This is a genomic window from Coprococcus sp. AF102-57 (assembly GCF_027686195.1).
GTDB lineage: Bacteria > Bacillota > Clostridia > Lachnospirales > Lachnospiraceae > Allocoprococcus > Allocoprococcus comes.
In genome coordinates, this window is sequence record NZ_JAQCSY010000008.1 from 1 (window position 1) to 57,671 (window position 57,671).

General features: G+C 39.5%; 57 protein-coding genes, 1 tRNA gene and 1 pseudogene (1 of these 59 running past the window's edge). 52 read left to right on the forward strand and 7 right to left on the reverse strand.

Features of this window, described 5'->3' with window-relative positions:
* Window positions 1–178 precede the first annotated feature (178 nt).
* A complete protein-coding gene (locus tag PGZ10_RS06775) occupies window positions 179–1,030 on the reverse strand; it encodes an AraC family transcriptional regulator (RefSeq protein ID WP_270540971.1) in 852 nt (283 codons plus the stop codon).
* A gap of 292 nt (window positions 1,031–1,322) precedes the next feature.
* On the opposite strand from PGZ10_RS06775, the gene PGZ10_RS06780 reads away from it, so the two are divergent.
* From PGZ10_RS06780 to PGZ10_RS06800, 5 genes are read left to right on the forward strand one after another with little or no spacing between them, the layout of a single operon-like run.
* Window positions 1,323–2,597, forward strand: a complete 1,275-nt coding sequence (locus PGZ10_RS06780; RefSeq protein WP_270540972.1) for an ABC transporter substrate-binding protein — start codon at window positions 1,323–1,325, stop codon at window positions 2,595–2,597.
* 14 nt (window positions 2,598–2,611) lie between these two features.
* Window positions 2,612–3,487, forward strand: a complete 876-nt coding sequence (locus PGZ10_RS06785; RefSeq protein ID WP_008370893.1) for a carbohydrate ABC transporter permease — start codon at window positions 2,612–2,614, stop codon at window positions 3,485–3,487.
* Window positions 3,487–4,329, forward strand: coding sequence for a carbohydrate ABC transporter permease (locus PGZ10_RS06790; RefSeq protein WP_117555417.1), 843 nt, complete (start codon window positions 3,487–3,489; stop codon window positions 4,327–4,329). Before PGZ10_RS06785 ends, PGZ10_RS06790 begins: the two co-directional genes overlap by 1 nt.
* A gap of 27 nt (window positions 4,330–4,356) precedes the next feature.
* Window positions 4,357–6,540, forward strand: coding sequence for an alpha-galactosidase (locus PGZ10_RS06795; RefSeq protein WP_270540974.1), 2,184 nt, complete (start codon window positions 4,357–4,359; stop codon window positions 6,538–6,540).
* Between the two features lie 2 nt (window positions 6,541–6,542).
* Complete coding sequence (locus tag PGZ10_RS06800) at window positions 6,543–8,378, forward strand: alpha-amylase family protein (protein ID WP_270540975.1); 1,836 nt, start codon at window positions 6,543–6,545, stop codon at window positions 8,376–8,378.
* 59 nt (window positions 8,379–8,437) lie between these two features.
* On the opposite strand, the gene PGZ10_RS06805 is transcribed toward PGZ10_RS06800, so the two are convergent.
* Both PGZ10_RS06805 and PGZ10_RS06810 read right to left on the reverse strand, forming a co-directional pair.
* Window positions 8,438–8,686, reverse strand: coding sequence for a hypothetical protein (locus tag PGZ10_RS06805; protein WP_022219869.1), 249 nt, complete (start codon window positions 8,684–8,686; stop codon window positions 8,438–8,440).
* Between the two features lie 11 nt (window positions 8,687–8,697).
* Entirely contained in the window at window positions 8,698–9,045 is a 348-nt protein-coding gene (locus tag PGZ10_RS06810) for a DUF6465 family protein (protein ID WP_117555423.1), read from the reverse strand.
* Between the two features lie 177 nt (window positions 9,046–9,222).
* Here PGZ10_RS06810 and PGZ10_RS06815 point away from each other — a divergent pair, with 177 nt between their 5' ends.
* On the forward strand, window positions 9,223–10,017 hold the full coding sequence (locus tag PGZ10_RS06815; protein ID WP_117555425.1) for a Cof-type HAD-IIB family hydrolase: 795 nt from the start codon (window positions 9,223–9,225) through the stop codon (window positions 10,015–10,017).
* 33 nt (window positions 10,018–10,050) lie between these two features.
* Here the strand turns inward: PGZ10_RS06815 and PGZ10_RS06820 are convergent, their stop codons facing one another.
* Window positions 10,051–10,875 carry a polysaccharide deacetylase family protein gene (locus PGZ10_RS06820; RefSeq protein WP_182450900.1) on the reverse strand — a complete coding sequence of 275 codons (825 nt, stop codon included), beginning with the start codon at window positions 10,873–10,875 and terminating at the stop codon, window positions 10,051–10,053.
* 181 nt (window positions 10,876–11,056) lie between these two features.
* Between PGZ10_RS06820 and PGZ10_RS06825 the strand changes: the two genes are divergently transcribed.
* A tRNA-Gly gene (locus tag PGZ10_RS06825) sits at window positions 11,057–11,127 on the forward strand.
* 280 nt (window positions 11,128–11,407) lie between these two features.
* Here PGZ10_RS06825 and PGZ10_RS06830 read toward each other — a convergent pair.
* Entirely contained in the window at window positions 11,408–12,631 is a 1,224-nt protein-coding gene (locus tag PGZ10_RS06830; RefSeq protein WP_173826181.1) for a M28 family metallopeptidase, read from the reverse strand.
* Window positions 12,632–12,857: 226 nt separating this feature from the next.
* Here PGZ10_RS06830 and PGZ10_RS06835 point away from each other — a divergent pair.
* A pseudogene (locus PGZ10_RS06835) lies at window positions 12,858–13,520 on the forward strand (MATE family efflux transporter); the annotation flags it as partial.
* A 91-nt stretch (window positions 13,521–13,611) separates the two neighbouring features.
* On the forward strand, window positions 13,612–14,202 hold the full coding sequence (locus PGZ10_RS06840; RefSeq protein WP_117555431.1) for a cytidylate kinase-like family protein: 591 nt from the start codon (window positions 13,612–13,614) through the stop codon (window positions 14,200–14,202).
* 132 nt (window positions 14,203–14,334) lie between these two features.
* Here the strand turns inward: PGZ10_RS06840 and PGZ10_RS06845 are convergent, their stop codons facing one another.
* On the reverse strand, window positions 14,335–15,360 hold the full coding sequence (locus PGZ10_RS06845; RefSeq protein ID WP_117822659.1) for a LacI family DNA-binding transcriptional regulator: 1,026 nt from the start codon (window positions 15,358–15,360) through the stop codon (window positions 14,335–14,337).
* A 225-nt stretch (window positions 15,361–15,585) separates the two neighbouring features.
* Between PGZ10_RS06845 and PGZ10_RS06850 the strand changes: the two genes are divergently transcribed.
* The 35 genes from PGZ10_RS06850 to PGZ10_RS07020 all read left to right on the forward strand — a co-directional run bounded on the left by PGZ10_RS06850 (window position 15,586) and on the right by PGZ10_RS07020 (window position 48,593).
* Complete coding sequence (locus PGZ10_RS06850; RefSeq protein WP_117822661.1) at window positions 15,586–16,524, forward strand: ABC transporter permease; 939 nt, start codon at window positions 15,586–15,588, stop codon at window positions 16,522–16,524.
* Window positions 16,525–16,540: 16 nt separating this feature from the next.
* Window positions 16,541–17,437, forward strand: a complete 897-nt coding sequence (locus PGZ10_RS06855; RefSeq protein WP_173826182.1) for a carbohydrate ABC transporter permease — start codon at window positions 16,541–16,543, stop codon at window positions 17,435–17,437.
* 21 nt (window positions 17,438–17,458) lie between these two features.
* Window positions 17,459–19,138 carry an ABC transporter substrate-binding protein gene (locus PGZ10_RS06860; protein WP_117822665.1) on the forward strand — a complete coding sequence of 560 codons (1,680 nt, stop codon included), beginning with the start codon at window positions 17,459–17,461 and terminating at the stop codon, window positions 19,136–19,138.
* 25 nt (window positions 19,139–19,163) lie between these two features.
* Window positions 19,164–20,648: a glycoside hydrolase family 32 protein gene (locus PGZ10_RS06865; protein ID WP_270540976.1), complete on the forward strand. Its 1,485-nt coding sequence runs from the start codon at window positions 19,164–19,166 to the stop codon at window positions 20,646–20,648.
* A 104-nt stretch (window positions 20,649–20,752) separates the two neighbouring features.
* Window positions 20,753–22,573: an amylosucrase gene (locus tag PGZ10_RS06870; protein WP_270540977.1), complete on the forward strand. Its 1,821-nt coding sequence runs from the start codon at window positions 20,753–20,755 to the stop codon at window positions 22,571–22,573.
* 51 nt (window positions 22,574–22,624) lie between these two features.
* Window positions 22,625–23,581: a carbohydrate kinase family protein gene (locus PGZ10_RS06875; RefSeq protein WP_117555945.1), complete on the forward strand. Its 957-nt coding sequence runs from the start codon at window positions 22,625–22,627 to the stop codon at window positions 23,579–23,581.
* A gap of 202 nt (window positions 23,582–23,783) precedes the next feature.
* Window positions 23,784–24,596: a class B sortase gene (gene srtB, locus PGZ10_RS06880; RefSeq protein ID WP_195250082.1), complete on the forward strand. Its 813-nt coding sequence runs from the start codon at window positions 23,784–23,786 to the stop codon at window positions 24,594–24,596.
* A gap of 113 nt (window positions 24,597–24,709) precedes the next feature.
* A complete protein-coding gene (locus PGZ10_RS06885; RefSeq protein ID WP_243000040.1) occupies window positions 24,710–24,943 on the forward strand; it encodes a hypothetical protein in 234 nt (77 codons plus the stop codon).
* A 31-nt stretch (window positions 24,944–24,974) separates the two neighbouring features.
* Window positions 24,975–25,136, forward strand: coding sequence for a hypothetical protein (locus PGZ10_RS06890; RefSeq protein ID WP_243000039.1), 162 nt, complete (start codon window positions 24,975–24,977; stop codon window positions 25,134–25,136).
* A gap of 474 nt (window positions 25,137–25,610) precedes the next feature.
* Window positions 25,611–28,655, forward strand: a complete 3,045-nt coding sequence (locus PGZ10_RS06895) for an SrtB-anchored collagen-binding adhesin (protein WP_270540978.1) — start codon at window positions 25,611–25,613, stop codon at window positions 28,653–28,655.
* Between the two features lie 238 nt (window positions 28,656–28,893).
* A complete protein-coding gene (locus PGZ10_RS06900; RefSeq protein WP_270540979.1) occupies window positions 28,894–29,220 on the forward strand; it encodes a YdcP family protein in 327 nt (108 codons plus the stop codon).
* 15 nt (window positions 29,221–29,235) lie between these two features.
* Window positions 29,236–29,619, forward strand: a complete 384-nt coding sequence (locus tag PGZ10_RS06905) for a YdcP family protein (protein ID WP_118381315.1) — start codon at window positions 29,236–29,238, stop codon at window positions 29,617–29,619.
* 79 nt (window positions 29,620–29,698) lie between these two features.
* Window positions 29,699–30,250 (forward strand): hypothetical protein, encoded by a 552-nt coding sequence (locus tag PGZ10_RS06910; RefSeq protein WP_117441990.1) that lies wholly within the window; start codon window positions 29,699–29,701, stop codon window positions 30,248–30,250.
* A 77-nt stretch (window positions 30,251–30,327) separates the two neighbouring features.
* A complete protein-coding gene (locus tag PGZ10_RS06915) occupies window positions 30,328–31,722 on the forward strand; it encodes an FtsK/SpoIIIE domain-containing protein (protein WP_117441989.1) in 1,395 nt (464 codons plus the stop codon).
* 183 nt (window positions 31,723–31,905) lie between these two features.
* Entirely contained in the window at window positions 31,906–33,102 is a 1,197-nt protein-coding gene (gene mobT, locus PGZ10_RS06920; RefSeq protein WP_009271891.1) for a MobT family relaxase, read from the forward strand.
* A 12-nt stretch (window positions 33,103–33,114) separates the two neighbouring features.
* Complete coding sequence (locus PGZ10_RS06925; RefSeq protein ID WP_118010370.1) at window positions 33,115–33,249, forward strand: DUF3789 domain-containing protein; 135 nt, start codon at window positions 33,115–33,117, stop codon at window positions 33,247–33,249.
* Window positions 33,250–33,471 (forward strand): hypothetical protein, encoded by a 222-nt coding sequence (locus PGZ10_RS06930; protein ID WP_004843355.1) that lies wholly within the window; start codon window positions 33,250–33,252, stop codon window positions 33,469–33,471. It begins immediately after the preceding gene.
* 74 nt (window positions 33,472–33,545) lie between these two features.
* A complete protein-coding gene (locus PGZ10_RS06935; RefSeq protein WP_118381317.1) occupies window positions 33,546–34,421 on the forward strand; it encodes a hypothetical protein in 876 nt (291 codons plus the stop codon).
* Window positions 34,422–34,512: 91 nt separating this feature from the next.
* Window positions 34,513–34,809, forward strand: a complete 297-nt coding sequence (locus tag PGZ10_RS06940) for a conjugal transfer protein (RefSeq protein WP_117441986.1) — start codon at window positions 34,513–34,515, stop codon at window positions 34,807–34,809.
* A complete protein-coding gene (locus PGZ10_RS06945; RefSeq protein WP_117441985.1) occupies window positions 34,728–35,231 on the forward strand; it encodes an antirestriction protein ArdA in 504 nt (167 codons plus the stop codon). The genes PGZ10_RS06940 and PGZ10_RS06945 overlap by 82 nt, the downstream gene beginning before the upstream one ends.
* 17 nt (window positions 35,232–35,248) lie before the next feature.
* Window positions 35,249–35,752, forward strand: coding sequence for an antirestriction protein ArdA (locus PGZ10_RS06950; RefSeq protein WP_118381318.1), 504 nt, complete (start codon window positions 35,249–35,251; stop codon window positions 35,750–35,752).
* 109 nt (window positions 35,753–35,861) lie between these two features.
* A complete protein-coding gene (locus PGZ10_RS06955; protein WP_003061368.1) occupies window positions 35,862–36,260 on the forward strand; it encodes a conjugal transfer protein in 399 nt (132 codons plus the stop codon).
* Window positions 36,238–38,688 carry an ATP-binding protein gene (locus PGZ10_RS06960; RefSeq protein WP_270540980.1) on the forward strand — a complete coding sequence of 817 codons (2,451 nt, stop codon included), beginning with the start codon at window positions 36,238–36,240 and terminating at the stop codon, window positions 38,686–38,688. Before PGZ10_RS06955 ends, PGZ10_RS06960 begins: the two co-directional genes overlap by 23 nt.
* A complete protein-coding gene (locus PGZ10_RS06965) occupies window positions 38,688–40,898 on the forward strand; it encodes a CD3337/EF1877 family mobilome membrane protein (protein ID WP_119223719.1) in 2,211 nt (736 codons plus the stop codon). The genes PGZ10_RS06960 and PGZ10_RS06965 overlap by 1 nt, the downstream gene beginning before the upstream one ends.
* The gene (locus tag PGZ10_RS06970; RefSeq protein ID WP_118381321.1) at window positions 40,895–41,902 is read left to right on the forward strand and encodes a C40 family peptidase; all 1,008 of its coding nucleotides are present in this window, start codon (window positions 40,895–40,897) and stop codon (window positions 41,900–41,902) included. Before PGZ10_RS06965 ends, PGZ10_RS06970 begins: the two co-directional genes overlap by 4 nt.
* A gap of 15 nt (window positions 41,903–41,917) precedes the next feature.
* Window positions 41,918–42,829, forward strand: coding sequence for a conjugal transfer protein (locus tag PGZ10_RS06975; protein WP_117950068.1), 912 nt, complete (start codon window positions 41,918–41,920; stop codon window positions 42,827–42,829).
* Between the two features lie 126 nt (window positions 42,830–42,955).
* Window positions 42,956–43,180 (forward strand): helix-turn-helix transcriptional regulator, encoded by a 225-nt coding sequence (locus tag PGZ10_RS06980; RefSeq protein ID WP_004613729.1) that lies wholly within the window; start codon window positions 42,956–42,958, stop codon window positions 43,178–43,180.
* Entirely contained in the window at window positions 43,177–43,494 is a 318-nt protein-coding gene (locus PGZ10_RS06985) for a hypothetical protein (protein WP_055153732.1), read from the forward strand. Before PGZ10_RS06980 ends, PGZ10_RS06985 begins: the two co-directional genes overlap by 4 nt.
* A 155-nt stretch (window positions 43,495–43,649) precedes the next feature.
* Window positions 43,650–43,970, forward strand: coding sequence for a hypothetical protein (locus PGZ10_RS06990; RefSeq protein WP_117441979.1), 321 nt, complete (start codon window positions 43,650–43,652; stop codon window positions 43,968–43,970).
* A 19-nt stretch (window positions 43,971–43,989) separates the two neighbouring features.
* Window positions 43,990–44,214 (forward strand): hypothetical protein, encoded by a 225-nt coding sequence (locus PGZ10_RS06995; RefSeq protein ID WP_270540982.1) that lies wholly within the window; start codon window positions 43,990–43,992, stop codon window positions 44,212–44,214.
* 144 nt (window positions 44,215–44,358) lie between these two features.
* Entirely contained in the window at window positions 44,359–45,063 is a 705-nt protein-coding gene (locus PGZ10_RS07000) for a lantibiotic protection ABC transporter ATP-binding subunit (protein ID WP_117441977.1), read from the forward strand.
* On the forward strand, window positions 45,056–45,814 hold the full coding sequence (locus tag PGZ10_RS07005) for a lantibiotic immunity ABC transporter MutE/EpiE family permease subunit (protein WP_117441976.1): 759 nt from the start codon (window positions 45,056–45,058) through the stop codon (window positions 45,812–45,814). Before PGZ10_RS07000 ends, PGZ10_RS07005 begins: the two co-directional genes overlap by 8 nt.
* 1 nt (window position 45,815) lies before the next feature.
* The gene (locus PGZ10_RS07010) at window positions 45,816–46,568 is read left to right on the forward strand and encodes a lantibiotic immunity ABC transporter MutG family permease subunit (RefSeq protein WP_117441975.1); all 753 of its coding nucleotides are present in this window, start codon (window positions 45,816–45,818) and stop codon (window positions 46,566–46,568) included.
* 13 nt (window positions 46,569–46,581) lie between these two features.
* A complete protein-coding gene (locus tag PGZ10_RS07015; protein WP_058692340.1) occupies window positions 46,582–47,250 on the forward strand; it encodes a response regulator transcription factor in 669 nt (222 codons plus the stop codon).
* Window positions 47,232–48,593 (forward strand): sensor histidine kinase, encoded by a 1,362-nt coding sequence (locus PGZ10_RS07020; RefSeq protein WP_226981728.1) that lies wholly within the window; start codon window positions 47,232–47,234, stop codon window positions 48,591–48,593. The genes PGZ10_RS07015 and PGZ10_RS07020 overlap by 19 nt, the downstream gene beginning before the upstream one ends.
* Before the next feature lie 106 nt (window positions 48,594–48,699).
* Here the strand turns inward: PGZ10_RS07020 and PGZ10_RS07025 are convergent, their stop codons facing one another.
* Window positions 48,700–49,059, reverse strand: a complete 360-nt coding sequence (locus PGZ10_RS07025) for a helix-turn-helix transcriptional regulator (protein ID WP_117441973.1) — start codon at window positions 49,057–49,059, stop codon at window positions 48,700–48,702.
* A 521-nt stretch (window positions 49,060–49,580) separates the two neighbouring features.
* Here PGZ10_RS07025 and PGZ10_RS07030 point away from each other — a divergent pair.
* From PGZ10_RS07030 to PGZ10_RS07065, 8 genes are all read left to right on the forward strand, one after another.
* Window positions 49,581–50,000 (forward strand): RNA polymerase sigma factor, encoded by a 420-nt coding sequence (locus PGZ10_RS07030; RefSeq protein WP_071143795.1) that lies wholly within the window; start codon window positions 49,581–49,583, stop codon window positions 49,998–50,000.
* Window positions 49,997–50,230: a helix-turn-helix domain-containing protein gene (locus tag PGZ10_RS07035; protein ID WP_117441972.1), complete on the forward strand. Its 234-nt coding sequence runs from the start codon at window positions 49,997–49,999 to the stop codon at window positions 50,228–50,230. The genes PGZ10_RS07030 and PGZ10_RS07035 overlap by 4 nt, the downstream gene beginning before the upstream one ends.
* 455 nt (window positions 50,231–50,685) lie before the next feature.
* Window positions 50,686–50,880, forward strand: coding sequence for a hypothetical protein (locus PGZ10_RS07040; protein WP_004614488.1), 195 nt, complete (start codon window positions 50,686–50,688; stop codon window positions 50,878–50,880).
* A 104-nt stretch (window positions 50,881–50,984) separates the two neighbouring features.
* A complete protein-coding gene (locus PGZ10_RS07045; protein ID WP_009243513.1) occupies window positions 50,985–52,205 on the forward strand; it encodes a tyrosine-type recombinase/integrase in 1,221 nt (406 codons plus the stop codon).
* Window positions 52,206–52,459: 254 nt separating this feature from the next.
* Entirely contained in the window at window positions 52,460–52,930 is a 471-nt protein-coding gene (locus PGZ10_RS07050) for an Hsp20/alpha crystallin family protein (RefSeq protein ID WP_008370865.1), read from the forward strand.
* 66 nt (window positions 52,931–52,996) lie between these two features.
* Window positions 52,997–54,031, forward strand: a complete 1,035-nt coding sequence (locus tag PGZ10_RS07055; RefSeq protein WP_270540983.1) for a DnaJ C-terminal domain-containing protein — start codon at window positions 52,997–52,999, stop codon at window positions 54,029–54,031.
* A gap of 166 nt (window positions 54,032–54,197) precedes the next feature.
* Window positions 54,198–56,798, forward strand: a complete 2,601-nt coding sequence (gene clpB / locus PGZ10_RS07060) for an ATP-dependent chaperone ClpB (protein WP_008370859.1) — start codon at window positions 54,198–54,200, stop codon at window positions 56,796–56,798.
* A 130-nt stretch (window positions 56,799–56,928) separates the two neighbouring features.
* Window positions 56,929–57,671, forward strand: the 5' portion of a protein-coding gene (locus PGZ10_RS07065; RefSeq protein ID WP_118217602.1) for a tyrosine-type recombinase/integrase. Its footprint extends 97 nt past the window's final position; the window shows 743 of its 840 coding nt (coding positions 1–743); its start codon is at window positions 56,929–56,931; its stop codon lies off the right edge, out of view.

Genomic DNA, 57,671 nt, shown 5'->3' on the forward strand with positions numbered 1-57,671 from the left:
ATGAAAAAAGTAAGGGAGCTGTAGACCGTTAGGGTTTGCAGCTTTTTTATTGCATAGCAAAATCCGTAGGAACTTCCTGTTAAATAAAAGGCACTACGAGCCTAGGCACATTCTTTATTATTACATATTAAATAATAAAAAAAGAATGCACAGTCTGAACTGCAGCATTCTTTTTCTATTATTGTTTAAGTCTGTTCTGATTACGCCAGTCTCTTGGCGATATTCCATAAATATTTTTAAATGCTCTGGAAAAATGTAATTGGTTGGGATAACCGACTGCATTACTTACATCTTTAATGGAAAGCTTTGTCAGTTTTAATAATTCAGCAGCTTTAATCATTCTATAATTCAACAAAAATTCCTGAGGAGATTTTCCAATTCCGTCTTTGAAAATTTTTCCGAAATAACTGCGGTTTAATCCGCATACAGCAGCGATGTTTTCAACTGAAATATCGTTTTGAAAATTCTGCTCTATGTAGGATAACGCTTCATGGATATAAAAATCCTGAAGGCGGCTGATTTTCGATGTCTGCATAGTAGCCGTAGAACGGATTAGAGCATCAATTGCAAGATAGAGATGTCCGATGAGGTGAAAAGGTGTTGCGTCTCCGTGGCTTGCAATATAGAGAAGTTCTTCTTTCAGTATTTCGCGAAGATCTTTAGAAGTAGCTTTATAAATCGGATTATCCAAACTAAGTCCGGAAAGTTCAATGGTTTCCTTTGCACGTAGTCCGTCAAATTCAATCCATGTATATTCCCAGGGGAGTTTTTCATCAGAGATATAGGTATTGATCTGACCGGGGAAAATCATAAAGCCCTGACCACTTTTTACGTGATAGGTCTGTGTCACACCGTGGGAATCATTTGCCATTAAAATTCCAGTACCGGAGATAATGTAGTGAAAAAGAAAATGATTACGGACGGCAGGACCAAAACTATGCGCCGGTTCACATTGTTCGTAACCAAACTGATACAATCCAAGATCGACAAAATTCTCGCTTGGAAATACTGAAAACATAAGTTCTTTCATAATAATTCCTTTCTCATAGGTGCTCTGCCGTGAAAAAATGATGTTTAGCAGATGTTAAGTCAGTTGATATATATATTTATTCTACTGATTTAATAAATAGATTGCAACTAAAATATACCAAAATGCTATGCATTTAGCAAAAAAGAAGAAAATAATAGCATTTTGGAATAAAAATTCAAATACAATGATATTTATAGTCGCATAATGGTATGTTATAATACAACTATAAAGAAAGCACTTGATATATCGAGCGGTAACTAAAAACGAATATACCTGTGAGGAAGGAGAAAAAATGAGAAGGAAAAGAGCAGCAATTGTTTTGGGAATGTCCTGTATTCTGATGGCATCAGCTGTATTACAGGGATGTCAGCAAAATCCAAAAAGCGGAAAAGTGGAAATTGAACTTGTTCAGTATAAACCAGAGGCGGTAGATATATTTGAACAGCTCGAAAAAGAATTTAATGAGACACATGATGATATCCATTTAAAAATATCTTCCCCAAATGATGCGACAACAATTTTGAAAACACGTTTTATCAGAGAAGATTATCCGGATATTATCGGAATCGGAGGAGATATCAATTATTCGTATTTTGTTGATTCAGGAATACTGGCTGACCTTTCAGATTATGAAGGACTTAGTGAGGTAAAACCTGCTTATCTGGATATTATTGAAGGATTGGAGTTTGTTCCGACAGAAGGAACATATGGGCTTCCGTATGTGGCAAATGCGGCAGGAGTGCTCTATAACAAAGATATGTTTGCGGAACATGGATGGGAGATTCCGCAGACCTGGGATGAATTTGTTTCTCTTTGCGAGGAGATTCAGAATGAAGGAATCCAGCCACTTTATTTTGGATATAAAGATACCTGGACCTGCCTTGCACCTTGGAATGCACTTGCAGTCGGACTTGCACCATCCGATGTTTGTCAGCAGGTGAATAAGGGAGAAACAACCTTCTCCAAAGAATATCCTCAAGTGGCAGAAAAAATGCTTGAATTGTTAAACTATGGTGAAGATGGACCGTTTGCATACGGATACAACGATGCATGTACTGCATTTGCAAATGGTGAATCAGCGATGTATACAATCGGAAGCTATGCAATTCCGCAGATCAAATCTGTAAATCCGGATATGAATATCGGTTCTTTTGTTATGCCGGCTAATGATTCGGAAGAGGACAATGTATTAAATTCAGGAGTAGATCTGCAGTTCTGTGTGATGGATGCATGTGAAAATAAAGAAGCGGCATATGAAGTCCTTGATTTTCTGATGGATCATGAAAGTATCCAGACATACTTAGAAGCGCAGAATGCAGTGCCTTGTAAAGATGAAGATTTTGCACTGGCTCCAGAGCTGGAAGATATGAAACCATATATTCAGGATAACCGTATGGCGGATTACCAGGATCACTATTATCCGTCAGAAATGGCAGTCGATGCACAAATCCAGACATTTCTCATAAACCAGGATGTTGACGCATTCCTGAAAAAATTTGACAAAGACTGGATCAGATATAACAGGGATATCATTCGTATGATAGAAGATTATGAAGCAGGCAAGTAGGAGGGATACAGATCATGAATAAATTGAAAAGGATGAATGGCAGAGAGCGGACATTTTTACTGATTACGATACCGATACTTGCGTTGTTTTTCTGCTTTAATACGCTGCCTCTTATTAAAGGTGTTATTTATAGTTTTACAAATTTTCGAGGATATGGCGAGTTTGACTGGGTAGGTATTCGGAATTATACAGACTTATTTACTGATGCAAGAGTCGGGAAATCCTACCTGTTTACATTCAAGCTTGCAATTGTTGCAACAATAGTTGTAAATGTGTTAAGTCTTGTTTTAGCTCTTGGATTAAACAGTAAAATTAAATTTAAAAGTGCACTCAGAGGAATGTATTTCGTTCCAAATATTTTAGGAGCACTTGTAGTGGGCTATATTTTCAATTACTTTTTCACTTATATTCTTCCGGCAGTTGTAAAAATGATGGGCGGAAAAGGTGACAGTATCCTGGCAAGCTCAAAATGGGCATGGGTTGCGATCGTAATTGTATGTGCATGGCAGTCTGTTGCAATGAATACGATTATTTATATTTCCGGACTTCAGACGGTACCGGAGGATGTATACGAAGCAGGTTCTCTTGATGGAGCGACCGGATGGAAAAAATTCAAGAATCTGACATTTCCACTGATCCTTCCATTCTTTACCATCAATATGGTACTTTGCATGAAGAATTTTCTGATGGTATTTGATCAGATCATGGCTCTTACCAAAGGAGGCCCGGCGCAGAGTACAGAATCAATTTCATTTTTGATTTATAACAATGGTATGGCCGGAGGACAGTTTGGGTTCCAGAGTGCCAATGCAGTTGTGTTCTTTGTAGTGATCGTTGTGATCTCTGTATTACAGATGAACTTTTTGGGAAATAAGGAGGAACAGTTATAATGAAAGTAAAGGTGAAAGAAAGAGTAAACTGGCCAATCACAATTTTATTGATTCTGGGTCTTGTAACCGTTATTTTTCCTCTTTATCTTACAGTTGTGATTGCATTTAAGAAACCGTCGGAAATGACAAACAGTATTTCCGGAATCTTATCACTGCCAAAAAGCTGGAGCTTTTCTAACTTTGCAGAAGCAATGCGTGTAACAGATTTCTGGCATTCACTGGGCAACAGTGTGCTGATAACGATTGTAACGGTAGTTCTTTCCATTCTGATTCATTCTATGATCGGTTATGTGATCGGAAGAAGTAAAAGTACCAGTAAATTTTACAAAGTAGCCTATCTTTATATTGTAAGCGGTATGTTTGTTCCATTTGCAATTTTGATGATGCCACTTGTGAAGCAGACAGCACAGATGGGAATTGACAATATTTTCGGTGTTATTTTGTGTTATCTTGTATTTTATATGCCGATGAATGTGCTCTTATATTCCGGTTATCTGAAAAATATTCCGATGGCACTGGAAGAGGCTGCACATGTAGACGGGGCAACAACCTGGAAAACTTATTGGAGTGTTATTTTTCCGATCATGAAACCGATGCATGCAACAGTAGCGGTACTCACAGCACTTGGTACATGGAATGATGTTATGACACCACTTGTAATTCTGGCAGGTAGCGATGTGAACACACTGCCACTTGCACAGATGACATTCCAGACACAGTTTGGAACCAATTATAATCTTGCATTTGCGTCCTATTTACTGGCACTGCTTCCGATTTTGATTTTCTATCTGATCTGCCAGAAACAGATTCTGAACGGTGTTGTAAATGGAGCAGTAAAATAAATTTGACAGAAGCTTAAGGAGAAGAACATGGGAATCATATACAACGAGAAAGCAAGAACATTTACATTACATACCCATAATACAACGTATCAGATGCAGATTGATGCATATGGATTTTTACTGCATTTATATTATGGAAGAAAGACAGATGGAGTTATGGACTATCTTCTGACCTATGCAGACCGTGGCTTCTCTGGAAATCCGCAGGATGCAGGAAATGACAGAACATATTCCCTTGATGTGCTGCCGCAGGAATTTCCATGCCGACTGACAGGAGATTTCAGGAGTCCGGTGCTTGACCTTGTAAATGCAGATGGTTCTTTTGGATGCGATCTTAGATATCAGGGATATGAGATTTGTGATGGAAAATACAATTTGAAGGGGCTTCCGGCAGTTTATGCTGCAGAAGAGGAAGCCCAGACTCTGATCATTTATATGAAAGATCAGGTGACAGGATTACAGGTAGAATTACTTTATGGAGTTCTTCCGGAGTATGATGTGATCACAAGAAGTGCAAAAGTGATCAATACAGAAGAAGATAAAATCAGACTGACAAAAGCACAGGCAGCATGTATTGATTTTGTTCATGGTGAGTTTGATATCATTTCTTTTTACGGCCGCCATGCGATGGAAAGAAATATGCAGAGAACACCGGCAGGACATGGAGCTTTTGTAATTGGAAGCCGTAGAGGAACATCCAGCCATCAGTACAATCCGATGATGATACTGGCAGAAAAAGAAACGACAGAAGATGCCGGTACCTGTTATGGAATGTCTTTTGTATACAGCGGAGGATTTAAAGCAGAAGTAGAAAAGGATCAGTTCGGGCAGACAAGAATGCAGATGGGACTGCAGGAAGAACAGTTTTCTTATCCACTGAAAAAAGGAGAGGAATTTGTGATTCCTGAAGTTATTTTAACTTGTAGCAGTCAGGGACTTGGAAAGCTTTCCCAGAATCTGCAGAGATGTATCCGTAAAAATCTGTGTCGCGGAAAATATAAAGAAAAAGTTAGACCGGTACTGATCAACAGCTGGGAAGCATGCTATTTTGATTTTACAGGAGAAGATATCTATCATCTTGCCGAGCAGGCAAAGGATCTGGGAATCGATATGGTTGTACTGGACGATGGATGGTTTGGAAGTAGAAATGATGACAACAGTGGACTTGGCGACTGGAAGGTAAATGAAGAAAAGCTGCAGGGAAGTCTCGGTGACCTGATCAGCAGGATCAATGCATTAGGTGTTAAATTCGGGCTCTGGTTTGAGCCGGAGATGGTAAATGAAGACAGTGATCTTTACCGTGAACATCCGGACTGGGCAATTCAGATTCCGGGAAGAAAACCGGTAAAAGGAAGAAACCAGCTGATCCTTGATTTTTCGAGAAAAGAAGTTGTGGATGCTGTTTATGAGCAGATGTGTCAGGTACTCGATCAGGGAAATATCGAATATGTAAAATGGGATATGAACCGAAGTATGGCAGAAGTATATTCTAGAACAGCAGAAGAACAGGGTAGTGTGCAGTATGACTACATACTTGGGCTTTATGATTTCCTGGAGCGTATTATCAGCCGCTATCCGGACCTTCTGATCGAAGGATGCAGTGGTGGTGGAGGTCGTTTTGACGCGGGAATGCTGTATTATACACCACAGATCTGGTGCAGTGACAATACCGATGCAGTGGATCGTGTAAGGATCCAATACGGAACATCCTTTGGGTATCCGATATCAGCAGTTGGATCCCACGTATCTGCAGTTCCGAATCATCAGACAGGAAGAAAGACATCACTCCATACAAGAGGTGTCTGTGCTATGGCAGGAACCTTCGGCTATGAACTGGATCCGGCGAAAATGACAGATGAAGAGTGCGGAGAGATCCGGGAACAGATAGCAGAATACAAAAAATACGCACAACTTGTACAAAATGGACTTTACTATCGACTGAGTAATCCATTTGCAGAAGAAATCAGCGCATGGGAATTTGCATCAGAAGATGGGAAAGAAGTACTCGTAAATGTAGTTATGCTTGAAATCCATGGAAATATGACAGTAAATTATGTGAAACTGAAAGGTCTGCGTGCCGGACAATTCTATAAAGATTCAAGAACCGGAAAAATTTATCCAGCAGAGGCTCTGATGGAAGTTGGAATTCCGATGCCTCTTGAATTTGGTGAATACAAAGCATATCAGATTTATCTGGAAATGGTTGAATAAAAATGAGAAAAGCAAATGATATTTTTGAAAAGAGACTGGCGAAGCATATGGATGAGCTTCGCTGGCTCTATATGGAATTATATGATAATGAAGCAATGTTTGCAGAGCTCTGTGAACAGATGAAGAATTACTATCAAGCAAGAAATGCGAAACTTCGAAAGAGAGATCTGGAGAAGGAAAAGGATCAGGCGTGGTATCGTAAAAAAAACATGCTGGGAATGATGCTGTATATTGATAATTTCGCCGGAAATTTAAGAGGAGTCAAAGGAAAGCTTAAGTATCTGGAAGAATGTGGTGTAAACTGTGTTCATCTGATGCCGTTTCTCGATTCGCCAAAGGGAAGATCCGATGGAGGCTATGCGGTTGCGGATTTCAGAAAAGTAAAGCCGGAACTTGGAACCATAGAAGACCTTGCAGATCTGGCTGAAGCCTGCCATGAAAAAGACATGAATCTGTGTATGGATTTTGTAATGAATCATACTTCCGAAGATCATGAATGGGCACAGAAGGCAAGAATGGGTGAAGGCGAATATATGAGCCGGTATTTTTTCTGTGACAATGAAAACTATGTCAGAGAATATGAGAAAACAGTGCCACAAGTATTTCCGGAAACTGCACCGGGGAATTTCACCGGGCTTCCTGAAATCGGACACTACGTGTTGACTACCTTTTATCCTTACCAGTGGGATCTGAATTATAAGAATCCGAGGGTGTTTAACGAAATGATGTATAATTTCCTTTTCCTGGTCAATCAGGGGATTGACATTCTGCGGATCGATGCAGTTCCTTATATCTGGAAGGAAATGGGGACAAGCTGCAGAAATCTTCCACAGGTACACACGATAGTCAGGATGATGCGTATGATCGGGGAGATTGTGTGCCCGTCGGTTGTATTATTAGGGGAAGTCGTGATGGAACCGGAAAAAGTAGTCCCTTATTTTGGTACCATAGAAAAGCCGGAATGTCATATGCTTTATAATGTAACTATGATGGCTACTACATGGAATACGGTTGCGACGAGAGATACCAGACTTTTACGGATGCAGCTTGATATTATGAACAACCTTCCGAAAGAGTATACTTTCTTAAATTACCTCAGATGTCATGATGATATTGGATGGGGATTGGATTTCCAGACACTTGCCGGTTGGGGAATGCAGGAAGTCCCACACAAAAGATATCTGAATGACTTTTTCACAGGAAAAATCGCAGAAAGTGTGAGCCGCGGGGAACTTTATAATGAAGATCCGATAACAGGAGATGCCAGATTCTGTGCAACGACAGCTTCCATGTGTGGAATTGAAAGTGCCGGATTTGAACAAAATGAAGAAAAGAAAAAAAGAGCAGTCAGATTTGATCTGATGCTGCATGCATATATGATGGTGCAATCCGGAATTCCAATGCTTTACAGTGGAGATGAGATTGGTCAGGTAAATGATTATACTTATAAAAATGATCCGGAAAAACGGGTTGATTCCAGGTATATCCACAGAGGAAAATTTGACTGGAAGCTGGCAGACGGACGAAAGAGAAAAGGAACGGTACAAAAAGAACTGTTTGATGGAATTGGAAAACTTAGATCCATTCGAAGTAAGGAAAAAGTATTTGACGCATCGGCAAATGTCTGGACGCTTGATACCTGGGAAAATGGAATCCTTGGAGTTGTGCGGGAACTGGAGGGCGAGCAGATGACAGCACTTTTTAATTTCGCAGAAGAGGACCGGACAGCCTGGATCGAAGAAGAGGGAGAGTATATGGATTTATATACCGGTAAAAAAGTCAGCCTTCAGGCAATAAAAATGGAAGGCCATTCCTTTGTATTAGCAAAGAAATGCTAAAGTAAGATAGAAAAAGAGCAGGTAAGAAATTTTATCCTTTCTTACCTGCTCTTTTTACTTTATTGGTTTTCCTGCATATCTTTCAGCATCTGGATAAGTTCCAAATCCTTTTCGGTAACACGGAAATTAGTGGTATAATTCCGTCCTTCCGGAGATTTGACGGAGATTTCGATGATGCTGTCTTTGCGGCATGCATCTCCTTTTACTGCATGAATAAAAGGCATAAATTTAGGATGCTCCTGTTGAAAAGTGGAAAATGCGGATTTCAGTTTTGCAAGCATTCCAAGCTGTTGAAAGTTAAGCGCCATAAAATACTCCTTTATAATTCAATATATCCATTGAACCCTCCAAGGGTGTAATATGCTTTTTTGTCTTCTGGTTTCAGATAAATGGAGAGAGCTTCCGGAGTTTCTACAGCGTGTCCCTTTGCATTGCAGTCAGCAATCACACGTTCTGTGATAGCGGCTACAGTATATTCTGCACTCTGGTACTGAACATAGAATGCAGGATTTTTGGCAGGAACTTCTACTGGTACTTTGACTTCTTTTACAACTTCTTTTATCTCTACAACAGGAGTTGCTGTAGCCGGTGCTGATGATGTAGCTGTAGCAGTTACTGCTGATTCAAGTGTTCTTTTCTGTTTTTTCTTATCGATTCTTTTATTCATTATTATTACCCCTTTTTCAAATTGTACAACATCTATTATATTACTTTTATATGGAGAAGTCAAAATGGTATTTATCACAGATATTTTGCAGAAAATGAAAAAGGGTTGCGCATAATGGTGAGATATGAGTATAATGAGTATCGTGTAATTGGAGTATAATCGGGAGGAAGAGGTAGAATGAATAGAGCAGCATTATTTTTTGATATTGATGGAACCGTACTCAGTGAAATTACAAAAGAGATTCCCGCAAGTACGGTAGATGCACTTAAAAGGGCACACGACGCAGGACATTTTTTGTTTATCAATACAGGAAGAACGTACTGCAGTGTCCCGGTGGAACTGAAAAAACTTCCATTTGATGGATATCTGTGTGGATGTGGGATTTATTTTACATTTGATGAAGAAGTTATTTTTGAAAAGCATCTGGATCCGGAGAGGGGCGATGAGATCGCTGATTATATGACAAAATGTCAGATTGATGGGATTTTTGAGGGAGCAGAAGATGTGTATTTCACTTCAAGAGTTTCAAGATTTGACAGATTGGAAAATACAAAAAAACACATGAATAACCGTGGACTTGGAATCGAGCGTTATATGGAGCAGAGAAGATGTCCATATGATAAGATCTTTATTTATACGGATGAAAAAAGTGATGTAAAAGCATTTTTTGAATTTATTAAAGATGATATGGAAGTAATCGACCGTGGAAGTAATACGTTTGAATGTATCCTGAAGGACTATACAAAAGGAACTGCGATTGACTGGGTACTGGAGCATTTTGGAATGACGAGAGACCAGTCATATGTATTTGGAGACAGCAGCAATGATCTGGCAATGTTCCAGCATGCCGGGCATGCGATTGCGATGGGCGCGCATGACCAGGTGCTGGAACCTTATACAGAATTTGTGACAAAGACCGTTGAAGAAGATGGAATTGCTTATGCGATGAAGAAATATGGACTGATCGATTAGAGAATCCTCCGGTAAAGTTACAGAGGAAATTTTCTAAGATGCAGCAGCTTTTATAAGATCATCAAGAGAAGCAAAATGATAACCCATTTCTTCCCATTTGGTGAGAAGTTCATCTAAGATTTCAGCGTTTGTAGAGGACGTACTGTGGAGTAAAACGATGGCACCGGGATGGATCCTCCCAAGCAGCTTTTCAAAAGCCTCTTCGTGTGATGGCTGGTTATCCTGATACCAGTCGACGTAGGCGAGACTCCAGAAGAAGGTATGATAGCCAAGATCCTGTGCCATTTTCAGGTTGGCTTCGCTGTATTTGCCTTGTGGTGGACGATAAAATCTGGAAATTTCCTGTCCGGTGATCTGCTGATACAGTTTTTCAACTGTCTGGATTTCTTCAGAAAAGGAGTCCATTGTAGAGATCTGTGACATGTCTTTGTGATGCCAGGTGTGGTTGCCGATGGTGTTACCGGCAGCGAGGATCTGTTTGATAAGTTCTGGATTGCTTTCCAGAAGTGTGCCGACGACGAAGAACGTTGCCGGAGCCTGATGTTTCGTAAGAGCTTCCAGAATAGCCGGTGTATTTCCATTTTCATAACCGGCATCGAAAGTAAGGTAGATTACCTTTTCACCGGTGTCCTGTGCGTAAAAGGCATCAAATTTTTTCAACTCGTCAAATGTGGCATTGCCGACAGGGGGATCCCCATCAGTTTGGAAGCTGAGCCCCCAGTTGCCTTCAGAAGAGGTGGGAACAGCGGCTGAAAAGAAATGATCATGCAGAAATGCAGCGCCGATTCCCACAAAGAAAGCCGCAAGGAAAAGAAAACAGATCCGTATAATATTTTTTGATTTTAATCTGGAAAACATAAAAGGAACTCCGATCGGATAGAAAACAGGTGATTGATAAAATATATGTGGAAATGGAAGGAAAAGAACCGAAATAGATAAAATAGCGGTCAGAAAATAAAGTGGACAAAAAGTGATTAAAAAATAAAAAAAGGCTTGCATTTTTTCTGAGATGTGATATCATATTATTTGTCTTTAAGACGCGGGTGTAGTTCAATGGTAGAACACCAGCCTTCCAAGCTGGATACGTGGGTTCGATTCCCATCACCCGCTTTTGTTATGCGTAAAAAAAAGAACCTCAGATGGTTGATGAAACGATCAGGGCGGTTCTTTTTTTGGCACAAAAAAGTGCGCATCTTGTCTTATAAGCTGGACTTACGCTGACAAGCTACACACTTTTTTCATAGCAAATATATTATTTTAACAAAGCAAAAAACGAGTAGCTGCTAAACTGGATTTACGCTTACCTGCTACTCGTCTGCTATAATTATATTTCCAGTTTTTTCAAAAGTCAAATAAATTTTTCTTACACTGCGACAGTTCTTCCTTTCATTTAATTCTCTTTTCTTTTACGGAAAAGATATTCATCTAATTCTTTTTTGATATTTTCCGGAATTTCTCTCTTCACCGGGCATACCACAGCGTTTGTGAAACGATTTGTAAATAAACTCAGGAAATGAATATCTTTCTGCAGCTGCTCCATGGACATCACAGCCTTCACATCGTACCGGCAATGGATCGGTGCAACATTTCCGCTTGCAAGACGGGCAAATGAGACTGCCGGTACACCTTTATCTGCAAATGGAGTGGAATCACTGGGGTACACGCCTGTCTCAGAAGCTATCGGGAATCCAATTTCCGCTGACATATAGCTGATGTAATGAGAAAGCTTCTCTTCTGCTGACACGCATGCAATGAATTTACCCATATAGGTTCCGATCATATCAAGATTGATGTTGAATACGATTTTATCCAGCTCTGCCTCATGATCTTTCACATAAGCTTTCGATCCTAATAAACCACGTTCCTCGCTTCCGCAGAACACAAAGCGAAGACCGTAATTGCGTTCTTTGTCTTTCATGTATTCCATAATTCCGAGAAGTCCTGCACATCCACTCATATTGTCATAAGCACCATGTGAAAGAGCGGTTGTATCATAATGTGCACTAAGCATGATCCACTCTTCCTTTTTTCCCGGAAGTTCTGCGATCACATTATGGGATTCTCCGTCATATTCCTTCTGCTTAATCTCTAACCGCATCTTTTTCGCATGATTTTTTACCAGCTTAACCGCATCTCCTGTATGAATCATTGCACAAAGGACTTTCTTTTCTTCTCCGACAACTGCTTCCCGAAGATCTCTCTGGTCAATATCCTGCTGTGGATAATATAAGTTACCATACTGGCAGAGAATTGCCTTTGCACCTGCCTTCATCAGATCCCGGTAAGTAAAGAATCCAAATCCCTGTGTGTCCATCAGAACAATCTTGTCTTTGGCTCCTGCAATCGATACTGGATCTGTTCCCGGCATGTAATACAGCTCTCCTTCTGCCACACCGCTTCCGCAGCAGGAAAAAGCCTTGCATGTTATCTCTTCCCCATCTGCATACAAATGAACCTCTTCAATATCGCCCATTGCCACGCGAAAACCTTCGATCTGTGCCGGAACCCCCATGTTCTCACACTGCATTTTCAGATATCCTGCAACCTGCAATTCTTCTTTTGTCCCACTTGTATGGACAAAATCCGTGTCGTTAAAAATCTGCTGTAAATCCATCTCAAAAATACTCCTTTTCTTCTTTTTTCAGATTTTTCCTTCTGACATACATTATAGCAAAATCCCGACAAGTTTAGTAGCACGGTTTTAAGTATCATTCGTATTTTTTCTTATATTGCTAACAGCTGTTTTTCTTCTGTGATAGAAAAGTCAATTGCCTTTGCACCATCTGAAACAGAATTTACAAGATATTTTTTTGTGCCAAAAAGAGAGGAGTTAAAACAAAATGGTAGAAAGCAACAAGATGAAGGAGATGCCGGTGAATAAGCTGATGGTCCAAATGGGGATCCCGATGATCTTATCCATGGCATTACAGGCAGTCTATAATATCGTAGACAGTGCATTTGTAGGAAATATGAAAGCAGGCAGTGAAGCAGCATTAAATGCTTTGACTCTGGTATTTCCGGTGCAGATGCTCATGGTAGCAGTAGGAATCGGAACCGGTGTAGGAACCAATGCACTTCTGGCAAGGACACTTGGACAGGGGAACAGGAAAAAAGCTGCGAAGGTAGCTGGTAACAGTCTGGTTCTTGGCGTGATCATTTATGTGGTTTGTTTATTATTTGGTTTCTTTGGAGTGAGAGCATACATTTCATAACAGACTGTTGATGCAGAAGTACTTGAATTGGGAGTCAGTTATCTGCGGATATGCTGTGTGATTTCTTTTGGTATTATTTTCTTTTCTTTATTTGAAAAATTATTGCAGGCGACAGGACGTTCTCTTTATTCTACAATCGGTCAGGTAGTTGGTGCTGTGGTAAATATTATCCTTGATCCGATCATGATCTATGGTATAGGACCTTGTCCCGAAATGGGAGTGAAAGGTGCAGCTTACGCAATTGTAATCGGTCAGGTGGGAGTTTCGCTGATCTGGTGGGCATTTCCGATTACGGAAGTGATTTCATGTCTGATAGGATATTTATTTTTAAAGAGAATCAGAAAATATAAAGTCAATGCGTTAAGCTAAGGAGGAAACAGAGATGGAAAAAAGAATTATTACGATCAGTAGAGAATTTGGAAGCGGTGGACGTTTTATCGGAGAAGAAGTTGCAAAGAAACTTGGAATTGCGTATTATGATAAAAGCATTATCAATGAAATTGCAGAAAAGTCTGGTTTATCACCGGAATACATCAAGGAAAATGCAGAATTATCACCGAAGAAAGGATTATTTGCCTATGCATTTGCAGGGCGTGACATTACAGGAAAATCAGTAGAAGATATGGTATACGAAGCACAGAGAAAAGTGATTTTAGATATAGCAGAGAAAGAGCCTTGTGTGATCATTGGAAGAAATGCAGATTATATCCTGAAAGACAGGGAGGATGTGCTAAATGTGTTTATTCATGGGAATATGCCGGAAAAAATACAGCGTATCGGTCAGTTATATCATGTCGGTGAAAAGGAAGCTGCCAAAATGCTGGCAGATACAGATAAAAGGCGTATGACAAATTATAATTTTTACACAGATCAGAAATGGGGAAAAGCCAGCAATTATACCTTATGTCTGAACAGTTCGCAGCTTGGATATGACAGATGTGAGAAGATCATTATGGAATGTTTAGGGGTGTAAAAAATTGTAAAAACAAGAAGTTTTTACGGTTTAACCTTAAAAACTTCTTGTTTTTTGCATATAACTTGGATGTTAAAATAATATAGGAAACCTAGTGGTAGCAGAAAGTGTTTTTTAATCTGGAAAAATAAACTATTGTGTTGTATTACGGCGGATCAATACAGGTGTAATTTGTTTGTGAATAGGTTCGCCCAATGGTTTGGGAGCACGCTTTTTCTGCTCATCCATCTGTCGGACCAGAAGATCCATGGCGGTTTTGGCAATTACATCAATCTGCTGCCCAACGGTTGTGATTGGAAGGATTGCCTCGCTGGCAATCGGGGAATTGTCAAATCCAACAATCTCATAAGTTGAAGGAAAGGTTCCGTATTTTTGGAAAATTAAATTAAGAAACATATTGGCATAGGTATCATTCGCAAGAAAGATACCTTTTTTTTGATCTGGGTATTTTGCTTCTATCTTATTAAAAATCTCCCGGATCACATTTAAAATCTCATGATAAGAATTACCTTCTACACTCAGATCGATATCATATGGAACATGATATTCTTCACAAGTTTCCTGAAAGGCCCGGATGCGGTCATAAGCTGGGATGGATTTATCCACATTGACATTTATATGAATCAATATGTCACATTTATCCCGGATCAACAGGGAAGTAGCCTGAAGTGCGCCCATATAGTTATCGGTATTGACACTGCTGATATGTTCTGCTTCACGTTCAATTGCGATGACAGGAATCTGATAGGAAGCGAGCTTCTCGGATGGAAGCGTGTGACTTAAAACAATCAGTCCCTCAATCTGATAAGATAGAAGTTCCTCAATGTACTGTTGTTCTTCTTCAGCTCCATGTTCGCTGGCGAAAACAAGAAATTTATAATGATAATCTCTGTAGCTGGAAAGAAATTGTGTCAGCATCTCAGAATAATAGTGCAGGTAGAGGTTTGGAACAATGATTCCGATAAATTCACTTTTTCCATTCGCCAGGACCTTTGCCAGCTTATTCTTTTTATATCCAAGTGTGTCAAGAGCCTGTGAAATCTTTTCCTGATTTTCTAAGGTAAGAGAATCAGGATGATTGAAGTATCTTGATATTGTAGTCTTTGAAAAATTTGTGTATTCTGCAATATCTGCAAAAGTTACCTGTTTTTTACTCATAAAAGTTGAATCTCCTTCAATATGACGGCTAATAGTCTATAATATTCTTTAGTATAGCAATTCTCATGGAAAAACGCAATGGAAAAATAACCGATTACGTAACCGGTTATTTTAGTGCATAAAAGTGTTGACAGAGTGAGATGGATATAGTATTATCAAATCATAAAGTAACCGGTTACTTAACCGGTTTTGCACGATAAGTTAAAGGAATGGAGGAAGAAATGCATGAAAAGAATGCAAAACCAAGCAAAGTCCGTAAGTAAGCGAACCTGGAGAGAAAAGATGACTTATGTGAAGAAAAACTGGCAGTTATATCTTTTCTTCCTGATGCCGGGACTTTTGCTGACAATTATTTTTAAGTATCTCCCGATGGGTGGTCTTCTGATTGCTTTTGAAGACTACAATGTAATCAAAGGAATTCTTGGGAGTCCCTGGGTCGGACTTGAGTATTTCAGACGATTTTTATCTTCACCGGATTTTATGAACTATCTGATGAATACATTAAAATTGAGTATCTACGGATTGCTGTGGGGCTTTCCGGTTCCGATTATTCTTGCATTGCTTCTGAATCGTATCCGAAAGACAGGAATTAAGAAGAAAGTCCAGCTTTTGATCTATATGCCGAACTTTATTTCAGTCATTGTACTCTGTGGTATGGTCCGTATGCTTTTATCACCTGTAGGACCGCTGAATAAAGTACTCGGAATCAGTACAAACTGGATGACAATGCCTTCTGCATTTCGGACAATCTATATTGCAAGTGGAATCTGGCAGGCGGCAGGATGGTCATCTATTATGTACACAGCAGCATTGGCAAATGCCAGCAAGGAGCTGGAAGAAGCAGCCATCATGGATGGAGCGAATCTTCTGCAGCAGATTTGGTATGTAGAGCTGCCGGCAATTAAAAATATTATTGTAATTCAGTTTATCTTACAGGCCGGAAATATTATGAGTATAGGTTTTGAAAAAGCTTATGCGTTACAGACAGATATGAACTTGCCAGCATCAGAAATCCTGTCTACATATGTATACCGTATCGGACTTTTGAATGGAGATTATGGATATTCTACAGCAGTAGGTCTTTTCAATTCTGTTGTAAATGTTATCTTGCTGATTTTTGTAAACTGGGTTGTTAAGAAACTGAATGACGGAGAAGGATTATAGGAAAGAGGGAGAAAAGATGGAGAAAAAAAAGAAGAAAAAATATTCAAGGACAGACAAAGTAATCCTTGGAATCGGGTTTACCATTCTTGGTTTATTCGTCCTTTCTATAGCAATACCGATTATCTATGTGGTATTAGCGTCCTTTATGGATCCGACTGTTTTGAATAACCAGGGATTGAGTTTTAACATTAAGGACTGGACATTAGACGCATATCGAAGAGTGTTACAGAATAAAATGATCTGGCGTGGATTCTTAAATTCTTTCCTGTATTCACTTGCATTTACAGTTATTTCCGTTTTTGTGACATTGCTGGCAGCATATCCGTTGTCTAAAAAAGAATTTGTAGGAAGAAAATTTTTCAATATTATTTTCCTGATCACAATGTTCTTTGGGGGTGGAATGATTCCTACATTCATTTTGATCAATCAGCTGCACATGGTGAATACGGTGTGGGCAATCCTGATTCCGGGGGCATTTAATGTATGGAATATGATTCTCGCAAGAACTTATTATCAATCAATTCCGACAGAATTAAGAGAAGCATCTGCGCTTGACGGGGCGAATGAGATCCAGCATTTCTTTAAAATTATGATTCCGGTATGTAAGCCGATCATTGCAGTTCTGGCACTCTGGTCTTTCGTTGGAATGTGGAACAGTTATTTCGATGCAATGATTTATTTGAATGATGCAAATCTGCAGCCGTTGCAGTTAGTGCTCCGTTCTATCCTGGTACAGAATACACCACAGCCGGGAATGATCGCCGATATCCAGAGCACGGCAGAAATGGCAAAAATAGCAGAACAGCTTAAATATGCAACCATTGTAGTATCAAGTTTACCACTGTTAGTAATGTACCCGTTCTTCCAGAAATATTTTGACAAAGGAATTATGGTAGGATCGGTAAAAGGCTAATAAGAAAGGAACGATACAGATATGAAGAAAAGAAAAGTAAATGCATTACTTGTAATTGTACTGTCTATGACGATGATGGTAGGAGTTGCAGGATGTGGAAAAGAGCGGCAGCTTGCAGCTGAAATTGATCCGGATACACCTGTATCGGAAGTGCAGTTTCCATTGAAGGAAACCGCAGAACTTTCCTTTATTACAAGTGCACCGGCTACATCAACACAGGAGCCAAATGAACGAGTGATCTTTCAGCGTATGGAAGAGCAGACCAATGTTCATATTGACTGGACTTGTTTTGTATCAGATCAGTTTTCTGATAAGAAAAACCTGGCACTTGCCCAGTTTGGAAATCTGCCGGATGGATTATTCAATGCCGGAATGAGTGAGTATGATCTGTTGCGTTATGCAAAGCAGGGAATCATTATTCCATTGGAAAATCTGATAGATAAATATATGCCGAATTTACAGGCAGTATTTGAAAAATACCCAGAATACAGGACAATGTGTACAGCACCGGATGGGCATATTTATTCATTTCCATGGATTGAACAGCTTGGAGCTGGGAAAGAAGCCATTCAGGCAATCGGAGATATTCCGTATATTAACAAAAAATGGCTGGATTATCTTGGACTTGAGATTCCGACAACAACAGATGAATTGGAACAGGTATTAATTCAGTTCCGTGATCATGCAGATGAACTTGAAAAAGAATTTTCAATTGAAGGTGATGTGATCCCAATGTCATTTATTATCAATAATGGAGATCAGGATCCTGCAATTTTGATCAATGGATTTGGAGAGGGTTATGGAGATACAGGGGATCATTTCGCTGTAACGGATGAAGGAAAAGTTATTTATACAACGGTTCAGGAGGGGTATAAAGAAGGAATTGAATGGTTGCATAGGCTTGTAACAGAGGATCTGGTTGACCCGGAAGCATTTACACAAGAGTGGTCCACCTATGTAGCAAAAGGAAAGAATCATCGATATGGTCTCTGCTTTACATGGGATATTGCAAATATTGATAACAATGAAGATTATGTTATGCTGCCGGCTTTGACAGGACCGAATGGAATGAGAAATATCACAAGACAGAACAACAGCGAAACAAGCGGATTCGATCGTGGAAGATGTGTCCTTACATCCAGCTGTCGTGACACAGCACTTGCTGCTGCATGGATCGATCAGATGTATGCACCCCTTCAGTCACCACAGAATAACTGGGGAACTTATGGAGAAAAGGATTCTTTTAACATTTTTGAACTGACCAAAAATAAAGATGGCGGAGAAATGCTGAAGCACATGGATCTTGGAACGCAGTCGCCGGTAGAAGTACGTGAGGCACAATCTGTAAATGGTCCACTTGCAGTACTGAATGAATATTATGATGTATATGTAACACAGCCGGAAGATGCAAAATGGCGTTTAGACAATATGCATGAAACTTATTTACAGGATATGAATAGCAAGTATGTTTACCCAAATGTCTTTATGAGCATTGATGATACCAATAAAGTATCTCAGTATGATACCGATATTAAAAAATATGCAGAGCAGAAGAAAGCAGACTGGATCCTGAATGGAGGAATTGAAAAAGAGTGGGATTCCTATCTGAAGAAAATGGAACAGTATGGACTTTCTGATTATCTTTCAATTAAACAGAAATACTTTGATCAGTATCAGGAGTCATTGAGTGAAGAAAAATAACGATATGAATAATAGGAGAATTCGCATGAGTGAGATGTTAGAAAAGGCTAGAAAATATGAAGATGAACAGGGAAAGCAGATAAAAGCAAAAGACAGACCGGTTTTTCATGTGAGTCCATATGTCGGATGGATGAATGATCCGAATGGTTTTTCATACTATCGGGGAGAGTATCATCTGTTTTATCAGTATCATCCATACAATACATACTGGAACAGTATGCATTGGGGACATGTGGTTAGTAAGGATCTGCTTCACTGGGAATATCTTCCGGCAGCTTTGGCACCGGATGAAGAGTATGATAAGATTGGATGCTTTTCAGGAAGTGCAACAGAGTTAGGAGACGGCAGACAGCTGCTCATCTATACTGCAGTGGATCAGGAGAAAATGGAAGATGGAACGGTAAGGGATATTCAGACACAGGCAGTGGCTGTTGGCAACGGAAAAGATTATAAGAAATATGAGAAGAATCCGGTTCTGACAGCCAAAGATCTTCCGGAAGGTGCAAGTAAAGTGGATTTTCGTGATCCAAAGATCTGGAAAGGAAAAGACGGGAACTTCTATTGTGTTATCGGAAGCAGACCGGCAGACGGAAGTGGACAGATTCTTCTTTATAGAAGCAAGGATGGATTTGAGTGGGGATTTGTCAGCATCCTTGCAGAAAATAAGAAACGTTTTGGAAAGATGTGGGAATGTCCGGACTTCTTTGAACTGGATGGAAAACACGTTCTTTTGACCAGTCCACAGGATATGTTGCCGGAAGGCTTCGAATTTCATAATGGAAACGGTACTTTATGTATCATAGGAGAAATGGACAAAGATACATATACCTTAAAAGAGCAGTTTACGCAATCTGTGGATTATGGAATTGATTTTTATGCAATGCAGACGTTGGAAGCCCCAGATGGCAGGAGAATTATGATCGGCTGGATGCAGAACTGGGATACACTAGCTCATCGTGATAACGATTCAAAATGGTTTGCACAGATGAGTCTGCCGAGAGAATTGTCTGTAAAAAACGGAAGACTTTACCAAACTCCAGTCAAAGAACTTGATGCAATGCGTAAAAACAGAGTTGAGTACAACAATGTGGTAATAAATAATGATATGATCACATTAGATAAAATCGAAGGACGAACCATAGACATGGAACTTGTGATACGTCCGGAAGATAAGGGGAATGTCTATAAAAAAATTGCATTACGCTTTGCACAGAATGAGAAGTTTCATACAGAACTGAGTTTCCGCCCGGATGAGTCTGTCCTGAAAATTGATAGAAAATTTTCAGGAAGTGCACGAGCATTGGTTCATCAGAGAAGATGCCGGGTAAATGGAGATGCCGATAAATTAAAGCTTCGTGTGATTTTGGATAGATTTAGCGCAGAAATATTTATTAATGATGGCGAGCAGGTTATGTCGGCTGTCCTATTTACAGAACAAGAGGCAAAAGGAATTTCATTTTTTGCTGAAGGTGCAGCTAAAATCGATGTAGTGAAATACGATCTGGTTTAGAAAATACATGATAAAACTTACATGGAGTTTGAAGACGTATGGATAATGATAGGGGGATTCCTGGAACGGGAATCCCCTTTGTAGTATAGGAGCATAGAGTATTGATGATAGAGGAAAGAAGAAAAAGATATGAGAAGGAACTGCATGAAAAATATCTGCAGTTATATCACAATGAACAATGTTATGAAGAACTAATGCAGATGTTGGAAGGGGCTTATCAGGACAGATCGGCGGAGCTTAGGAGATTAGACGGTAGAAGAGAGAAAGAACCAAACTGGTATCGCAACAGAAATATGCTTGGAATGACGATGTATCCGAAGCTGTTTGCGGGGGGATTAAAAGGTGTGATAGAACACTTGGATTATCTGTCAGAGCAGAAGATTACCTATCTTCATTTGATGCCGCTTTTAAAGATGCCTCATCCATATAATGACGGTGGGTATGCGGTGGAAGATTTTAAGCAGGTCGATTCGGAAATAGGAACAAACGAAGAGTTAAAAAGACTGACAAAAGAGCTGAGAAAGCGTGGCATCAGCTTATGTCTGGATGTAGTTATGAATCATACGGCAGATACACATGAGTGGGCGATACGAGCCAAGAGAGGCGAACAGGAATATATGGATCGTTATCAGTGCTATGAGACGCGAGAAATTCCGGATCAATTTGAAAAGACTATGCCGCAAGTGTTTCCGGAAACCGCTCCGGGAAATTTTACATGGTGTGAAGAGATGCACAGGCATGTACTGACAACATTTTATACTTATCAATGGGATTTGAATTATCATAATCCGAAAGTATTTAATGAAATGATTGGGAATATCCTGTATCTGGCAAATCTTGGAGTAGAAGTGTTTCGTATTGATGCAGTTCCTTATATCTGGAAAGAATTAGGAACAAGCTGCAGAAATCTTCCCCAGGTTCATAGTATTGTCCGGATGCTGCGTATCATTGTTGAAATGATCTGCCCGGCTGTGATCCTGAAAGGTGAGGTTGTTATGGAACCAAAAGAACTGCCGGTTTATTTTGGAACAGAGAGTGAACCGGAATGTCATATGTTATATGGAGTTTCCAGCATGGTAAATTTGTGGGCAGCACTGGCTACGAGAGACACAAGGATGTTGAAGCATCAGATGGATGTGATCCACAGCCTTCCGAAGAACTGCTATTTTGTCAATTACCTTCGCTGTCATGATGATATTGGCTGGGGACTGGATGAAGAACAGGAGAAAAAGCTGGAAATAAACCCAATCCGGCACAAAGAATATTTGTATCATTTCTTTGAAGGTACTTATCCATATAGCTTTGCGCGAGGAGAATTATATAATTACGATCCAGCGACGAAAGATGCCAGAAGCTGTGGAACAACTGCGAGTTTGTGCGGAATTGAAAAAGGTGGATTTGAAGGGGATTTAGAACAGGTGAAACAAGGAATCCAAAGAGTGCTCATGATGCATGCGGCATGTATGAGTATGGAAGGATTTGTAATGCTTTCATCCGGGGACGAGATCGGTCAGGTAAATGATTATGATTATAAGAAAAATTCAGATACTGCTGCGGATAGCAGGTATCTGCACCGCAGTCCGTTCCAGTGGGACAATGCAGACAAGAGAAAAAAAGCGGGTACAGTACAGTACGACATCTGGAATGGTCTGAAGCAGATGGAAGAAATACGGCGTCAGGAAAATTGCTTTGGAGAAACTGCCGGTATTTCTACCTGGGATACAGGAAATTATGCGGTTTTTGCGATTAGAAGAACAGCAGGAAATGAAGAATTAATCTGTCTGGCTAATTTTTCAGAATATGGACAGAATGCATGGCTGAATTGTCTGGAAGGTGAATATGAGGATTTATTTACAGGAGAAAAACTGGAAATAAATTCGGTATGGATGAATCCTTATCAGTACAGATGGTGCGTGAAAAAATAGGAATTTTATGGAAAAAGCAATGTCATTTTTGGAGGCAGAATGGAGAATATAATGAAAAAATATGATGTAGTGGCACTTGGAGAATTGTTAATTGATTTCACAGAAAATGGAAAAAGTAATCAGGGAAATCCGCTTTTTGAGGCAAATCCGGGAGGAGCGCCATGCAATGTACTTGCAATGCTGACGAAACTCGGACATAAGACGGCATTTATCGGAAAAGTAGGGGAAGACTTTTTCGGAGAACAGCTGAGAGATGCGATAACAGAAGCAGGGATTGATGCAGGTGGATTATGTACAGATAAGGAAATCCATACGACACTTGCTATGGTACATACTTATCCGGATGGAGACAGAGATTTTTCGTTTTATCGTAATCCGGGAGCGGATATGATGCTGAATAAAGAAGAGGTTCAGGCAGAACTTATTAAAGAAACAAAAATCTTCCATTTCGGAACGTTGTCCATGACACATGGAGGAGTGCGCGAAGCAACAAAAGAAGCAATCCGTATTGCAGAAGAATCCGGTGCAGTTATTTCCTTTGATCCGAACTTACGTCCACCACTTTGGAACTCTTTGGATGAGGCAAAGGAACAGGTATTGTATGGATTAGCACATTGTCAGATTCTGAAAATTTCAGACAATGAAATCCAATGGCTGACAGGTGAAGAAGACTATACGGCAGGGGTAAATTGGATTAGAGAAAGATATCAGATTCCGCTGATCCTTGTATCTATGGGAAAAGAAGGAAGTCGTGCATACTATAACGGAACGATGGTAGAAGTAAAACCGTTCCTTCAGAAGAATACAATTGAGACGACAGGAGCAGGAGATACATTTTGTGGTTGTGTATTACATTATATCTGTGAACACGGAATGGAAGGTTTAGAGGAAGAAAACCTGAAGGAAATGCTGACTTTTGCAAATGCGGCAGCATCTGTGATTACAACAAGAAAAGGGGCACTGCGTGTAATGCCAACCAGAGATGAAATTCAGAATCTGCAATGTTAATCATGGAAGTTCAGGCAGAGTCGGATATGATAAGCAATTATATCGAAATGTATCACCTTGCTCCGGCAAAGTACATGAATCAGAAACACTGGCTGGCAGTTCCAATGGATAAACAGTGCGAAGAAAAGGATTGACATTTCTGGCGGTGCATTCCATAATGACAATAGCAGTTTGATAGAGCTAACAAGAGCGGGAGCGTGACATGAGGAAAAAGAATTCTTATAGATGGCTGATATGGATTTTTCTGGCTGTAATTCTGATAGGTGTGGCATTGTGGAATATTCTGCCGCCGTATATTGATCGATGGCAGTCGACGAAAGATTATGAAAAACTTGCCGAAGAATATGTCAGTGATGAATCCGAACCAGATGACGGGAAGCAGAAGAAAAAAGACTGGTGGAGCACCGACATTAAAGTCGAATTTGACCAGTTAAAAACAGAAAACCCGGACGGCATCGGCTGGATACGGTTCGACGATCAGAATGAGCTTGGTATCAACTATCCTATCGTGCACTCCGGGGACAACGAAAAATATCTGCGCAAAGATATCCATGGCAATAAGCATATCGCCGGAAGTATCTTTCTGGAAGGACTGAATCAGTCAGATTTTTCCGACCTTTATAACATCATTTACGGACACAACATGAACAATGGCAGTATGTTCGGCAGTCTGAAGAAATACAAGGATGAAGGCTTCTGGAAAAAGAACCAGTACTTTACGGTCTATACCGAAAGCACTGCCTACCGCTATCAGATCTTCTCCTATGAGGATGCGGTGAATGGCGGCAATGTATATAAAGTCGGTTATCAGCCGGGGGAAGAATACCAGACGTTTATTGACGAGATGGTAAAAGACTCGGATTTTGATACCGGGATCAGACCAAAGTCAACGAACAAGATCCTGACGCTGTCCACCTGTACCGGGAATGGATACAGCAAACGGTTTGCTGTTCATGCGGTATGTATCGATACCCAGACAACAGACCAGACAAAATTAAAGGAAACGGATGATTAACAGGTAAAATGCATTGACAAACTTAAAAAAAGAACAATATAATGGGGAAAACCATGGTTTGAAGTAACTGACCAGAAGCAAAAGAGGAAAACAAGAACACAGAGAGTGAAGTAATGGCGGATAAAAAAACAGAAAACAGAAATATTGATACTGCAAAAGCCAGAGGAGAACTGGAAGAAGACCTTCTGGAGTATGTCTATCGGAAATGGAGACAGGGCAGACAGATTACATCAAAGGAATATGCCAGAACAACAGGAATAACGACCAGTGAGGTTCTTTTTTTGTATAAAAAATATCCTGTAAATTCTGTTTTAGAGAGTAAAAAAACTGTAGCTGAGGGGCTGTGAAAAAAGAACAGTCCCGAAAAAAAATTTGCCAATGCTAATTCAAGATTATCTGGACATCTGTGATCCAGTGCTGACTTTTGACAGAGTTATGGGAGAAATCGAACTGGAGAAATATCTGGATAACAAGTCGAAAATGACACAAATCTCACAGTATGAGCTTCAAAAGGGAAACTGGAAAGAAGAAATTGATTAAGCATTTGGAATATCAGATTTCCAATGCCGATGAAGCGTCTTTAAAAGAATATCGTGTGAATCTGCGACATTTGTAAAATCGAAAGGATTCTTTATGATTGGAATAAATAGAAAAGACATACAAGCAATCTTAAAAGCTGGTGCAAAAAAATCTCAAAAAATTAGCACTCGTATCTTGTTATTACAGCGTAGCTTTTGTCTTAGTTCATAGAGTGCCGTAAAGTGCCTATTTACAGGCTTTTCACGGGTTTTATGAATTTATCACATTTCATCAAAAATCGTCAATATACAAAAAATTGGTGTCAAAATTGGTGTCAAATAACCTTAATTTGAGATTTTGATGAGTAACACATCAGTAAAAAAAATTGAATATTTTATAGACTATGGAACGCCTAAAATGACGTTCCTTTTCTATTTCCAGCCGTTCTTATTGGACGGCTATTTTATTACCAAAAATGAAAGGAGCATTAGATTTATGAAAAAGACATGGAAACGATTGTGTACGGGCTTCTTAGCTCTTGCAACTGTCGTTACTGCTTTACCGACGACACCCGTTCATGCAGAAAGCAAGCAATACTGGACGGAGTCAAAAGAGCGTGTCGGTATCGTTGAAAAAGTAATGAATGACGGTTCGATTGGTTCTACCTTTAACGAGGGACATTTGACCGTTGAGGGCGAGGACGCTTACTGTATCGACATTAACACAGATTTTAGGAACGGCTACAAGACCAGAGCTGACGCAAGCACCCGTATGAGTGTCGACCAGATAAGCGACGTTGCTTTATCTATCGAATATGTAAAACAGTACACAGACAGCCACAGCGGAATAAGCAAAAATCACGCCTACCTTTTAAGACAGCTTGTAGTCTGGCAGAGATTGAGTGTACATCTTGGCTGGCAATGCGATAACGTGCGAGCTTCTTATGATGAAATTCCAAAGGCTACGCAGGACGAAGTTTTCTCTGGTGCAAAAGCCTTTGTCAAAGAAAATAAAGGACGCTATGAATGTGGCGGTTATATCTACTCTGGCGAGGGGCAGGAATTGGGACAATTCTGGGCGAAACTGAATGTTGGAAATGCAAAACTGCAAAAGACTTCCAGTAATACCAGCATTACAGACGGTAACGGGAATTACTCAATCGCTGGTGCAACCTATGGCGTTTTTGCTGATAAGGACTGCACAAAACAGCTTGCCACCCTTACGACTGATAAAAACGGAAATACGGACGTTGTAGAGGTAATTGCTGGCACAGTCTATATCAAGGAATTATCCGCACCAGCAGGATATAAAGTGGATAAAACTGTATATTCCTTAAAGGTTGAAGCTGGAAAGACAGCAACATTGAAAGTATCTGATACGCCAAAAGTAACGGACACTTTGATTGAGCTTTTCAAGATTGATATGGAAACACAGAAAGACAATCCGCAAGGGAACGCTTCTTTAGCAGGTGCGGAATTTACATGGAAGTATTATGCTGGCTTCTATAATAAAGACAATCTCCCTGCCGAAGCTACTCGTACATGGGTTACAAAGACAATCGCTGAAACAGACAGCGACGGGACAACTCACTACATCACAAAATTAGCGGACGCATACAAGGTATCTGGCGATAGCTTCTATATGCAGGACGGCAAGGCGGTTCTTCCACTTGGAACGCTAACCGTTGAGGAAACGAAAGCTCCAAACGGCTACTTGTTAGAGGGTGCATATATGCAGGCTGGCGATAAGTCCGAACAGATTAAGGGCTTATATGTAACACAGATTACCGAGGACGGCGACCTTGCCGTATTATCTGGAAGTAACCAGTTTTCCGTATCAGACAAGGTTATCCGTGGCGGTGTCAAAATTCAGAAACGAGATTTAGAAACGGGCGATACAAAGCCACAAGGAAGTGCCACTCTGAAAGATACTGTCTTTGACATCATTTCCTTAAATGATAATTCTGTTTTGGTTGAGGGCAAGCTATATAAGAAAAATGAAATCGTAAAAACTATTCGTACAGATATTGAGGGTATCGCTTCTACTTCTTCTGACCTCTTACCTTATGGAAAATTCCGTATTGTTGAAAGTGAAGCTCCCGACGGTTACTTAACTGACGGTGCAAAACCGATTGATTTTACAATCACAGAAAATGGAAAAATCGTGGACTTAACCGACGAAGCTCATTCTATCTACAATCAGATTAAGCGTGGAGATATTGAGGGTGTAAAAATCGGTGCAGGCACACATAAGCGTCTTGCTGATGTTCCTTTTAGGATCACAAGCAAGACAACGGGCGAAAATCATGTTGTGGTAACTGATGATAACGGGCAGTTTTCCACTTCTGCTGACTGGGCTTCTCATAAGCACAATACAAACGCAGGCAAGACCAGTGAGGATGGTGTGTGGTTTGGGACTTCTGAACCAGACGACAGCAAGGGGGCATTACCTTATGATACCTATATCATTGAAGAAATGCGTTGCGATAGTAACAAAGGCTTTGAACTTATCCCACCTTTTGAAATCGTGGTATCAAGAAATAACCTTGTGATTGATTTAGGAACGCTAACTGATGAATACGAAAAAGAAATCTCTATTCATACCACAGCGACCAGCAAAGACGGCGAAAAGACTATCCTTGCAGGAAAAGAGGTTACAATCGTTGATACTGTCAAATTAGACGGACTTACAAAAGGCACAAAGTATCAGTTGAAAGGCTGGCAGATGTTAAAGGAAGAAAACGCCGAGCTTATCATTGACGGGAAACGTGTAGAAAACGATTATACCTTTGTCGCTGATGATGAAGAAATGAAAGTGGAAATTTCCTATACATTCAATGCGTCTGCTTTAGGTGGCAAAAACCTTGTTACCTTTGAAGAATTATATGATTTCAGCAATCCAGACGAACCCGTAAAAGTTGCAGAACACAAAGACATTGAGGACGACGGGCAAACGGTACTTATCACAGAGCGTATCATCAAGATACATACTACCGCTACCGATAAGGACGGCAACAAAGAGATTAAAGCAGGAAAAGACGTTACAATCATTGATACCGTAACCTTAGAGGGCTTAGAAGTCGGTACACAGTACAAACTTGTGGGCTGGCAGATGTTGAAAGAAGAAAATGCAGAACTTCTTATCAATGGAAAACGTGTGGAAAGTGATTACACTTTTATTGCTGACAGCGAAACTATGAAAGTGGAAGTTGCTTTTACGTTTGACGCTACTTCTCTTGACGGCAAACAGCTTGTAACTTTTGAGGAATTATACGATTTAAGCAATCCAGACGAGCCGAAGAAAGTTACCGAGCATAAGGATATTGAGGATAAGGGACAGACGATTACTTTTAAGGAAAAGCCAGAAGAACCAGAGAAACCCGAAACACCACCGACACCGGAAAAGCCTAACAGACCTAGCGACAGTCCCAAAACGGGCGACAGTACAAATGTAATGGCATTTATCGTGATGTTGCTTGCGTCTGCTGGTGGACTGGCTGGAACATATCTTTACAAACGCCGTAAAATGAAGAAATCATAAGGCGGTAACGGTATGAGGAAAGAAAAATCACGCTCTCCGCCGAAGCTGTCAAACGGCAGATTTTTGCTTATTCTGGCTTGTCTGCCTACAACCTGCAAGAACACGGATAGTCAAGGGTGCGTAAGCATTGATTTTACCCTTTACTATCTGGGGGCTTGCTGGTACTTCCCAAACCGCCAGAATAAGAAATCACAATTAAAAAACTTATCAAATATCGAAAGAAACGAGGTAAAACAATATGGAAATGAAATATGTCGTGCCAGATATGGCACAGTCTTTTGGAACTCTTGAATTTGCAGGCGAAAGCGAGCCAGTCTTTGAAAGAGATAAAAATAATCGCAGGGTCTTAGCCAGACGAAGCTATAACCTTTATTCCGACGTACAGAAAGGCGAAAATGTTGTGGTAGAAATTCCCGTGCAGGCTGGCGAAAAGAAGTTCAAGTATGAGCAGAAAGTAAAACTTGTCAATACGAAGTTATACGGCAGAGGTTACGCAATCGGGGATATGGGACATACCGATTATGTATTAGTTGCTGATGATATTGTAGCAGTTGAAGAAAAGTAAAGGAGTGAAGAATTTATGAGATTATCAAACGGGTTTGTTATTGACAAAGAGAAAACATTTGGAGAATTAAAATTTACAGCGGTGCGTGATGTGTTCTTGCAGAATGAGGATGGAACACCGAGTAGCCAGCTTAAAAAGCGTATCTATGATTTAAAATGCAGTCTGCATGGTGGCATTATCCCCGTGTCTGTACCGCCAGAAGTACCGTTAAGGGAATTTCCTTACAATGCAGTCGTGGAACTTGTCAATCCCGTAGCCGATACTGTATCACGAAAAACCTATACGGGTGCAGATGTGGACTGGTATGTAAAAGCAGAGGATATTATATTGAAGAATAAAGGCAATCAGAACGCAGGCAGTCCACAGAACCATACACCGCAGGGACAGCCGAAAAAATAATTCGTTTCCTCTTTGTTGTATAGGATATTTGAGTAAGATATAATGTCCTTATAAGTATAACAGAAAGGTAGATGTTTTGATGAAAAAAAGGTTATGTAGAATGATTTTTAAAAAGGAATTAGAAGAAGAATTTCAAATTTTGAACAATCATTTTCTTAGAAAACAGCAACAAATTCAATGTGAAATGGAGAAAAACAAAAAGAAATATGGGATTGTAGAACGTATCTTTTATTTGTTTCCAAATGCAGAAATCATTGGAATGGAAAAAAACAAAAAAGATGATGAGCTTTTTATTGTAATGAATAATGATACAATCTATCTCTTGGGTGAACGTTATCAAGGTATTACAAATTTACCTAGAATTTTATTTCATGTTTACAAAACTGATGATGAATTTTTCCAAAAAAAATATATCCATATTGATGATGTTCTAATGGAAGATAATGATGTTGGAAATGGGACAATTGCAATGAAAGCATTGATAAAATATGCAAAAAGAAATAACATTAAATGGATTGAAGGAAGTCTTTCATCAGTTGATAATGACCATGCAGATAGAAGAAATCACTATTATGAAAAGTTTGGCTTTAAAATACAAAGTTCTTCTATTCGATTAGACATAACAGCATAGGAAATAAGTCTATAGAAAAAGTGGTTAGTCATTACGTCTAACTGCTTTTTTCGTACCCAGAAAGGAGTGATTGATTTATGCAAAAGATTTGGAACAAAGGACACCGTGTCAGAGCCAGCGACAAGCACCTTGTCTACCACTTTTCCATAGGGACACTTCTGTTTGTATTCATGGCGGTTCTCCTACTACTGAATATCAAACAGCTCATGTGTACCGATTGGGAGCATTTCAGCTTGTTAGAAAACGGCTTAACGCTTTCCCCATACAACTTCATAACCATACTGATAGCGACTGGTGTTTGTGCATTGGTCGCTTTTCTGTATTACCGTTTCTGTTACGACAGTTTCAAGAAGCTCCTGCACCGTCAAAAGCTGGCAAGAATGGTACTGGAAAATAAGTGGTATGAAGCCGATACCGTACAAGACAGCGGTTTTTTTACTGACCTGCAAAGCAGATCAAGGGAAAAAATCGTCTGGTTTCCGAAGATTTACTATCAAATGGAAAAAGGACTGCTTCATATCCGCTGTGAAATCACGTTAGGAAAATATCAAGACCAGCTTTTACGGTTAGAGGATAAATTGGAAAGTGGCTTATATTGCGAGCTGACCGACAAGAACCTGCATGACGGCTATATCGAATATACCCTGCTTTATGATATGATAGCGAACCGCATTACCATTGATGAAGTACGGGCAGAAAACGGCTGTCTTAGACTGATGAAAAATCTTGTCTGGGAATATGACGCACTTCCTCATGCTCTGATTGCTGGCGGGACTGGTGGTGGTAAAACCTATTTTCTGCTGACGCTCATTGAAGCCCTACTGCATACAAACGCTGTCCTTTATATCTTAGACCCGAAGAACGCTGACCTTGCAGACTTAGGGACAGTTATAGGAAATGTGTATCACACCAAAGAAGAAATGATTGATTGCGTCAATGCCTTTTATGAGGGCATGGTACAGCGAAGTGAGGAAATGAAGAGACACCCGAACTATAAGACGGGCGAAAATTACGCCTATCTTGGACTGCCACCCTGCTTTCTTATCTTTGATGAATATGTGGCATTTTTTGAAATGCTGGGGACAAAAGAAAGCGTGAGCCTACTTAGCCAGTTAAAGAAAATCGTTATGTTAGGGCGACAAGCAGGTTATTTCCTTATCGTTGCCTGCCAGCGTCCAGACGCAAAGTATTTTTCAGACGGTATCAGAGATAACTTCAATTTCCGTGTGGGCTTGGGGCGTATCAGCGAATTAGGTTACGGTATGCTGTTTGGTTCAGATGTGAAAAAGCAGTTTTTTCAGAAGCGTATCAAGGGACGTGGTTATTGTGATGTGGGGACAAGCGTTATCAGTGAGTTTTACACGCCTTTAGTCCCGAAAGGACATGATTTTTTGCAGACTATCGGCTCTCTTGCACAAGCAAGGCAGGACGGGACGGCGACGGGCGAAGCGAAAGGCGACGGCACGGACTAGCCGTTGCTGGTGTGGCGTAAGCCACGCCAGCAGGTAAAACCCCTCGGTATCTAACAGAGGGGTACGTTTGCAAATAGACAATAGACAAAAAACATAGGAAACATAAGGCTTCTGGCATGATTTCCTTGCAAAATTCAGTTGTGAAGTCGCCTTAAAAAACTTCACACTTTACAGATTGGGGGTATGGTTCTGAATGAAGAACAATGGATAAAAGAATTACGGGAGAAACGGATTGCTTACGGTATCTCACAAGGCAGGCTGGCGGTGGCTTCTGGTATCACAAGGGAATATCTCAACAAGATAGAAAGCGGAAAAATGAAGCCGTCAAAAGAACTTCTGGAAACTCTGCATAAAGAACTGGCAAGGTTCAATCCAGAAGCACCGCTTACCATGCTGTTTGATTATGTGAAAATTCGTTTTCCCACGCTGGATATACAGCACATCATCAAAGATATATTAAAACTGAATATCAATTATATGCTCCATGAAGATTACGGACGTTACAGTTATACGGAGCATTATTCATTAGGGGACATCTTTATCTATACGTCGGCTGACGAAGAAAAAGGTGTCCTTTTAGAGTTAAAGGGGCGAGGTTGCAGGCAGTTTGAAAGTTACCTGCTGGCACAGCAAAGAAGCTGGTATGACTTCCTCATGGATGCACTCATAGACGGGGGCGTGATGAAGCGTATCGACCTAGCTATCAACGACCATACGGGCATTTTGGATATTCCAGAGCTTGCGGAAAAATGCAGGAAACGGGAATATATCGGAAAGTCCAGAAGCTATAAGTTTTACCAGTCGGGCGAGCTTATCAAGCACAGAGAGGACGACAGAGAATATATGGGACGTACCCTTTATCTTGGTTCGCTGAAATCAGATGTGTATTTCTGTGTCTATGAAAAGGACTATGAGCAGTACGTCAAGCTGGGGACACCTCTGGAAGAAGCCGACATTATCAACCGTTTTGAGATACGGCTTAGAAATGAACGAGCCTATTATGCAGTACGAGATTTGCTGACGTATTATGACGCTGAACAGACCGCCTTTTCTATTATCAACCAGTATGTGCGGTTTGTTGATGAAGAACCAGACAAGCGGAAAAATGACTGGAAACTCAATGACCGCTGGGCTTGGTTTATCGGCGATAATCGGCAAAGTCTGAAACTGACGACAAAGCCAGAGCCTTATACCTTAGACCGCACATTGCGTTGGGTACAAAGGCAGGTAGCACCGACCTTGAAAATGCTGAAAAAGATTGATAAGGGAAACGGTACAGACTACATGGAAACGATTGAAAAGCAGGCAGTCTTGAGTGAAAAGCATGAAATGATAATCAAACAGCAGACGACCCCTGCAAAAGATTTAGTAGAAAGTTAGGAGTGATGAAAAATGTTGGAATTAGTAAAAGACTTTCTGCTGGTATCTATGGGAATGGGTATCGGCGTAGTCTTGATGTGTATTTTGAATGTCGGCAAAGAAGCTGACAGAAACATGAAAGAAATCAAAGAAAGCGAGGACAATTAAATGAATTTCGGAAACAATTTGTATCAATGGTTTTTATCAAACGCACAGAGCTTAGTGCTTATGGCGATTGTGGTTATCGGTATCTACTTAGGGTTCAAGCGTGAGTTTTCCAAACTTATCGGCTTCTTGGTAGTTGCCTTAATTGCTGTCGGTTTGGTGTTCAATGCTGGCGGTGTGAAAGATGTACTGTTAGAGCTGTTCAATAAAATTATTGGTGCATAATTTTTTATTGTGGTGCTAATATGCGAATGCTATAATATAAGACATAGTTTTAGTATTTAACGGAGGATAAAAAATTGAAGAAATCTTTGTATCGACAAGTTATGTTTGTAATATCAAGTATATGTCTTATATTACTTATCACTATTGCTGTTAAAATAGGAGTATTCTCCGAACTCACTTCATGTGTTGGGATTGAAAGCATATTATCTGTTATTAACAACAGTTATTTTAGTGGTGTTTTATGTAGTATTATAGCTGTCATTGTAATTTACTTTTTTCAAGTTCAGTACAGTAAAAGAATGTTAAAAAAAGATGTTAGATGTAATGAAATTATTCAAGATGTTTATGACGGTATAGAGAAATATTGCAATATTTCAAATACTATTCCTGAAAGGACAAGTAAAAGTGAAGAAAAAGATTATTCTAAAAGACAAATAGCAGATGGTTTGATGTATTATAAGTTTTATAAAGAATATGAAGTAGATTTTGAGATGATGGCATATAGTCTATCATGTGAAAATAATGATATACTTATAGAATCTTTACAGTCATGTTTTTTTCTTAATTTAAACTTTAAACTTTTAAACATAGTGAATAATATAAAAAACAGGTTACCAAATATACGTAATGGCTATCCAGAAATCAAAGAGATATGCGAAAACTATGAACTTAATAATGATGAGAATATGTTGAAAAGCATAGAGAATAGATTTCCTCATTATCTTATTGATTTGCGTTTTATGGCAACTTATTGGCAAGAATTATTAGATTATTTAAACTATGACCCTACATATATAAAATTGTTTGTACGTACTTATAATTCTCAATATGATATTTTAGAAGAACTTAAACAACCAAAAGAAATTCAATACGCAAAACAGAGAAAAATTCAAAAAGAAGTACGAAAAGCAATTTGGTTATATAAAATAAAAAATTTTTGGAATAAGTAGTTGAATGAAAAACTATTAGTCATATTTATAAAGCAGTTAGTCTTAGGATTGACTGCTTTTTTCTTGCCTAAAATTGGATTGGAGTGATGAAATGAGCGATATTTTTAAGGATATGCAGGCAAAAGTCGGCTGTGAATACATTTCCGACCTGCCCTCTTACAAGCGTAAGGTGTGGCAGGAAATGAAACGGCTGAACCTTGCTGACTATGAAGAAAGACAGTTAGAAGATTTTTCAAAGTATGTGTTTGGTATGTCGTACCAGACCTTAAAAGATGTGATGAAACAACAGAAAGGACGTGAGGAACAATGCAGGAAACAAGGGTGCTGGTGGAAACGAAAGGAACAACTGGCGAAGAAACAACATCATACTGGTTCGACCTGCCGATAGATGTTGCCGAATTTGAAGAAAAGTTAGGTATCGGTGCAGAAAGTGGGGATTACCGCATTATCGAAAAGGTGTTGCCTTATGCTGATGAAGTCCACGAACATACAAGCGTGTACCAGCTCAACGAATTAGATTTTATGTACCGCCAGCTTTCAAGTGATATGCAGGAAGAATATGTATCACTACTTACGGTGTTTGAGAATTTAGAAGCACTTTATCTTTGCAGGAACGTAATTACCGTTTATCCCGACTGCAAAAGCATGATAGATGTTGCAAGGCAAAAGCTGATGAACGACCCGACGTTCAAGCATTTATCCGAGGACTGTCAAGAATACTACTTTGACTTTGAAGCCTATGCTTCTCACTTGCAGGAACACGGGAAATTTTTAGTAACAGAACACGGTATCTTTGAACTGCCAGAGTAGGAAATGAGGTGGTGCTTATGATTGATGATATGGCGGTTTACATTGCTAATCTTGGCAAATACAATGAGGGCTATTTAGTCGGTGCATGGTTCACATTTCCTATTGACGAGGAAGATGTGAAAGAAAAGATCGGTTTGAATGAACAGTATGAAGAATACGCAATCCATGATACCGACAACTTCCCCATTGCGATTGGCGAGTATGTTTCCATTGAAGAACTCAATGAGATGTATGAAATGATAGAGGAACTTCCCGACTATATCGTAGAGTGTCTGGACGAATTTATCAGCCACTACGGAACGCTGGAAGAAGTCGTGGAACACAAGGACGATATTTATTATTATCCCGGCTGTGAAACCATGACAGACGTTGCCTACTACTACATAGACGAATTGCAGGCACTAGGGGATATTCCACCCAGCTTGCAGAACTACATTGACTATGAAGCCTACGGGCGAGATTTGGATATGGGTGGTTGCTTTATTGAAACAAGCCGAGGTATGTGCGAGATACCATACTAACGCTGGAAGATCAGCGACAAGCATTGTTGCTACTGACAGCGTATTTCTCTTTTAAGGGACAGTCTGAAACATGGCTGTCCTTTTCTATTTTGAAAGGAGCTGAAAGAACTTGAAAAAGATTAAATCTTATACGGGTATCTGGAACGTGGAAAAAGTCTTGTATGCAATCAATGACTTTAACTTACCTTTTCCCGTTACCTTTACACAGATTACATGGTTTGTGATTACGGAATTTATCATCATTCTGTTTGGGGATATTCCCCCTCTTTCCATGATTGAGGGAGCATTTCTCAAATATTTCGGTATTCCCGTTGCTCTCACTTGGTTTATGTCGCAGAAAACTTTTGACGGAAAGAAGCCGTACAGCTTTTTGAAATCACAGATAACTTATGCGTTGCGACCTAAAATCACTTATGCAGGAAAAGCCGTAAAACTGCATAAGCAGATATTGAATGAAACAATCACGGCAGTAAGGAGTGTGAACTATGTTCCCGATAAAATATATTGACAATAACCTTGTCTGGAACAAGGACAATGAGGTGTTCGCTTACTATGAGCTGATACCGTACAACTATTCTTTCTTATCCGCAGAGCAGAAATTTATCGTGCATGACAGCTTTCGACAACTTATCGCACAGTCCCGTGATGGTAAAATTCATGCCTTGCAGATTGCCACAGAAAGCTCCATACGAAGTATGCAGGAGCAGTCAAAGAAACTGGTAACTGGAAAACTAAAGGAAGTTGCCTATCAGAAGATAGACGAACAGACCGAAGCGTTAGTATCAATGATTGGGGACAATCAAGTGGACTACCGCTTTTTTCTTGGCTTTAAGCTCATGGTAACGGAAGAACAGCTCAATCTGAAGAACATCAAAAAATCGGCGTGGCTGACATTTACGGAGTTTCTCCATGAAGTGAACCACACGCTGATGAATGATTTTGTTTCCATGCCGAATGATGAAATCAACCGTTATATGAAAATGGAAAAGTTACTGGAAAATAAAATCTCCCGTCGCTTTAAGGTGCGTCGCTTGGAAATCCATGATTTTGGGTATCTCATGGAACATCTTTACGGCAGGGACGGTATCGCCTATGAAGATTATGAGTACCAGCTACCAAAGAAGAACTATAAGAAAGAAACGCTGATAAAATACTACGACCTTATCCGTCCGACAAGGTGTATGATTGAGGAAAGCCAGCGATATTTACGATTGGAACATGAGGATAAGGAAAGCTATGTGTCTTACTTTACCATCAATGCGATTGTCGGAGAGCTTGATTTTCCGTCGTCTGAAATCTTCTATTTCCAGCAACAGCAATTCACATTCCCCGTTGATACGAGCATGAATGTAGAAATTGTGGAGAACAGAAAAGCATTAACGACCGTCCGCAACAAGAAAAAGGAATTGAAAGATTTGGATAATCACGCCTATCAAGCAGGAAGTGAAACCAGCTCAAATGTGGTGGACGCATTAGACAGCGTGGACGAGCTGGAAACGGACTTAGACCAGACAAAAGAAAGTATGTATAAGCTCTCTTATGTGGTGCGTGTCTGTGCTGATGATTTGGACGAATTAAAACGCCGTTGTGATGAAGTCAAGGACTTTTACGACGACCTCAATGTAAAGCTGGTGCGTCCTGCTGGCGATATGCTGGGGCTTCATTCTGAATTTTTACCAGCCAGCAAGCGATATATCAATGATTATGTGCAGTATGTAAAATCAGATTTTCTAGCAGGGCTTGGTTTTGGTGCTACACAGCAGTTAGGGGAAAACACGGGTATCTATATGGGATATTCCGTTGATACGGGAAGAAATGTGTACCTGCAACCGTCCCTTGCCAGTCAAGGCGTGAAAGGCACAGTTACCAACGCTTTAGCTTCTGCTTTTGTCGGTTCGCTTGGCGGTGGGAAATCGTTCTGCAACAATCTTCTTGTGTATTATTCGGTTCTCTTTGGGGGACAAGCGGTTATCTTAGACCCTAAAAGTGAGCGTGGAAACTGGAAAGAAACGCTCCCAGAAATCGCCCATGAAATCAATATCGTAAACTTAACCAGCGACAAGGACAATGCAGGACTTCTTGACCCGTTTGTGATTATGAAGAATGTAAAAGACGCTGAAAGTCTGGCAATCGACATCTTAACATTCCTTACGGGTATTTCTTCAAGGGACGGAGAAAAATTCCCCGTACTTCGTAAGGCGGTGCGTTCCGTTACCCAAAGCGACAGTCGGGGCTTACTTCATGTGATAGACGAGCTACGCCGTGAAGATACGCCTATATCAAGAAATATCGCAGACCATATCGACAGCTTCACGGACTACGACTTTGCACACCTGCTGTTTTCAGACGGTACGGTGGAAAATGCTATCAGTCTGGATAACCAGCTCAATATTATTCAAGTAGCGGACTTAGTATTACCAGATAAGGACACGACCTTTGAGGAATACACGACCATTGAATTATTGTCGGTGGCAATGCTGATTGTGATTAGTACCTTTGCCCTTGATTTTATCCATTCGGACAGAAGCATTTTTAAGATTGTAGACCTTGACGAAGCGTGGGCGTTCTTAAATGTGGCACAAGGCGAAACGCTTTCTAACAAGCTGGTTCGTGCTGGACGAGCTATGCAGGCAGGTGTTTATTTCGTTACACAATCCTCTGGGGACGTGTCAAAGGAAAGTCTGAAAAATAATATCGGCTTAAAATTTGCTTTCCGTTCTACTGACATCAACGAGATAAAACAGACCTTAGAATTTTTCGGTATCGACAAGGACGACGAGAACAACCAGAAACGGCTTCGTGATTTGGAAAACGGACAATGTTTATTGCAGGACTTATACGGGCGTGTCGGCGTGGTGCAGATACACCCAGTCTTTGAAGAACTGCTACACGCTTTTGATACCAGACCGCCCGTACAGAGAAATGAGGTGGAGTGATGAAAGAAAGGATAAAAGGTGCGTTCACAAAAAAGAAGATTTTCCACTTTCTCAAAATGGCTCTGTTTGTCGTGGCACTTTCCCTTATCCTGCTTTCACTTCTGGGGACGGTGGCTCATGCGACGGGGCTTGTGGACGATACCATAAACGCAGAAAATCTTTATTCTAAATATCCGCTTTCCAACTACCAGCTTGATTTTTTCGTCGATAATAGCTGGTCGTGGCTTCCGTGGAACTGGCTGGACGGTATCGGAAAATCGGTACAGTACGGGCTTTACTGCATTACCAACTTTGTCTGGACGATAAGCCTTTATTTAAGCAATGCCACGGGTTATGTGGTGCAGGAAGCCTATAAACTGGACTTCATCAACGATATGGCAGACAGTATCGGAAAGAGCATACAGACCCTTGCAGGCGTAACACAGAACGGTTTTTCCAGTTCTGGCTTTTATGTCGGTTTCCTGCTTCTCATTATCTTAGTGGTGGGACTTTATGTTGCCTATACGGGACTGATAAAAAGAGAAACAAGTAAGGCACTTCACGCCGTTATCAACTTTGTAGTGGTGTTCGTGCTGTCCGCTTCGTTTATTGCCTACGCTCCCGACTACATCAAGAAGATAAATGAATTTTCAAGTGATATTAGTACCGCTTCTTTGGACTTGGGAACAAAAATCATGCTCACAAATTCCGACAGTGAGGGTAAGGACAGCGTGGACTTGATACGGGACAGCCTATTTTCTATTCAAGTGGAACAGCCGTGGCTACTTCTACAATTCGGTAACAGCAATGCAGAGGAAATCGGGACAGACCGTGTCGAAGCTCTTGTATCGGCAAGCCCAGAGGACGAGGACGGGAAAACCAGAGAAGAAGTCGTGAAAACAGAAATCGAAGACAACGACAACAACAATCTGACGATACCGCAGGTCGTGAACCGTTTGGGTATGGTGTTCTTCCTACTGTTCTTTAACTTAGGTATCACGATATTTGTATTCTTGCTTACAGGCATGATGTTGTTCAGCCAGATACTTTTTATTATATTCGCTATGTTTTTACCTATCAGCTTTTTACTTTCCATGATACCGAGCTATGAAAGCATGGCAAAGCAGGCAATCGTGAGGGTATTTAATACCATAATGACACGTGCAGGAATAACGCTCATTGTAACGGTAGCGTTCAGTATTTCCAGTATGTTTTACAATATTTCCACGGACTATCCGTTTTTCATGGTGGCGTTCTTGCAGATAGTATGTTTCGCTGGTATCTATATGAAACTGGGCGACTTAATGAGTATGTTCTCGCTTAATGCTAACGACAGTCAAAGCATGGGACGAAGAATTTTCCGCAGACCGTATCTGTTTATGCGACATAGGGCTAGGCGTATGGAACACCGTATTGCAAGGGCGGTAAGTGCTGGCGGTATTTCGGGCGGTGTCGCTGGTGCGGTGGCTGGAAGTGCCGTTGCTGGCAAAAGGGCTGAAAGAAAAAATACCGCTTCTAAAAAAAATCGGGGCAATACCACGTCCAGCATGGGACAGCGTGCAGGCTCAAAGGTGGGTGCTGTCTTAGACACGAAAAATAAAGTGAAAGACAAGGCAAATGCTGTCAAAGAAAACATCAAGGATATGCCGACACAGACCGCTTATGCGGTATATTCCGCAAAGGAAAAGGCAAAGTCCAGCGTATCAGATTTCAAGCGTGGCATGGTGCAGGAACAGCAGTCCAGACAGACGGGACGTATGGAAAAGCAGGAACAGCATAGACAAAATATCGCTGACAAGCGTATGGAGCTTCAAAAGGCACAAGAAGCAAGGCAGGCACAGCGAAAGGCTGACGGATCAGCGACAACGGGAGCTACCCGTCCCCATGAGCGACCAGCCACAGCTTCAACTATTCCAAAACCGAGTGCGGAAAAAATGCAGGAAGTTAAACGCCCTGCCACAGCGACCACTTCTAAAACAAGCGAGCCAGTCAAGACAAATGTTCTCAAAGAGCGTCCGCTATCTTCTGGTGCTTCTGATAAGAAAGCGACCCAGCCTGCACAGACAGTATATAGGCAGAATGTAGAAAAAGTGGTATCAAGGGAAACACGACAGAATTACAAAGCAGAGCGTACTACAAAGACACAGACCTTTGAACAATCAAAGCGTACAACGGAACATACCGAAAAGAACCGTAATCTTGTAACGAAGAAAGGACAGAAGAAAAAATGAAACTGAAATATATCGCTATTATTGGCAGTCTGTTTCCTATCCTCTTTTCTCTGGTGCTGTTCTTTGGTGTTTTGATTAGTGCGGACAGCGACGACGAGAACAGCAATTTTTCTTCTGGCATTACGGGTATGAACTTATCCGCAGAAGTCTTGAAACATCAGCCTATGGTAGAAAAGTACGCCAGAGAATACAACATTTCCGAGTATGTCAATGTGTTACTTGCTATCATTCAAGTAGAAAGTGGCGGTACGGCAGAAGATGTTATGCAGAGTTCGGAAAGTCTTGGTTTACCGCCTAATTCCTTAGATACGGAAAGCTCAATCAAGCAGGGGTGTAAGTATTTTGCGTCCCTGCTTTCTTCCTGCAAAAATCAAGGTATCGACGATTTGAATGTAGCGATACAGTCCTATAACTATGGCGGTGGCTATGTGGGATATGTGGCAGGAAAAGGAAAGAAACATACATACAATCTTGCAGAGAGCTTCGCTCGTGAGAAATCGGGTGGAAAGAAAGTAACCTATACGAACCCGATAGCCGTTGCGAAGAATGGGGGCTGGCGGTATGGCTATGGAAATATGTTCTATGTGGAATTAGTCAATCAGTATTTAGCTGTACCGCAGGTATCAGGAGAACTGGCACAAAAGGTAATGAATGAAGCGTTGAAATATCAAGGCTGGAAATATGTGTATGGTGGCAGTAACCCGAACACTTCCTTTGATTGTAGCGGACTTGTGCAATGGTGCTATGGAAAAGCTGGTATCTCTTTACCGAGAACGGCACAGGCACAGTATGACGCTACCCAACATCTTCCACTCTCGCAGGCAAAGGCTGGGGACTTGGTATTTTTCCATTCCACCTATAACGCTGGAAGTTATGTAACACACGTCGGTATTCTTGTTTCGCCGACACAGATGTACCATGCAGGCGACCCGATAGGATATGCAGACCTAAGCAGTAGTTACTGGCAACAGCACTTAATCGGTGCAGGACGAGTAAAACAATAGAAAGGACTTGAAAATATGTTTAAGAAGAATAAGAAACAGACAGAAACTCTCAAAGAACCAAAAGAAAAAAAGGTGCGTACTGTCAAGGTAGGTACACATAAGAAAACCGTGATTGCGTTGTGGGTGGTGCTTATCGCAAGCGTGAGTTTTGGGGTGTATAAGAATTTTACGGCTATCGACCAGCACACGACCCATGAAAAAGAAATCATTGAACTTCGCTTGCAGGACACCAACGGGATAGAAAATTTCGTGAAGAACTTTGCGAAGTCTTATTACACGTGGAATAACAGCAAAGAAGCGATTGAAGCAAGGACGCAGGCAATCAGCAGTTATCTGACAAAGGAATTGCAGGACTTGAATGTTGATACAATCAGAACGGATATACCAACCAGCTCCACAGTTACAGATGTGATTATCTGGTATATCGAGCAATCGGGAACGGACACTTTTTCTGCTACCTACGAAGTAGATCAGCAGATAAAAGAGGGAGAACAGACAAGCAATGTGAAAGCGACCTATATAGTAAAAGTCCATGTAGACGCTGACGGGGATATGGTAATCATTCAGAACCCTACTCTTGCACCAGCAATCGAAAAATCAGACTATGAGCCTAAGACACCAGAAGCAGACGCAAGCGTAGACGCTGATACCGTCAATGACGCTACCGCATTTCTGGAAACATTCTTTAAGCTGTATCCAACAGCAACAGAAAAAGAACTTGCCTATTATGTAACGGGAAATGTGCTTGAACCTATCGGCAGGGACTATCTTTATTCTGAACTGGTAAACCCTATCTTTACAAAGGACGGGGATAATGTGAAAGTCAAGGTTGCCGTGAAATTCCTTGATAATCAAACAAAGGGGACGCAGGTATCGCAATATGAGCTTGTACTACATAAGGATAGCAACTGGAAGATTGTAGGATAAATGATAATAAAGCGTGTATTTCAGTACAGATTTACACGCTTTTTCTATATGGCATAATCATAAATTCCACACAAAAAGTAAGAAATATGTTATAATAAGCTGAAATTATAATAAGGCGGTGGCTAAATGGCAAAACAAAAGTATTCTTTTGACAGCAAGATACACATTTATAGAGCTACAAAACGAATGAGCCAGCAAGAACTCGCTGACCTTGTTGGAGTATCTCGGCAAACGATAATACAGCTTGAAAGAAACCGATACAATCCGTCCATGTTGTTAGCATATAGTATTGCGAAAGTATTTGATGTAGCGATTGAAGATTTATTTGACTTTGAGGAGGCAGAAAAATGATTGAGTGGATAACGCTTTTATTAGACAGCAAATTTTTAATGCGAGCAAATGGAATACTCGGCTTTTTGCTTTTGGGCTTCTTTGTATTCTTCTATTTTTCAAAAGAAGGACGAGATGAAAGAGGTCGAGGACTTATTGCTACTGCTTCGTTAATCGCTTTTGTTGCCTTGTTCTTCCTTTTGAATATTGTGGCAAATAATTTAAGTTGGCTTATGGATAACCATGTTAGGTTAATGAATGGTTTACAGTTATCGTACACCCTATTTCTATTTATTGCTGATATTGCATTGTTGATTTTAAGGAAAATCAAATAGTTTTGAAAAAAGTTAAATTCGCCACGTTTACAACATTTCAGATAAGCGTGGTTGATTTTTTACTTTTGATGTAAGAAATACTTTACAATTAGATTGAAAAGTATTACAATAAAAGATGGAGAGAACTTCCAACAATTTTGAAAGGAGTTGCGATTATGGCAGACAAACATTTAACAGAAAATTTAAAAGGAAATTATTTTTCAAGCGAAAGAAAAGACATGACATTTTTAAAAGGCATTACTTTAGTTGCGTTACTTCCCATTTGGGCTGGATATGCTTTTGCCCTTTATAATGGAGATAGCAACAATTTGTCAAATTATTCTTTATTGATTTTAGCGTTTTCTGCAATGAATTTTAATGCTATATGCGGAGTAGAAAAAATAGAAAACAAAGTCTTGAATTTGGTTGCTAAGTTGGACGGTGTTTTATTTTTCGTTTGGGTATTTGTAACTATTATTCAATTACTTTTAAAATAAATGGGAAAGGTGTTGTATTATGGCTATCTTAAAAAAAAGAGATATAAAAAAAGCATTGAAAGCAGGAGCAAAAGCTGGCGCTGTATCATTGGCTGATGTTCGGGCTGATATAGAAGCGACGATTGATGAAGCTATGAACAGCACCGACCCAGAAGTGCAGGCGAATTTCAAAAGGTATTTTGGAAATAAACGCCCTACGGCAGAAGAATATATTTATACGATTACCAAAAAGACAAAGATTTAAGAAAAGGAAAAAGGCTTACGTACATGATTGATCACGCAAGCCTTTTTCCTTTTCAGTTACAATTTAATTATAAATGTGTTTTATATTATAAATGCTTAGAAATGGCTAAGAAATTTCAAAATATAGTAGAAAGGCGGAAAAAATATGGATTATGTTTTAGAAACAAGAGGATTAGAAAAAAAGATTAAAAATGAAAACATTATAAAAGGAATTTCTTTGAAAGTACCAAAAGGAGAAACTTATGGTTTATTAGGTCCTAATGGAGCAGGTAAAAGTACAACTATGAAACTCCTTTGCGGACTGTTAAAGGCTAGTAGTGGAGAAATTATTTTTGATGGAAAGAAATGGTCAAAAGATACTTTAAATAAAATAGGTGTTTTAATTGAAAATCCTGCAATTTATGGAAATTTAACTGCGAGGGAAAATATGAAAATTCATGCTTGTATGTTAGGAGTATCAGAAAGTGAAGTAAAACGTGTTCTGACATTGTTAAAAATGGATAAAACCGGAAAGAAAAAAGTCTCAAATTTTTCTCTCGGTATGAAACAACGTTTAGGAATTGCAATAGCTCTTTTAGGCAATCCCAGTCTAGTTATTCTAGATGAACCAACGAATGGATTAGACCCGATTGGTATTCAAGAATTAAGAGATTTAATAAAAAGGTTAAATGAAAGTGGGATTACAGTTTTAGTTTCCAGCCATAATCTTGCAGAAATTCAACACATAGCGTCTTATGTAGGAATTATCATAAATGGAAAATTAAAATATGAGGGAAAAGTGAATAACAATGACAATTTAGAAAATATCTTTATGAATGTTACTAGAGAGGAGGAATATTCTTATGTATAGATTATTTCGTTCAGAATTATTAAAATCGAAGCGAACATTGCTTAGACCAACTCTTTTTATAGGAGCTGTAATATTTTCTGTTTTGCTGATGATAGTTGCAAATTTAGCACCTGATGCTTTAGAAAAATCATGGGAACATTATACAAAGATGATTTTCAATATGTGGACAATATCATTCAATACATTAGGAATTTCATTGCTATGTATATTAACAGAATATACAGAAAAGAAAAATAATACTTATCGTTCGATTTATGTAGAAGCACGTTCAACGAAAAGGGTTTGGATAGCAAAATTATTTGCTTTGGCATTTTATTCATTTATGACCACTGCTCTATTGACTATTTTTGTTTGTATTTTAGCATTACTTAATCATCTTGGGATAAATACGATAATCTCTGTGTTGGAAATGGGTGGTATAACATGGCTAACATCTTTACCTATTATTCCCATTGCTTTGTTTTGTGCGCATAACTTTAAAACTGTGGGAGCATTGGGAATAGGCTTTTTGGGATTTATTTCAGCACCTATCATGGCACCAGAGAATTATTGGATATTTAATCCATACAGTTATGGTGTAAGAGGTGTTGTACCTATTACCAAAATTCACCCAAATGGAATTGTTTTAGAAAATACAAGTGAGTTATTAAACACACATACAATTATAGTAGCTATATTATTAGCTCTTATATGTTTTGCAATATTTACGTTGGTAACATCATTCATTTTTTCGCAAAGAGAGGGAAATTAAAATGTATTTTATGAAAGCCTTACGTGTAGAACATATAAAGAGCAAGCGAACTATGTTAAACATAATTCCTTTCGCATTATCACTTATAGTAACTATTTGTATTTTGTTTATTTGTAGAACGAGTAATAAAGACGAAATTGTTTCTAATAGTTTGTATTATTGGATAAACATTTCATCTATAGCTGTACCTCTGTTGGTGGGAATTTTAGCTGGCATTATGGGAGAACAAGAACAAGAAGCTGGTAATTATCAAGTAATAAGAAAAAGTATTCATAGAGGGCAAAATTTCTTTTTTAAATCTTTATATTTATTAAGTTTATTAGCTTACTTTGTGTTTTTTTCTATGATATTATTATATATTAGTATTTGGAGTGTTTATCACCCAGACAATTTTACGGCTCTTCTATTTTTGAAAACAGCACTTATTTTTATGGTAGGTTCTCTTTTCCTTGTACCTTTTCAACTGTGGAGTAGTTTTTATTTCAATATGGGTGCTTCGATAGGCTTCGGTATTTTTGGAACGATATTTGTTGCTTATATTAGTTCATTACCTATGATTGAAGAAAGAATATGGAGATTAATTCCGTGGACATGGTCTATGAAAACGACAAGTATTTATTTTGATAATAATACTTTGAATGTACAAGGTGTAAATTTACCATTAGATTTAATGATACAATTATTGTTCTTCGTACTTCTTTTTGTTGGAATAGTATTATGGTTTAAAAAATGGGAGGGGCAAACAAAGGGATAAAGGAGAAATTTGTATGGCTAAAATATTAGTAATAGATGATGATATATCTTTGCTTCAGCTTATAAAAAATGCTTTGGAATACGACCATAGCATAACGACTTATACTGGATTGTCCAGCGTATCTATTCGAGAAATAAATAAACACGATTTATTGATACTTGATGTTATGATGCCAGAATTAGATGGATTTACTTTTTTGAAAGAAAAAAGGCGTGAAATCGACATACCTGTGTTATTTTTAACTGCCAAAAGTTTTGAGCAGGATTTAATAGAAGGTTTTTCCATAGGTGCAGATGACTATATTGTGAAGCCTTTTTCTGTTAAAGAGCTTCGATATCGAATAATGGCTCATATACGTAGAGAAAACAGAACAAAAAGTAATATGATTCATATTGGAAATATCTTTTGTGATTTTACAGTTAGAAAAATCTATGTAAATGAAGCAGAAATAAATATGACTTCAACAGAATATGAAATATGTTCTTTACTAATGCGTAATCCTAATCGTGTATTTACAAAAGATGAAATATACGAAAAACTTTTTGGATTTGACGGCATGGGGGACGCAGAAACGACAATAAGAGAAAGAATAAAAGAAATCAGAAAAAAATTTAAGATTTATGAAGAAGAACCGATAAAAACAGTTTGGGGAGTTGGGTATCAATGGGAAAAAAATCAATAATGCGAATGTTATTAACGCTTAGTATTTCTCAAATTTGTTATATGTTCATAGTAGTAATGATGTTTGGTCTAGGAGTTTTTTTTCTAGGAGAAACAGAAATTATCATTTCACCAAATGCAATATCTCAAAATGTTGAAATCATAAAAGAGGAAGCTCTTGATAACACACTTGAAGAAATGGACATACCTGCATATATTGAATATGCTAAACTTTCAGATAGTGGTAATTATATAAATGGTTCTATACAAGATGAAGAACTAATACAAGAAGTATGCGAAAAAGGAAAAATCAATCAATTGCGCTTTATGAATGGAACAACTTACGAACTTATTGGTAATTCATCTGAAAAGTGGGTTCTGGGATATAAGAGTGCTACCTCACAGTTTTCGAATGATTTTCTGAGAAGTGTTTTCCCAAGTGCCGATTTAACAATCATTAGTTGTTTTCTCATTGCAGTAATTACAGGATTTTTAGTTATTTTAAAAGTGTATAGAAATCGGTTAAGCAAAGAATTAAATAAGATAACGAATATACAAAACACAATTTTATCTGATGATAGAGAAATTTCTGAATTATCCAGTCCATTAAAAGAAGTAAATGATATTCTCATTATTTTGAGTGAAATGGAAAAGACAGTAAAAGAAAGTACAAAAAAACAGTTGAAACAAGCACAACTTTTAGAAAATAGTATTCAATCACTTACGCATGATATACAAACACCTGCTTCTGTCGTATCTGGCAATTTAGAATTGCTAGAAGAAACAAATATGGATGTAAACCAAAAAGAATATGTTAAATATGCTCAAGACGGAATTTCTAAAATATCTGAATATGTGGAAGAATTAAAAACTCTTTCAAAATTGGAACAACCTAAAACAGAATATGTTCATTTTAATGAAAAATATGTAGATAATTTGATTTTACTTGCAAATCAAATGGCCCGTTTAAAAAACGTAACCGTTTCTGTAATACAAAAAGATTGGACAGATGATTTATTGATAGAGCCAAAAGATATTCAAAAGGCTTTTCAAAATATCATTTCAAATGCTGTTGGATTTTCTGAAAAATCTTCTCAAATAAAATTAAAGTTTATCAATAATAAATCGGAGTATATTGTAAGTGTAATTGATAATGGAAAAGGTTTTAGTAAGGAGAGTTTGGAAAAAGCAACTCAAAAATTTTATTCAGAAAATAAGGCGAGAAGTGGTTCTCATTATGGATTAGGACTTTCAATAGTCGAAAAAATAATGAATGAACATAGTGGATTTCTTCAAATTGAAAATTTAGAAGTTGATAATATAATTGTTGGAGCAAAAGTTTCTCTTATTTTTAAGCTTAAATAGAATGTTCATGGAAAAATTAAGTTAATTTGCTACCTGCGGAGCAGATCAGCAAACAAAAGCTAGTAGAACACTACTTAAAAGAAAAATGGGGAAAGCAAGAAGCTAGTTACTTCTTGTTCTCCCTGCTATTCAAGATACCGTCAATCGTACCTTGAATGATTTTTAATTCGTTATCACTCAATAAATCAAGAGAGGTTTCTATTTGACGACGAGCTGTACTTTTTGCTACTTTCTCCGTTGGATAGAAATATTCATCAACTGATATATTGAACATGGTAACTAAATCATGGAATAATTGAAAACTTGGGTGTGAACCAACATTTTCAATATCTGCGATATGACGTTCTCCATAGAATACCTTATCGCCTAAATCATTACGAGAAAGTCCCGCTTTCTCACGGGCTTCTCTGATTGCCAGCCCTAGCGGTCTGAAATCAAAAGTATGTGTTTCTTTTGTTTTTCTCATTTTAAATCACCTAACATGAGTTTATACTTCATGCTGTATATTTAGAATGTGTTAAAATTGCATATATCATGCAGTAATAATTCAAAAGCTGTTATCGTGTGCGGTAAATAAAAAAAACCGTTCCTAGATAATATACTTTTGTGCGTCTTGAAAAATAACGGGACGGTTTTGGATATAACCAGAACTGTCCTTTTTTTCTTAGGGATAAATACGGTATAGCTCTGGTTAAAGGGGGCTATACCATGATTGCATACGGAAGAACGTTCTGCCGTTCTCAACTGGATAAATATTTCAGTCCACTATTACAATCATTATACCCTTTATATGAGTTAAAAATTCATATCAATAGAATTTATAAAACAGTCCGTTTGTGTAATTATACATTATCGGGCTGTTTTTGTTTTTTTAAAAAATTTTTTTGAAAATCTTGGTAGCTTGCCACCTCTTTGGGTAGTTAGGGTGCGGAAAGGGGGAAATAAACAAAAGTTTATTTCAATCCAGCACGGAAAGGAGGTGAGCAAATGAAAACATCTTCTTTCAAACAAGCCATTGAAGCACAGTTTGATTGCCTTTCAAAAAAAGTAATTAAACGCGCAGTAAAGAAAGGCTACCGTGATATGAAAAGGCGTGAAAAACACGAATGTTTATTTTCGGATATTCCAGATTATGAACAATCACGTTTTGGAGAATTGGATAAATACGAAAGTGATTATACTGTATTCAATATCTTAGGCATTGAAGTCTGGGTTGAGGACGACCAGTTAAGCGAAGCCCTTAAAACATTGACAGAGAAGAAACGCAACATTATTTTGTTGTCCTACTTTATGGATATGTCGGATAGTGAAATCAGCGAATTTATTAAAATTCCCCGTTCTAACGTCCAGTATCACAGAACAAAAACACTTGAAGCAATGAGAAAAATTATGGAGGAACGCAAATGAAGAAATACGAACATCTGCCTTTTGAGATTATTTTATCAGCAACAGAGAGCGACCCAGAAGCGATTGAAACCGTTATGGAATTTTATGACGGTTACATTTCAAAACTGTGCCTGCGTAAATTGTATGATGAATACGGTAATGTTTGCATGGTTGTGGACGCCGATTTAAAAAACAGAGTTCAGACAGCATTACTTGATATGCTGATGAATTTTGAAATTGTAGTGATGTAGTACATACAAGTGAAGTCTGGCACGTCCCCCCTTTCCTGCCACTTCACTTGTCACTTTATTAAAATCAAAATCTGAAAGTTGATTTTAATAGGCTGAATAGCCGATAGCTCTTTGACAACTGAATAAAGCAGACAGATACGTTTGTGAGATAGCGAGCCACGGGGACTGTACGCCACGACCTTTTCAAAAGAAAGCGAGCGACCCACGCAGTGATCCGAGAGCGACTGTTGGAAAAGTCGTTTTGCCACGACCTATCCTCACAGAATAATGATACGTCCGCATGGTGCGGTTCTGCCCACAAGAATGGGAATAGTTGAGATACTAACGGAGCTTTCCAAAGCCGTCTGTCTGCTTATGTAACTTATAAATAGACACACAGTAAAGGGGGTGTTACATTATGTTAAATACTGATGTGTTAAATGATGTGATGTTCCAGCGAGGTAAGGTGTTGGAATATGAATAAAACGAAGATAAGAGCAACGGAACAGCCGATTGCTGTTGATATAGAGGGACTGTCTGCTATGTTATCTTGTGGTCGTGCTACTGCAAGAAAGATTGGTGAGCAGGCAGGAGCAAAAATTGTGATAGGTCGCAGGGTTCTTTATTCCATAGAAAAAGTCAAGAAATACTTGTTATATTTGGAAGAATAGAGCGATTTTCTATTTATGTTCTCTGGCGTGTGTAGTATAATAAGAAAGGACAAAGCACGCTGTGAGAACAAGAAAAGAGGCTTTTTCAGAAAGGAATGGTTCTCATGGCAATTAGTAGAAAAGACCCAAAAGGAAGAAAATTAAGAGAGGGCGAAAACTGGCGTAATGATGGAAGATACAGCTATCGTTATACAGATGTAAGAACAGGCAAGAGATTGACAGTCTATGCACAAGATTTACCAGAGCTTCGGGAAAAAGAGAAGCAGATTGCAAAGGATATGGAAGATAATATATTGACAGACGGAGCAATCAAAAAAATGACGCTTAACACGTTGTTTGAGCGTTATATGGCAACTCGTGAGCTGGCTGATACTACAAGAGTTAGTTATGTTCGTGCTTGGGAAAACAGAGTAAAAGACGAGATTGGAAATATTAAAGTTGTTCAGCTTTTACCCTCACATATTAAAGCGTATTATGCGAAGCTTTCCAAAGCTGGATATGCTTATTCTACAATCAAGTATATTCATAACCTGCTTTATCCTGCATTAGAAATGGCTGTTGATGATGATATTATCCGAAAGAACCCTGCAAAAAGTTCCATTAGCGATTATGGAAAACCAGCAGAGGAAAAAGAAGCCTTAACAGTTTCTCAACAAGAAAAGTTTATGGAGTTTGTAAAACAGAGCAATGTCTATAACACATATTATCCTATGTTTACCATAATGATTGGTACGGGGTTAAGGTGTGGGGAGCTTATTGGTCTTACATGGAAAGATATAAACATCAAGGCAAAAACGGTTAATGTAGACCACCAGCTCATTTATAAGAATTTAGGCGACGGTTGCAAGTTCCATATCTCAACACCAAAAACGGAGTCGGGTATTCGTATTATACCTATGACACAAGAAGTTGCAAAAGCCTTTGAGGAACAAAGGAAAATCAATTTCATGCTTGCAAAGGATAAGAGCATTGAGGTGGACGGGTATTCGGGGTTTGTCTTTACAGCGAAATCGGGCAGACCGCTTATGCCGAATGGCGTAAATAGTGTTTTATATAACATTGTAGACGCATATAACAAAACCGAAGTAGAGAGAGCAAAAAAAGAGCATAGGAAAGCAGAACTGTTACCAAAGTTTTCAGCTCATGTAATGCGTCACACAGCTTGTACCAGAATGGCAGAGTGCCGTATGGACGTAAAAGTTCTTCAATATATTATGGGACACGCTCATATAGATGTAACAATGGAAGTGTACAATCATATTGGAGAGCTGACAAGGATTGAAAATGAGATTGCAAGACTAGATAGTATGGTGTTAAATGCTTGACACCACAAAAAGAAAAATTGGTGTCAAATTGGTGTCAAAACAGAAAAAATCACAATTTCAAAAGAAATAAGATACTGCAAACCATTGATTTTAAAGGTTTTGAAAAAAAATAACAAAAATATTAGCACTCACCTCTTGACAGTGCTAATAATGCGTGCTATAGTACAGATAGAACAAAGGAAGGGGAACGAAAAGAAAGGTTCGCCAGAGAGTGTTCCGAACGTATTATGAGTGTTTGAAAGGAGACAGGACTTATGTTAATGCCTAGTATTTTTAATAATAATTTATTTGATGATGATTGGTTTGGATTTCCGTTTTACGGATATGCAGATAAAGCAGAGAACAGAGCAGAAAAGAAGCTCTATGGACATCATGCGAATAATCTGATGAAGACAGATATCAAGGAAATGAAAGATGGATATGAACTTGAGATTGATCTTCCAGGGTTCAAGAAAGATGAAGTTACTGCAGAATTGAAAGATGGTTATCTGACAGTCAGTGCAGCGAAAGGTCTTGATCAGGATGAACAGGAGAAAGAAACCGGCAGGTATATCCGCCGTGAACGTTACGCAGGAGCATGTCAGAGAAGTTACTATGTTGGTGAAGATATCACAGAAGAAGATATCAAAGCAGAATTTAAACATGGTATTCTGAAACTCTTTGTTCCGAAAAAAGAAGCAAAACCAGCGGTAGAAGAGAAGAAATATATCACAATTGAAGGTTAATATAGAAGATAAATTTCCCCCGGAGAGCAATCTCCGGGGTGTTTTACAGGCAGGAGGTGACAGAACATGGCAGCAAAGCGGGATTACTACGAGGTGCTCGGAGTAGCAAAGAATGCAGATGAGAAGACAATCAAAAAAGCTTACCGGAAGATGGCAAAGAAGTATCATCCGGATACCAATGCCGAAAATCCGGATGCAGAAAAGAAATTCAAAGAAGTAACAGAAGCCTATTCAGTACTGAGTGATCCGGAAAAGAAGAAGATGTATGACCAGTTTGGACACGCCGCATTTGACCAGTCTGCAGGAGGCAGCTATCAGGGCAGTGGATTTGGAAATGGTTTCCAGGGATTCAAAAGTGGTCCTGGAGGATATCAGGAGTATCATTTTACAGGAAATGCAGATGATATTTTCGGAGATATGTTTAAAGATATCTTCCATGGAAGCAGCAGTAAAAGCACAGATGGTTTCGGAGGTCATGGTTTTCACAGAAGCAGTTTCTATGACGATGGATCCGGATTTGGTGGCTTCGGAGGATTTGGCGGTCACGGGTCAGCAGGCTTTGATCAGAAAGGACAGGATCTGAATGCCAGTGTATCTGTTACATTTGATGAGGCAGCATTTGGATGTGATAAAAGAATTACTCTGCAGGATCAGAGCGGAAAGGCGCAGACACTTGAGGTGCATATTCCGGCAGGAATTGACAGTGGAAAGAGTATAAGACTTCGTGGAAAAGGGATGCCTGGAACCGGAAAAGGCGGTGCAGGAGATCTGCTTCTGAAAGTAACTGTTCAGCCAAAAGCCGGATATGAACGAAAAGGTATGGATGTTTATACAACGGTCAGCATTCCTTATACAACGGCTGTGTTTGGTGGAGAAGCAAGGGTGCATACCCTGTATGGTGATGTGATGTGCAAGATTAAAGAAGGAACACAGTCAGGAAGCAGGATTCGTTTAAGAGGAAAAGGAATCGTTTCCATGAAGGATGCAAATGTCCATGGTGATCAGTATGTAACGGTACAAATTCAGGTTCCGAGACATTTAAATGCAGAAGCAAGACAGAAACTGATGGAATATAAGAAAGCCGCTGCCGGAGGAAGATAAAGGATCCGGGGCGTTTCATATAGATGGGACTCAGAAAATGAGTTCTATGATTTGACAGGGAAGTAAAAATTTGTATAGATTTAGCACTCGACTCTTGACAGTGCTAACAACAAGTGCTATAGTTCGAGTAGAACAAAGATAGCAAGGCAAAGGAGGGACTCATGTTATGAATATCAATAAATTTACACAAAGTTCTATGGCGGCAGTACAGAACCTTGAAAAGATTGCGGCAGATTATGGCAACCAGGAAATTGAACAGGAACATCTTCTGTATTCTTTGCTTACAATAGATGACAGTCTGATTCTCAAGCTGATTGAGAAGATGGGCATTACAAAAGAGACGATGATGAACCGTGTGGAAGAGCTTTTACGGAAGCGTCCGAAAGTACAGGGCGGTCAGATGTATATTGGTCAGAATCTGAATAATGTGCTGATCCATGGCGAGGATGAGGCAAAGCAGATGGGTGATGAATATGTATCGGTTGAGCATCTGTTCCTTGCACTTCTGAAATATGCGAACCGTGAGATCAAAGGCATGATGAAGGAGCTTGGAATCACAAGAGAGAGTTTCCTTCAGGTACTTTCTTCGGTAAGAGGTAATCAGCGAGTAACCAGTGATAATCCGGAAGCTACTTATGATACCTTGAATAAATATGGAGAAGATCTGGTAGAAAAAGCCAGGGAGCAGAAGCTGGATCCGGTCATCGGACGTGATGCAGAGATCAGGAATGTGATCCGTATCTTGTCACGTAAGACAAAGAACAACCCGGTTCTGATCGGTGAACCTGGTGTAGGTAAGACAGCAGCAGTAGAAGGTCTGGCACAGCGTATCGTGCGTGGTGATGTACCGGAAGCTTTGAAAGATAAAAAAGTATTTGCACTGGATATGGGAGCACTGGTTGCAGGTGCCAAGTATCGTGGTGAATTTGAAGAGCGTCTGAAAGCAGTTTTGGAAGAAGTCAAGAACAGTGATGGAAACATCATTCTGTTTATCGATGAGCTGCATACCATTGTAGGTGCCGGAAAGTCAGACGGTGCAATGGACGCCGGAAATATGTTAAAACCAATGCTTGCCCGTGGTGAGCTGCATTGTATCGGTGCGACAACTCTGGATGAGTATCGCCAGTATATTGAAAAGGATGCCGCTCTGGAACGTCGTTTCCAGCCGGTTATGGTGGATGAGCCTTCAGTTGAGGATGCCATTTCTATCCTTCGTGGATTGAAAGAGCGTTATGAAGTATTCCATGGTGTCAAGATCACAGACAGCGCACTGGTTGCGGCGGTTACTCTGAGTAACCGTTATATTTCAGACCGTTTCCTTCCGGATAAGGCAATCGACCTGGTTGATGAAGCATGTGCATCCATTAAGACAGAGCTGGATTCTATGCCGACAGAGCTGGATGAACTGAACCGTAAGATCATGCAGCTGGAGATTGAAGAAGCCGCTTTGAAGAAAGAGGATGACCGACTGAGCAAGGAAAGACTGCAGAAACTGCAGGAAGAACTTGCCGAAGAACGGGAAAAATTCGCAAAGCAGAAAGCACAGTGGGATAACGAAAAACATTCTGTTGAACATGTACAGAAGATCCGTGAGCAGATTGAACAGCTGAACCGTGAAATCGAAGCAGCTCAGAGGAGTTATGATCTGAACAAGGCAGCAGAGCTTCAGTACGGACGTCTTCCACAGTTGCAGAAACAGCTGGAAGAAGAGGAAGCAAAGGTAAAAGATGAAGATCTGTCACTGGTTCATGAAAGTGTTACCGATGATGAGATTGCCAAGATTATTTCCCGCTGGACTGGTATTCCGGTTGCAAAATTAAACGAAAGCGAGAGAAGCAAGACACTGCACCTTGCAGATGAACTTCACAAACGTGTCATCGGACAGGACGAAGGCGTTACGAAAGTAACCGATGCAATCATCCGTTCCAAAGCAGGAATCAAAGATCCGACTAAGCCGATTGGTTCCTTCCTCTTTCTTGGACCTACAGGTGTAGGTAAAACAGAGCTTGCAAAAGCACTTGCCGAGAATCTGTTTGATGATGAGAACAATATGGTGCGTATCGATATGAGTGAGTACATGGAGAAATATTCTGTGTCCCGTCTGATCGGAGCGCCTCCGGGATATGTCGGATATGATGAGGGCGGTCAGCTTACGGAAGCCGTTCGCAGAAAACCGTATTCCGTAGTGCTTTTCGATGAAGTAGAAAAAGCACATCCGGATGTATTTAACGTACTTCTGCAGGTACTGGATGACGGACGTATCACGGACTCACAGGGACGTACCGTTGATTTCAAGAATACGATCTTGATCATGACATCGAACATCGGATCTTCTTATCTGCTGGATGGTATCGATGAAAATGGCGATATCAAACCAGAGGCAGAGGAGATGGTCATGAATGATCTGAGAGCACATTTCAGACCGGAATTTCTGAACCGTCTGGATGAGACGATTATGTTCCGTCCGCTGACGAAAGATAATGTCTACTCTATCATCAGCCTGCTTGTCAATGATATCAATAAACGGCTTGCAGATAAAGAACTGAGGATCGAGCTTACTGAAGCAGCCAAACAGCTTGTAGTGGAAGGCGGATATGATCCGACCTATGGTGCAAGACCATTGAAGAGATATCTTCAGAAGAATGTTGAAACCGAGGCAGCTAAACTGATCCTGGAAGGAAATGTTGGCAGCGGAGATACGATCCTGATCGATAATGTGGATGGAAAACTTACAGCAAGGATCAAGCAGCACTTAAGAGAAGTATAAGATAAGGAAAATAGATGGATATGAGCAGTAGGACAATGAAAAAAGGTTTTGTCCTACTGCTTTTTCGGTTAATAAAATTTCAGATCTGTGAAATAATGTGAGTAAAGAGAAAAAACTAGGAGGACACATTATGAGCGGAATGAAATTTGAAAAAGAAATCTTTATGAAGTATTTGATCGAGCGGGAAGCATCGGAGGCAACAAAGAAGAAATATATGACAGATGTAACGACTTTTTATTCCTATGCAGCAGAAGCGGAAGAAATAGATAAGGAACTTCTGCTTGCTTACCGGGAGTGGCTGATGCAGCATTATGCAGTAAGCAGTGTAAATTCGATGCTTGTGGCACTGAATCAGTATTTACTTGCCGTTGGGCTTGGAAAATGGAAGCTCCGCAGAGTCCGTGTACAGGGCTGTAATTCAAAGATGATGGAAAGAGAACTGCAGAAATCCGATTATATCAAACTGGTGCGGAAAGCAAAAGAGCAGGGAAAGGAACAGCTTGTAATGATTATGGAGACGCTTGCAGGGACAGGAATCCGGATCAGTGAGCTAAGATATTTTTCAGTTGATAGTGTTCAAAGCGGAATCGTGAAGGTGTGGAATAAAGGAAAATACAGACCGGTTATTTTAACGGATCAGTTGAGAAAAAGACTGTTGTATTATATAAGAAAAAACAGGATTCAAAAGGGAAATGTGTTTATAACGAGATCGGGTCATGAAAAAGACCGGTCGAATATATGGAGAGAATTAAAACAGCTTGCAGTAAGTGCGGGGGTGGAAACCGAAAAAGTATTTCCGCACAATTTTAGACATATGTTTGCAAGAATTTTTTACAGGGTTACTGGGAATCTGTTGCAGCTTGCGGATATTCT

Excerpts from the sequence above, each read along its gene's own strand:
- PGZ10_RS06775 (WP_270540971.1), bottom strand. The coding sequence starts at position 1,030 with ATGAAAGAACTTATGTTTTCAGTATTTCCAAGCGAGAATTTTGTCGAT.
- PGZ10_RS06780 (WP_270540972.1), top strand. The coding sequence starts at position 1,323 with ATGAGAAGGAAAAGAGCAGCAATTGTTTTGGGAATGTCCTGTATTCTG.
- PGZ10_RS06785 (WP_008370893.1), top strand. The coding sequence starts at position 2,612 with ATGAATAAATTGAAAAGGATGAATGGCAGAGAGCGGACATTTTTACTG.
- PGZ10_RS06790 (WP_117555417.1), top strand. The coding sequence starts at position 3,487 with ATGAAAGTAAAGGTGAAAGAAAGAGTAAACTGGCCAATCACAATTTTA.
- PGZ10_RS06795 (WP_270540974.1), top strand. The coding sequence starts at position 4,357 with ATGGGAATCATATACAACGAGAAAGCAAGAACATTTACATTACATACC.
- PGZ10_RS06800 (WP_270540975.1), top strand. The coding sequence starts at position 6,543 with ATGAGAAAAGCAAATGATATTTTTGAAAAGAGACTGGCGAAGCATATG.
- PGZ10_RS06805 (WP_022219869.1), bottom strand. The coding sequence starts at position 8,686 with ATGGCGCTTAACTTTCAACAGCTTGGAATGCTTGCAAAACTGAAATCC.
- PGZ10_RS06810 (WP_117555423.1), bottom strand. The coding sequence starts at position 9,045 with ATGAATAAAAGAATCGATAAGAAAAAACAGAAAAGAACACTTGAATCA.
- PGZ10_RS06815 (WP_117555425.1), top strand. The coding sequence starts at position 9,223 with ATGAATAGAGCAGCATTATTTTTTGATATTGATGGAACCGTACTCAGT.
- PGZ10_RS06820 (WP_182450900.1), bottom strand. The coding sequence starts at position 10,875 with ATGTTTTCCAGATTAAAATCAAAAAATATTATACGGATCTGTTTTCTT.
- PGZ10_RS06830 (WP_173826181.1), bottom strand. The coding sequence starts at position 12,631 with ATGGATTTACAGCAGATTTTTAACGACACGGATTTTGTCCATACAAGT.
- PGZ10_RS06840 (WP_117555431.1), top strand. The coding sequence starts at position 13,612 with ATGGAAAAAAGAATTATTACGATCAGTAGAGAATTTGGAAGCGGTGGA.
- PGZ10_RS06845 (WP_117822659.1), bottom strand. The coding sequence starts at position 15,360 with ATGAGTAAAAAACAGGTAACTTTTGCAGATATTGCAGAATACACAAAT.
- PGZ10_RS06850 (WP_117822661.1), top strand. The coding sequence starts at position 15,586 with ATGAAAAGAATGCAAAACCAAGCAAAGTCCGTAAGTAAGCGAACCTGG.
- PGZ10_RS06855 (WP_173826182.1), top strand. The coding sequence starts at position 16,541 with ATGGAGAAAAAAAAGAAGAAAAAATATTCAAGGACAGACAAAGTAATC.
- PGZ10_RS06860 (WP_117822665.1), top strand. The coding sequence starts at position 17,459 with ATGAAGAAAAGAAAAGTAAATGCATTACTTGTAATTGTACTGTCTATG.
- PGZ10_RS06865 (WP_270540976.1), top strand. The coding sequence starts at position 19,164 with ATGAGTGAGATGTTAGAAAAGGCTAGAAAATATGAAGATGAACAGGGA.
- PGZ10_RS06870 (WP_270540977.1), top strand. The coding sequence starts at position 20,753 with ATGATAGAGGAAAGAAGAAAAAGATATGAGAAGGAACTGCATGAAAAA.
- PGZ10_RS06875 (WP_117555945.1), top strand. The coding sequence starts at position 22,625 with ATGAAAAAATATGATGTAGTGGCACTTGGAGAATTGTTAATTGATTTC.
- srtB (WP_195250082.1), top strand. The coding sequence starts at position 23,784 with ATGAGGAAAAAGAATTCTTATAGATGGCTGATATGGATTTTTCTGGCT.
- PGZ10_RS06885 (WP_243000040.1), top strand. The coding sequence starts at position 24,710 with ATGGCGGATAAAAAAACAGAAAACAGAAATATTGATACTGCAAAAGCC.
- PGZ10_RS06890 (WP_243000039.1), top strand. The coding sequence starts at position 24,975 with ATGCTAATTCAAGATTATCTGGACATCTGTGATCCAGTGCTGACTTTT.
- PGZ10_RS06895 (WP_270540978.1), top strand. The coding sequence starts at position 25,611 with ATGAAAAAGACATGGAAACGATTGTGTACGGGCTTCTTAGCTCTTGCA.
- PGZ10_RS06900 (WP_270540979.1), top strand. The coding sequence starts at position 28,894 with ATGGAAATGAAATATGTCGTGCCAGATATGGCACAGTCTTTTGGAACT.
- PGZ10_RS06905 (WP_118381315.1), top strand. The coding sequence starts at position 29,236 with ATGAGATTATCAAACGGGTTTGTTATTGACAAAGAGAAAACATTTGGA.
- PGZ10_RS06910 (WP_117441990.1), top strand. The coding sequence starts at position 29,699 with ATGAAAAAAAGGTTATGTAGAATGATTTTTAAAAAGGAATTAGAAGAA.
- PGZ10_RS06915 (WP_117441989.1), top strand. The coding sequence starts at position 30,328 with ATGCAAAAGATTTGGAACAAAGGACACCGTGTCAGAGCCAGCGACAAG.
- mobT (WP_009271891.1), top strand. The coding sequence starts at position 31,906 with ATGGTTCTGAATGAAGAACAATGGATAAAAGAATTACGGGAGAAACGG.
- PGZ10_RS06925 (WP_118010370.1), top strand. The coding sequence starts at position 33,115 with ATGTTGGAATTAGTAAAAGACTTTCTGCTGGTATCTATGGGAATGGGT.
- PGZ10_RS06930 (WP_004843355.1), top strand. The coding sequence starts at position 33,250 with ATGAATTTCGGAAACAATTTGTATCAATGGTTTTTATCAAACGCACAG.
- PGZ10_RS06940 (WP_117441986.1), top strand. The coding sequence starts at position 34,513 with ATGAGCGATATTTTTAAGGATATGCAGGCAAAAGTCGGCTGTGAATAC.
- PGZ10_RS06945 (WP_117441985.1), top strand. The coding sequence starts at position 34,728 with ATGCAGGAAACAAGGGTGCTGGTGGAAACGAAAGGAACAACTGGCGAA.
- PGZ10_RS06950 (WP_118381318.1), top strand. The coding sequence starts at position 35,249 with ATGATTGATGATATGGCGGTTTACATTGCTAATCTTGGCAAATACAAT.
- PGZ10_RS06960 (WP_270540980.1), top strand. The coding sequence starts at position 36,238 with ATGTTCCCGATAAAATATATTGACAATAACCTTGTCTGGAACAAGGAC.
- PGZ10_RS06965 (WP_119223719.1), top strand. The coding sequence starts at position 38,688 with ATGAAAGAAAGGATAAAAGGTGCGTTCACAAAAAAGAAGATTTTCCAC.
- PGZ10_RS06970 (WP_118381321.1), top strand. The coding sequence starts at position 40,895 with ATGAAACTGAAATATATCGCTATTATTGGCAGTCTGTTTCCTATCCTC.
- PGZ10_RS06975 (WP_117950068.1), top strand. The coding sequence starts at position 41,918 with ATGTTTAAGAAGAATAAGAAACAGACAGAAACTCTCAAAGAACCAAAA.
- PGZ10_RS06980 (WP_004613729.1), top strand. The coding sequence starts at position 42,956 with ATGGCAAAACAAAAGTATTCTTTTGACAGCAAGATACACATTTATAGA.
- PGZ10_RS06985 (WP_055153732.1), top strand. The coding sequence starts at position 43,177 with ATGATTGAGTGGATAACGCTTTTATTAGACAGCAAATTTTTAATGCGA.
- PGZ10_RS06990 (WP_117441979.1), top strand. The coding sequence starts at position 43,650 with ATGGCAGACAAACATTTAACAGAAAATTTAAAAGGAAATTATTTTTCA.
- PGZ10_RS06995 (WP_270540982.1), top strand. The coding sequence starts at position 43,990 with ATGGCTATCTTAAAAAAAAGAGATATAAAAAAAGCATTGAAAGCAGGA.
- PGZ10_RS07000 (WP_117441977.1), top strand. The coding sequence starts at position 44,359 with ATGGATTATGTTTTAGAAACAAGAGGATTAGAAAAAAAGATTAAAAAT.
- PGZ10_RS07005 (WP_117441976.1), top strand. The coding sequence starts at position 45,056 with ATGTATAGATTATTTCGTTCAGAATTATTAAAATCGAAGCGAACATTG.
- PGZ10_RS07010 (WP_117441975.1), top strand. The coding sequence starts at position 45,816 with ATGTATTTTATGAAAGCCTTACGTGTAGAACATATAAAGAGCAAGCGA.
- PGZ10_RS07015 (WP_058692340.1), top strand. The coding sequence starts at position 46,582 with ATGGCTAAAATATTAGTAATAGATGATGATATATCTTTGCTTCAGCTT.
- PGZ10_RS07020 (WP_226981728.1), top strand. The coding sequence starts at position 47,232 with ATGGGAAAAAAATCAATAATGCGAATGTTATTAACGCTTAGTATTTCT.
- PGZ10_RS07025 (WP_117441973.1), bottom strand. The coding sequence starts at position 49,059 with ATGAGAAAAACAAAAGAAACACATACTTTTGATTTCAGACCGCTAGGG.
- PGZ10_RS07030 (WP_071143795.1), top strand. The coding sequence starts at position 49,581 with ATGAAAACATCTTCTTTCAAACAAGCCATTGAAGCACAGTTTGATTGC.
- PGZ10_RS07035 (WP_117441972.1), top strand. The coding sequence starts at position 49,997 with ATGAAGAAATACGAACATCTGCCTTTTGAGATTATTTTATCAGCAACA.
- PGZ10_RS07040 (WP_004614488.1), top strand. The coding sequence starts at position 50,686 with ATGAATAAAACGAAGATAAGAGCAACGGAACAGCCGATTGCTGTTGAT.
- PGZ10_RS07045 (WP_009243513.1), top strand. The coding sequence starts at position 50,985 with ATGGCAATTAGTAGAAAAGACCCAAAAGGAAGAAAATTAAGAGAGGGC.
- PGZ10_RS07050 (WP_008370865.1), top strand. The coding sequence starts at position 52,460 with ATGTTAATGCCTAGTATTTTTAATAATAATTTATTTGATGATGATTGG.
- PGZ10_RS07055 (WP_270540983.1), top strand. The coding sequence starts at position 52,997 with ATGGCAGCAAAGCGGGATTACTACGAGGTGCTCGGAGTAGCAAAGAAT.
- clpB (WP_008370859.1), top strand. The coding sequence starts at position 54,198 with ATGAATATCAATAAATTTACACAAAGTTCTATGGCGGCAGTACAGAAC.